This is a genomic window from Pseudomonas linyingensis, from assembly GCF_900109175.1.
GTDB classification, from domain to species: domain Bacteria; phylum Pseudomonadota; class Gammaproteobacteria; order Pseudomonadales; family Pseudomonadaceae; genus Geopseudomonas; species Geopseudomonas linyingensis.
Window position 1 is genome coordinate 1 of sequence record NZ_FNZE01000002.1, and the last position, 52,212, is coordinate 52,212.

67 protein-coding genes and 2 riboswitches (1 of these 69 only partly in view) are annotated in these 52,212 nt (G+C 66.6%); of the genes, 47 read left to right on the forward strand and 20 right to left on the reverse strand.

Going from position 1 to position 52,212, the window contains the following annotated elements; genetic code table 11:
- The 29 genes from BMZ19_RS02360 to rplQ form a co-directional block, all read left to right on the forward strand.
- Positions 1-756 (forward strand): elongation factor Tu (locus tag BMZ19_RS02360; protein ID WP_090306351.1); only part of this gene is annotated, 756 nt, incomplete at its 5' end.
- Between the two features lie 150 nt (positions 757-906).
- Positions 907-1,218 carry a 30S ribosomal protein S10 gene (gene rpsJ, locus BMZ19_RS02365; RefSeq protein WP_003186070.1) on the forward strand — a complete coding sequence of 104 codons (312 nt, stop codon included), beginning with the start codon at positions 907-909 and terminating at the stop codon, positions 1,216-1,218.
- An 87-nt stretch (positions 1,219-1,305) separates the two neighbouring features.
- A complete protein-coding gene (gene rplC, locus BMZ19_RS02370) occupies positions 1,306-1,935 on the forward strand; it encodes a 50S ribosomal protein L3 (protein WP_090306354.1) in 630 nt (209 codons plus the stop codon).
- A 14-nt stretch (positions 1,936-1,949) separates the two neighbouring features.
- Entirely contained in the window at positions 1,950-2,552 is a 603-nt protein-coding gene (rplD, locus tag BMZ19_RS02375) for a 50S ribosomal protein L4 (protein WP_090306356.1), read from the forward strand.
- Positions 2,549-2,848, forward strand: a complete 300-nt coding sequence (gene rplW / locus BMZ19_RS02380) for a 50S ribosomal protein L23 (protein WP_090306360.1) — start codon at positions 2,549-2,551, stop codon at positions 2,846-2,848. The genes rplD and rplW overlap by 4 nt, the downstream gene beginning before the upstream one ends.
- Before the next feature lie 14 nt (positions 2,849-2,862).
- Positions 2,863-3,684 (forward strand): 50S ribosomal protein L2, encoded by an 822-nt coding sequence (rplB, locus tag BMZ19_RS02385; RefSeq protein WP_090306363.1) that lies wholly within the window; start codon positions 2,863-2,865, stop codon positions 3,682-3,684.
- Between the two features lie 16 nt (positions 3,685-3,700).
- A complete protein-coding gene (gene rpsS / locus BMZ19_RS02390) occupies positions 3,701-3,976 on the forward strand; it encodes a 30S ribosomal protein S19 (protein ID WP_090213031.1) in 276 nt (91 codons plus the stop codon).
- A gap of 10 nt (positions 3,977-3,986) precedes the next feature.
- Entirely contained in the window at positions 3,987-4,319 is a 333-nt protein-coding gene (rplV, locus tag BMZ19_RS02395; RefSeq protein WP_090306366.1) for a 50S ribosomal protein L22, read from the forward strand.
- 13 nt (positions 4,320-4,332) lie between these two features.
- Positions 4,333-5,019: a 30S ribosomal protein S3 gene (gene rpsC, locus BMZ19_RS02400; protein WP_090306369.1), complete on the forward strand. Its 687-nt coding sequence runs from the start codon at positions 4,333-4,335 to the stop codon at positions 5,017-5,019.
- A 14-nt stretch (positions 5,020-5,033) separates the two neighbouring features.
- Positions 5,034-5,447, forward strand: coding sequence for a 50S ribosomal protein L16 (gene rplP / locus BMZ19_RS02405; protein WP_090306373.1), 414 nt, complete (start codon positions 5,034-5,036; stop codon positions 5,445-5,447).
- Entirely contained in the window at positions 5,447-5,638 is a 192-nt protein-coding gene (gene rpmC, locus BMZ19_RS02410) for a 50S ribosomal protein L29 (RefSeq protein WP_031596249.1), read from the forward strand. Before rplP ends, rpmC begins: the two co-directional genes overlap by 1 nt.
- Before the next feature lie 2 nt (positions 5,639-5,640).
- Positions 5,641-5,907: a 30S ribosomal protein S17 gene (gene rpsQ / locus BMZ19_RS02415; protein WP_090306375.1), complete on the forward strand. Its 267-nt coding sequence runs from the start codon at positions 5,641-5,643 to the stop codon at positions 5,905-5,907.
- A gap of 22 nt (positions 5,908-5,929) precedes the next feature.
- Positions 5,930-6,298, forward strand: a complete 369-nt coding sequence (gene rplN / locus BMZ19_RS02420; RefSeq protein WP_090306378.1) for a 50S ribosomal protein L14 — start codon at positions 5,930-5,932, stop codon at positions 6,296-6,298.
- A 12-nt stretch (positions 6,299-6,310) separates the two neighbouring features.
- Positions 6,311-6,625 (forward strand): 50S ribosomal protein L24, encoded by a 315-nt coding sequence (rplX, locus tag BMZ19_RS02425; protein WP_090306381.1) that lies wholly within the window; start codon positions 6,311-6,313, stop codon positions 6,623-6,625.
- Positions 6,626-6,644: 19 nt separating this feature from the next.
- A complete protein-coding gene (gene rplE, locus BMZ19_RS02430; RefSeq protein ID WP_090306384.1) occupies positions 6,645-7,184 on the forward strand; it encodes a 50S ribosomal protein L5 in 540 nt (179 codons plus the stop codon).
- A 13-nt stretch (positions 7,185-7,197) separates the two neighbouring features.
- Entirely contained in the window at positions 7,198-7,503 is a 306-nt protein-coding gene (rpsN, locus tag BMZ19_RS02435) for a 30S ribosomal protein S14 (RefSeq protein ID WP_090306386.1), read from the forward strand.
- A 174-nt stretch (positions 7,504-7,677) separates the two neighbouring features.
- Entirely contained in the window at positions 7,678-8,070 is a 393-nt protein-coding gene (gene rpsH, locus BMZ19_RS02440; RefSeq protein ID WP_090306389.1) for a 30S ribosomal protein S8, read from the forward strand.
- A gap of 12 nt (positions 8,071-8,082) precedes the next feature.
- Positions 8,083-8,616, forward strand: a complete 534-nt coding sequence (gene rplF, locus BMZ19_RS02445; protein ID WP_090306392.1) for a 50S ribosomal protein L6 — start codon at positions 8,083-8,085, stop codon at positions 8,614-8,616.
- A 10-nt stretch (positions 8,617-8,626) separates the two neighbouring features.
- A complete protein-coding gene (gene rplR / locus BMZ19_RS02450) occupies positions 8,627-8,977 on the forward strand; it encodes a 50S ribosomal protein L18 (RefSeq protein ID WP_090306395.1) in 351 nt (116 codons plus the stop codon).
- 3 nt (positions 8,978-8,980) lie between these two features.
- Positions 8,981-9,481 carry a 30S ribosomal protein S5 gene (gene rpsE / locus BMZ19_RS02455; RefSeq protein WP_090306398.1) on the forward strand — a complete coding sequence of 167 codons (501 nt, stop codon included), beginning with the start codon at positions 8,981-8,983 and terminating at the stop codon, positions 9,479-9,481.
- A 2-nt stretch (positions 9,482-9,483) separates the two neighbouring features.
- Positions 9,484-9,666, forward strand: a complete 183-nt coding sequence (gene rpmD, locus BMZ19_RS02460; protein WP_090306401.1) for a 50S ribosomal protein L30 — start codon at positions 9,484-9,486, stop codon at positions 9,664-9,666.
- 3 nt (positions 9,667-9,669) lie between these two features.
- On the forward strand, positions 9,670-10,104 hold the full coding sequence (rplO, locus tag BMZ19_RS02465) for a 50S ribosomal protein L15 (protein ID WP_090306404.1): 435 nt from the start codon (positions 9,670-9,672) through the stop codon (positions 10,102-10,104).
- Complete coding sequence (gene secY / locus BMZ19_RS02470; RefSeq protein ID WP_090306407.1) at positions 10,105-11,433, forward strand: preprotein translocase subunit SecY; 1,329 nt, start codon at positions 10,105-10,107, stop codon at positions 11,431-11,433.
- 28 nt (positions 11,434-11,461) lie between these two features.
- Positions 11,462-11,578, forward strand: a complete 117-nt coding sequence (gene rpmJ / locus BMZ19_RS02475) for a 50S ribosomal protein L36 (protein ID WP_014854209.1) — start codon at positions 11,462-11,464, stop codon at positions 11,576-11,578.
- A gap of 128 nt (positions 11,579-11,706) precedes the next feature.
- Positions 11,707-12,063 carry a 30S ribosomal protein S13 gene (gene rpsM, locus BMZ19_RS02480; RefSeq protein WP_090306410.1) on the forward strand — a complete coding sequence of 119 codons (357 nt, stop codon included), beginning with the start codon at positions 11,707-11,709 and terminating at the stop codon, positions 12,061-12,063.
- 30 nt (positions 12,064-12,093) lie between these two features.
- Entirely contained in the window at positions 12,094-12,483 is a 390-nt protein-coding gene (gene rpsK, locus BMZ19_RS02485) for a 30S ribosomal protein S11 (RefSeq protein ID WP_039806105.1), read from the forward strand.
- A gap of 16 nt (positions 12,484-12,499) precedes the next feature.
- Positions 12,500-13,120: a 30S ribosomal protein S4 gene (gene rpsD, locus BMZ19_RS02490; protein ID WP_090306413.1), complete on the forward strand. Its 621-nt coding sequence runs from the start codon at positions 12,500-12,502 to the stop codon at positions 13,118-13,120.
- 22 nt (positions 13,121-13,142) lie between these two features.
- Positions 13,143-14,144: a DNA-directed RNA polymerase subunit alpha gene (locus tag BMZ19_RS02495; protein ID WP_090306416.1), complete on the forward strand. Its 1,002-nt coding sequence runs from the start codon at positions 13,143-13,145 to the stop codon at positions 14,142-14,144.
- 45 nt (positions 14,145-14,189) lie between these two features.
- Positions 14,190-14,579: a 50S ribosomal protein L17 gene (gene rplQ, locus BMZ19_RS02500; protein ID WP_090306419.1), complete on the forward strand. Its 390-nt coding sequence runs from the start codon at positions 14,190-14,192 to the stop codon at positions 14,577-14,579.
- Positions 14,580-14,734: 155 nt separating this feature from the next.
- On the opposite strand, the gene uvrA is transcribed toward rplQ, so the two are convergent.
- The gene (gene uvrA, locus BMZ19_RS02505) at positions 14,735-17,569 is read right to left on the reverse strand and encodes an excinuclease ABC subunit UvrA (protein WP_090306422.1); all 2,835 of its coding nucleotides are present in this window, start codon (positions 17,567-17,569) and stop codon (positions 14,735-14,737) included.
- A gap of 129 nt (positions 17,570-17,698) precedes the next feature.
- Between uvrA and BMZ19_RS02510 the strand changes: the two genes are divergently transcribed.
- Genes BMZ19_RS02510 through BMZ19_RS02525 form a run of 4 tightly spaced genes read left to right on the forward strand, consistent with a single transcriptional unit; the run spans position 17,699 to position 21,434 of the window.
- Positions 17,699-19,084 carry an MFS transporter gene (locus BMZ19_RS02510; protein ID WP_090306425.1) on the forward strand — a complete coding sequence of 462 codons (1,386 nt, stop codon included), beginning with the start codon at positions 17,699-17,701 and terminating at the stop codon, positions 19,082-19,084.
- A gap of 16 nt (positions 19,085-19,100) precedes the next feature.
- Positions 19,101-19,604, forward strand: coding sequence for a single-stranded DNA-binding protein (gene ssb, locus BMZ19_RS02515; RefSeq protein ID WP_090306428.1), 504 nt, complete (start codon positions 19,101-19,103; stop codon positions 19,602-19,604).
- Positions 19,605-19,624: 20 nt separating this feature from the next.
- Entirely contained in the window at positions 19,625-20,512 is an 888-nt protein-coding gene (locus tag BMZ19_RS02520) for a sugar nucleotide-binding protein (RefSeq protein WP_090306431.1), read from the forward strand.
- Entirely contained in the window at positions 20,502-21,434 is a 933-nt protein-coding gene (locus tag BMZ19_RS02525; RefSeq protein ID WP_090306435.1) for an NAD-dependent epimerase/dehydratase family protein, read from the forward strand. The genes BMZ19_RS02520 and BMZ19_RS02525 overlap by 11 nt, the downstream gene beginning before the upstream one ends.
- Positions 21,435-21,538: 104 nt before the next feature.
- Here the strand turns inward: BMZ19_RS02525 and BMZ19_RS02530 are convergent, their stop codons facing one another.
- The 8 genes from BMZ19_RS02530 to BMZ19_RS02565 form a co-directional block, all read right to left on the reverse strand.
- Entirely contained in the window at positions 21,539-22,222 is a 684-nt protein-coding gene (locus BMZ19_RS02530; RefSeq protein WP_090307320.1) for an OmpW/AlkL family protein, read from the reverse strand.
- Between the two features lie 114 nt (positions 22,223-22,336).
- On the reverse strand, positions 22,337-22,855 hold the full coding sequence (locus BMZ19_RS02535; RefSeq protein WP_090306438.1) for a DUF3299 domain-containing protein: 519 nt from the start codon (positions 22,853-22,855) through the stop codon (positions 22,337-22,339).
- Between the two features lie 20 nt (positions 22,856-22,875).
- Positions 22,876-24,138 (reverse strand): ABC transporter permease, encoded by a 1,263-nt coding sequence (locus BMZ19_RS02540; protein WP_090306440.1) that lies wholly within the window; start codon positions 24,136-24,138, stop codon positions 22,876-22,878.
- 4 nt (positions 24,139-24,142) lie between these two features.
- Positions 24,143-24,847 carry an ABC transporter ATP-binding protein gene (locus BMZ19_RS02545; RefSeq protein ID WP_090306444.1) on the reverse strand — a complete coding sequence of 235 codons (705 nt, stop codon included), beginning with the start codon at positions 24,845-24,847 and terminating at the stop codon, positions 24,143-24,145.
- A gap of 82 nt (positions 24,848-24,929) precedes the next feature.
- Positions 24,930-25,502 (reverse strand): DUF2796 domain-containing protein, encoded by a 573-nt coding sequence (locus BMZ19_RS02550; RefSeq protein ID WP_090306447.1) that lies wholly within the window; start codon positions 25,500-25,502, stop codon positions 24,930-24,932.
- A 120-nt stretch (positions 25,503-25,622) separates the two neighbouring features.
- On the reverse strand, positions 25,623-26,492 hold the full coding sequence (gene trxA, locus BMZ19_RS02555; protein ID WP_090306451.1) for a thioredoxin: 870 nt from the start codon (positions 26,490-26,492) through the stop codon (positions 25,623-25,625).
- A 148-nt stretch (positions 26,493-26,640) separates the two neighbouring features.
- The gene (thpR, locus tag BMZ19_RS02560) at positions 26,641-27,195 is read right to left on the reverse strand and encodes an RNA 2',3'-cyclic phosphodiesterase (RefSeq protein WP_090306456.1); all 555 of its coding nucleotides are present in this window, start codon (positions 27,193-27,195) and stop codon (positions 26,641-26,643) included.
- 182 nt (positions 27,196-27,377) lie between these two features.
- On the reverse strand, positions 27,378-28,037 hold the full coding sequence (locus BMZ19_RS02565; protein ID WP_090306458.1) for a class I SAM-dependent methyltransferase: 660 nt from the start codon (positions 28,035-28,037) through the stop codon (positions 27,378-27,380).
- 116 nt (positions 28,038-28,153) lie between these two features.
- Here BMZ19_RS02565 and nrdR point away from each other — a divergent pair, with 116 nt between their 5' ends.
- The 14 genes from nrdR to BMZ19_RS02635 all read left to right on the forward strand — a co-directional run bounded on the left by nrdR (position 28,154) and on the right by BMZ19_RS02635 (position 39,623).
- A complete protein-coding gene (gene nrdR, locus BMZ19_RS02570) occupies positions 28,154-28,618 on the forward strand; it encodes a transcriptional regulator NrdR (protein WP_090306461.1) in 465 nt (154 codons plus the stop codon).
- Positions 28,619-28,624: 6 nt separating this feature from the next.
- Entirely contained in the window at positions 28,625-29,749 is a 1,125-nt protein-coding gene (gene ribD / locus BMZ19_RS02575; protein ID WP_170847693.1) for a bifunctional diaminohydroxyphosphoribosylaminopyrimidine deaminase/5-amino-6-(5-phosphoribosylamino)uracil reductase RibD, read from the forward strand.
- A 110-nt stretch (positions 29,750-29,859) separates the two neighbouring features.
- Positions 29,860-30,011: riboswitch (FMN riboswitch) on the forward strand.
- A 120-nt stretch (positions 30,012-30,131) separates the two neighbouring features.
- The gene (locus BMZ19_RS02580; RefSeq protein ID WP_090306463.1) at positions 30,132-30,794 is read left to right on the forward strand and encodes a riboflavin synthase; all 663 of its coding nucleotides are present in this window, start codon (positions 30,132-30,134) and stop codon (positions 30,792-30,794) included.
- A 35-nt stretch (positions 30,795-30,829) separates the two neighbouring features.
- Positions 30,830-31,921 (forward strand): bifunctional 3,4-dihydroxy-2-butanone-4-phosphate synthase/GTP cyclohydrolase II, encoded by a 1,092-nt coding sequence (ribBA, locus tag BMZ19_RS02585; RefSeq protein ID WP_090306465.1) that lies wholly within the window; start codon positions 30,830-30,832, stop codon positions 31,919-31,921.
- 62 nt (positions 31,922-31,983) lie between these two features.
- Complete coding sequence (gene ribH, locus BMZ19_RS02590; RefSeq protein WP_090306466.1) at positions 31,984-32,460, forward strand: 6,7-dimethyl-8-ribityllumazine synthase; 477 nt, start codon at positions 31,984-31,986, stop codon at positions 32,458-32,460.
- Positions 32,457-32,936, forward strand: a complete 480-nt coding sequence (gene nusB / locus BMZ19_RS02595; RefSeq protein WP_425287154.1) for a transcription antitermination factor NusB — start codon at positions 32,457-32,459, stop codon at positions 32,934-32,936. Before ribH ends, nusB begins: the two co-directional genes overlap by 4 nt.
- 10 nt (positions 32,937-32,946) lie before the next feature.
- Positions 32,947-33,927, forward strand: a complete 981-nt coding sequence (gene thiL / locus BMZ19_RS02600) for a thiamine-phosphate kinase (protein ID WP_090306468.1) — start codon at positions 32,947-32,949, stop codon at positions 33,925-33,927.
- The gene (locus BMZ19_RS02605) at positions 33,914-34,408 is read left to right on the forward strand and encodes a phosphatidylglycerophosphatase A family protein (RefSeq protein WP_090306470.1); all 495 of its coding nucleotides are present in this window, start codon (positions 33,914-33,916) and stop codon (positions 34,406-34,408) included. Before thiL ends, BMZ19_RS02605 begins: the two co-directional genes overlap by 14 nt.
- Before the next feature lie 73 nt (positions 34,409-34,481).
- On the forward strand, positions 34,482-35,126 hold the full coding sequence (locus BMZ19_RS02610; RefSeq protein WP_090306473.1) for a retropepsin-like aspartic protease family protein: 645 nt from the start codon (positions 34,482-34,484) through the stop codon (positions 35,124-35,126).
- Positions 35,127-35,203: 77 nt separating this feature from the next.
- Positions 35,204-36,784: a thymidine phosphorylase family protein gene (locus BMZ19_RS02615; RefSeq protein ID WP_090306476.1), complete on the forward strand. Its 1,581-nt coding sequence runs from the start codon at positions 35,204-35,206 to the stop codon at positions 36,782-36,784.
- Between the two features lie 12 nt (positions 36,785-36,796).
- Positions 36,797-37,720, forward strand: coding sequence for a ribose-phosphate diphosphokinase (locus BMZ19_RS02620; RefSeq protein ID WP_090306478.1), 924 nt, complete (start codon positions 36,797-36,799; stop codon positions 37,718-37,720).
- 57 nt (positions 37,721-37,777) lie between these two features.
- A complete protein-coding gene (gene ribA / locus BMZ19_RS02625) occupies positions 37,778-38,389 on the forward strand; it encodes a GTP cyclohydrolase II (RefSeq protein ID WP_090306481.1) in 612 nt (203 codons plus the stop codon).
- Positions 38,386-38,808, forward strand: coding sequence for an MFS transporter (locus tag BMZ19_RS02630; protein ID WP_090306484.1), 423 nt, complete (start codon positions 38,386-38,388; stop codon positions 38,806-38,808). Before ribA ends, BMZ19_RS02630 begins: the two co-directional genes overlap by 4 nt.
- Positions 38,808-39,623 (forward strand): cobalamin-binding protein, encoded by an 816-nt coding sequence (locus BMZ19_RS02635; RefSeq protein ID WP_090306488.1) that lies wholly within the window; start codon positions 38,808-38,810, stop codon positions 39,621-39,623. The genes BMZ19_RS02630 and BMZ19_RS02635 overlap by 1 nt, the downstream gene beginning before the upstream one ends.
- A 64-nt stretch (positions 39,624-39,687) precedes the next feature.
- Here the strand turns inward: BMZ19_RS02635 and BMZ19_RS02640 are convergent, their stop codons facing one another.
- The 11 genes from BMZ19_RS02640 to BMZ19_RS02690 form a co-directional block, all read right to left on the reverse strand.
- Positions 39,688-41,622, reverse strand: a complete 1,935-nt coding sequence (locus BMZ19_RS02640) for a TonB-dependent receptor (protein WP_090306491.1) — start codon at positions 41,620-41,622, stop codon at positions 39,688-39,690.
- A 100-nt stretch (positions 41,623-41,722) separates the two neighbouring features.
- A riboswitch (cobalamin riboswitch) is annotated at positions 41,723-41,936 on the reverse strand.
- Between the two features lie 42 nt (positions 41,937-41,978).
- Positions 41,979-43,889, reverse strand: coding sequence for a 1-deoxy-D-xylulose-5-phosphate synthase (gene dxs, locus BMZ19_RS02645; protein ID WP_090306492.1), 1,911 nt, complete (start codon positions 43,887-43,889; stop codon positions 41,979-41,981).
- Positions 43,890-44,040: 151 nt separating this feature from the next.
- Positions 44,041-44,931, reverse strand: a complete 891-nt coding sequence (gene ispA, locus BMZ19_RS02650) for a (2E,6E)-farnesyl diphosphate synthase (RefSeq protein ID WP_090306495.1) — start codon at positions 44,929-44,931, stop codon at positions 44,041-44,043.
- The gene (locus BMZ19_RS02655; RefSeq protein WP_090306497.1) at positions 44,928-45,167 is read right to left on the reverse strand and encodes an exodeoxyribonuclease VII small subunit; all 240 of its coding nucleotides are present in this window, start codon (positions 45,165-45,167) and stop codon (positions 44,928-44,930) included. Before BMZ19_RS02655 ends, ispA begins: the two co-directional genes overlap by 4 nt.
- 81 nt (positions 45,168-45,248) lie before the next feature.
- Entirely contained in the window at positions 45,249-46,019 is a 771-nt protein-coding gene (locus BMZ19_RS02660; protein ID WP_090306500.1) for a sulfite exporter TauE/SafE family protein, read from the reverse strand.
- A gap of 94 nt (positions 46,020-46,113) precedes the next feature.
- Entirely contained in the window at positions 46,114-48,006 is a 1,893-nt protein-coding gene (locus BMZ19_RS02665) for a putative bifunctional diguanylate cyclase/phosphodiesterase (protein WP_090306502.1), read from the reverse strand.
- 126 nt (positions 48,007-48,132) lie between these two features.
- Entirely contained in the window at positions 48,133-48,660 is a 528-nt protein-coding gene (gene ppa, locus BMZ19_RS02670) for an inorganic diphosphatase (RefSeq protein ID WP_090306505.1), read from the reverse strand.
- Between the two features lie 82 nt (positions 48,661-48,742).
- The gene (locus tag BMZ19_RS02675) at positions 48,743-49,546 is read right to left on the reverse strand and encodes a M90 family metallopeptidase (protein WP_244517086.1); all 804 of its coding nucleotides are present in this window, start codon (positions 49,544-49,546) and stop codon (positions 48,743-48,745) included.
- Between the two features lie 155 nt (positions 49,547-49,701).
- Positions 49,702-50,046, reverse strand: coding sequence for a YdbL family probable chaperone protein (locus tag BMZ19_RS02680; RefSeq protein ID WP_090306511.1), 345 nt, complete (start codon positions 50,044-50,046; stop codon positions 49,702-49,704).
- Positions 50,047-50,056: 10 nt separating this feature from the next.
- Positions 50,057-50,248, reverse strand: a complete 192-nt coding sequence (locus BMZ19_RS02685) for a YnbE family lipoprotein (RefSeq protein WP_090306514.1) — start codon at positions 50,246-50,248, stop codon at positions 50,057-50,059.
- A gap of 17 nt (positions 50,249-50,265) precedes the next feature.
- A protein-coding gene (locus BMZ19_RS02690) for an intermembrane phospholipid transport YdbH family protein (protein WP_090306516.1) crosses the window boundary here: on the reverse strand, positions 50,266-52,212 show its 3' portion. Its footprint extends 291 nt past the window's final position; only the last 1,947 of its 2,238 coding nucleotides appear in the window; the start codon falls outside the window, past its right edge; the stop codon is at positions 50,266-50,268.

Genomic DNA, 52,212 nt, shown 5'->3' on the forward strand with positions numbered 1-52,212 from the left:
CTGGAACTGGTCGAGATGGAAGTTCGCGATCTGCTGAACACCTACGACTTCCCGGGCGACGACACTCCGATCGTTACCGGTTCGGCGCTGATGGCCCTGAACGGTCAGGACGACAACGAAATGGGTGTTTCGGCCGTGCGTAAGCTGGTTGAGACTCTCGACGCCTACATCCCGGAGCCGGTTCGTGCCGTTGACCAGCCGTTCCTGATGCCGATCGAAGACGTGTTCTCGATCTCCGGTCGTGGCACCGTGGTGACCGGTCGTATCGAGCGCGGCATCGTCAAGGTCCAGGAAGAAGTGGAAATCGTCGGCATCCGTCCGACCTCCAAGACCACCTGCACCGGCGTTGAAATGTTCCGCAAGCTGCTCGACGAAGGTCGTGCGGGTGAGAACGTCGGCATCCTGCTGCGCGGCATCAAGCGTGAGGACGTCGAGCGTGGCCAGGTTCTGGCCAAGCCGGGCACCATCAAGCCGCACACCAAGTTCGAAGCTGAAGTGTACGTGCTGTCCAAGGAAGAAGGTGGTCGTCACACCCCGTTCTTCAAGGGCTACCGTCCGCAGTTCTACTTCCGCACCACCGACGTTACCGGCAACTGCGAACTGCCGGAAGGCGTTGAAATGGTAATGCCGGGCGACAACATCAAGATGGTTGTCACCCTGATCGCTCCGATCGCCATGGAAGACGGCCTGCGCTTCGCGATCCGCGAAGGCGGCCGTACCGTCGGCGCCGGCGTGGTTGCCAAGATCTTCGAGTAATCGAAATCTGGTGACAGAGGAGCCCCCGCTTTGCGGGGGCTTTCTCGTTTCCGTCCATTGGTTGACACCCCGGAGGGGCGTCCGTACAATTGCGCCTCCTTTTACCGGGCGTAGTCCGTCTGGTGGGAATAGCTAGAGTCTGAGGTCAAAATGCAAAATCAACAAATCCGTATTCGGTTGAAGGCTTTTGACCACCGCCTGATCGATCAATCAACCCAGGAAATCGTGGAAACCGCGAAACGTACTGGTGCTCAGGTCCGTGGTCCGATTCCTCTGCCGACCCGCAAAGAGCGGTTCACCGTGCTGGTTTCTCCGCACGTCAACAAGGATGCGCGTGATCAGTACGAAATTCGTACTCACAAGCGCGTGCTCGACATCGTTCAGCCGACCGACAAGACCGTCGACGCGCTGATGAAGCTCGACCTTGCTGCCGGTGTCGAAGTGCAAATCAGCCTCGGCTGAAATCCATTCCCGGATTTCGGTCGTGTAACGCTCTGAAATGGGCGGCCATAGCGGGTGAAAGCCCCGTACACTCATGAGGTTCAAGACATGACTATTGGTGTAGTCGGTCGCAAGTGCGGCATGACCCGCATTTTCACCGAAGATGGTGTCTCTATTCCGGTTACGGTTATCGAAGTCGAGCCGAATCGCGTCACCCAGTTCAAGAATGAAGAGAGCGATGGCTATCGCGCCGTACAGGTGACTGTCGGCGAGCGTCGCGCTTCCCGTGTGACCAAGGCGCAAGCCGGTCACTTCGCCAAGGCCAGTGTTGCTGCCGGTCGCACCGTCATGGAATTCCGTCTCGAAGGCGAAGAGTTCCAGGCTGGCGATCAGCTCACCGTTGAGCAGTTCCAAGCCGGACAGATGGTCGATGTGACCGGTCAGTCCAAGGGTAAAGGCTATGCCGGTACCATCAAGCGCTGGAACTTCCGCGGCCAGGACAACACCCACGGCAACTCCGTATCTCACCGTGCTCCGGGTTCCATCGGCCAGTGCCAGACTCCTGGTCGAGTGTTCAAGGGCAAGAAGATGTCCGGTCATATGGGCGCCGAGCGCGTGACCGTTCAGTCCCTGGAAGTTGTTCGTGTCGATGCCGAGCGCAATCTGCTGTTGGTCAAGGGCGCAGTCCCGGGTGCCACTGGCGGTGACGTGATCGTGCGTCCGGCAGCCAAGGCTTAAGGGAGATTCGAGAGATGCAACTGAATGTGAACGGTGCGCAGGCGATCGAAGTCTCCGAGCGCACCTTTGGTGATGAGTTCAACGAGACCCTGGTACACCAGGCTGTCGTTGCCTACATGGCAGGTGGTCGTCAGGGCACCCGCGCGCAGAAGACCCGCTCCGAAGTTCGTGGTGGTGGCAAGAAGCCGTGGCGCCAGAAAGGTTCGGGCCGTGCCCGTGCCGGTACCATCCGCAGCCCCATCTGGCGCTCGGGTGGCGTGACTTTCGCCGCCAAGCCGCAAGACCACTCGCAGAAGCTCAACAAGAAGATGTACCGCGCTGCCATGCGCTCAATCCTGAGCGAACTGGTGCGTCAGGAGCGTCTGGTTGTTGTTGAAGACTTTGCCGTCGATGCCCCGAAGACCAAGAGCTTGGTTGGCAAGCTGGATGGCCTGGGTCTGAGCGACGTGCTGATCGTGACCGACGGTGTCGATGAGAACCTGTACCTGGCAGCACGCAACCTGCCGCACGTCGACGTTCGTGACGTGCAGGGTTCCGACCCGGTCAGCCTGATCGCCTACGACAAGGTGCTGGTCACCGTGTCCGCCGTGAAGAAATTCGAGGAGCTGCTGGGATGAACCAGGAACGCGTATTCAAAGTGCTGCTTGGCCCGCACGTCTCCGAGAAGGCCACCACTCTTGCCGACGGCAAGGGCCAGTTCGTTTTCAAGGTTGCCACTGATGCAACCAAGCTGGAAATCAAGAAGGCTGTCGAATCCCTGTTCAGCGTCAAGGTGGAGCGTGTAAGCACCCTGAACGTCAAGGGCAAGACCAAGCGCACTGCCCGCGGTTTCGGCAAGCGCAACGACTGGAAAAAGGCGTACATCGCCCTCCAGCCGGGCCAGGATCTCGATTTCGCCAGCGGCGCTGAGTAAGGTAGGAGTGCATCATGGCAATCGTTAAATGCAAGCCGACTTCCGCTGGCCGTCGTTTCGTGGTCAAGGTGGTCAATTCCGACCTGCACAAGGGCGCTCCGTACGCTCCGCTGGTCGAGAAGAAGAGCAAGACTGGTGGTCGTAACAACAACGGCCGCATCACCACTCGCCACATCGGCGGTGGACACAAGCAGCACTATCGTCTGGTCGATTTCCGTCGCAACAAGGATGGCATTGCTGCCACCGTTGAGCGTATCGAATATGACCCGAACCGCACTGCTCACATTGCCCTGCTGAAGTACGCAGACGGCGAGCGTCGCTACATCATCGCGCCGAAGGGCGTGAGTGCTGGCGATCAGCTGGTATCCGGTGCCCATGCGCCGATCAAGGTTGGCAACAGCCTGCCGCTGCGCAACATTCCGGTTGGTTCGACCGTTCACGGTATCGAGCTGAAGCCGGGCAAGGGTGCTCAGATCGCGCGTTCCGCTGGTGCATCCGCTCAGCTGGTTGCTCGCGAAGGCGTCTACGTGACCCTGCGTCTGCGCTCCGGCGAGATGCGCAAGGTCCTGGCCGAGTGCCGTGCGACCTTGGGCGAAGTCTCGAACTCCGAGCACAGCCTGCGTTCGCTGGGTAAAGCCGGTGCCAAGCGTTGGAAGGGCATCCGTCCGACCGTGCGTGGTTCCGCCATGAACCCGGTTGACCACCCGCATGGTGGTGGTGAAGGTCGTACCTCTGGTGGCCGTCATCCGGTGTCGCCGTGGGGCTTCCCGACCAAGGGCGCGAAGACCCGCTCCAACAAGCGCACCGACAACATGATTGTCCGTCGCCGCAAGTAACTAGAGGGATACGACAGTGCCGCGTTCTCTGAAAAAAGGTCCGTTCATCGATCTTCACCTGATTAAGAAGATCGAAGTGGCGGTGGAAAAGAACGACCGTAAGCCGATCAAGACCTGGTCGCGTCGTTCGATGATTCTGCCGCAGATGGTCGGTCTGACCATCGCCGTGCATAACGGTCGTCAACATGTCCCGGTTCTCGTGAACGAAGACATGGTCGGCCACAAACTGGGCGAGTTCGCCGCTACCCGCACCTATCGCGGGCACGTGGCTGACAAGAAAGCCAAGCGTTAAGGGGTAGGAAATGGAAGTAGCCGCTAAGTTGTCGGGCGCTCGCATCTCCGCCCAGAAAGCCCGCCTGGTCGCTGATCAGATTCGCGGGAAGAAGGTTGGTGAGGCGCTCAATCTGCTGGCTTTCAGCAACAAGAAAGCCGGTGCCATCATCAAGAAAGTGCTTGAGTCGGCCGTGGCCAACGCCGAGCACAACGAAGGCGCAGACGTGGATGACCTGAAGGTTTCCACCGTTTTCGTCAACGAAGGGCGTTCGCTGAAGCGCATCATGCCGCGTGCCAAAGGCCGTGCTGATCGCATCGTCAAGCGGTCTTGCCATATCACTGTCAAGGTTGCGGACAAGTAACGGAGTCGATCAGATGGGTCAGAAAGTACATCCCACTGGCATTCGCCTGGGCATCGTCAAGGAGCACACCTCCGTTTGGTACGCAGATAAGCGCACTTACGCCGATTATCTGTTTGCCGACCTGAAGGTTCGTGAATACCTCCAAGACAAATTAAAAAGCGCGTCCGTGAGCCGTATCGACATCGCTCGTCCGGCTCAGACTGCACGCATCACCATCCACACCGCTCGTCCCGGCATCGTGATCGGCAAGAAGGGTGAGGATGTTGAGAAGCTGCGTCAGGAACTGACCAAGCAAATGGGTGTGCCGGTGCACATCAACATCGAAGAGATCCGCAAGCCGGAGCTCGACGGTATGCTGGTTGCGCAGAGCGTAGCTCAGCAGCTGGAGCGTCGCGTAATGTTCCGTCGCGCCATGAAGCGCGCTGTACAGAACGCCATGCGTATTGGTGCCAAGGGCATCAAGATCCAGGTGAGTGGTCGTCTGGGCGGGGCTGAGATTGCCCGTACCGAGTGGTATCGCGAAGGTCGTGTGCCGCTGCACACCCTGCGTGCCGACATCGACTACGCCACCTACGAAGCGCACACCACCTACGGTGTGATCGGTGTGAAGGTTTGGATCTTCAAGGGCGAGGTCATCGGTGGCCTGCACGAAGAGCTCAAGCCGCAAGCGCCTGCGCCTCGCAAAAAAGCTGCTAAGTAAGAGGAGTACGCAACATGCTGCAACCCAAGCGTACAAAATTCCGCAAGCAGATGACCGGCCACAACCGTGGTCTGGCTCAGCGCGGTAGCAAGGTCAGCTTTGGCGAGTACGCGCTGAAGTCTGTTAGCCGTGGTCGCCTCACCGCACGTCAGATCGAGTCCGCTCGTCGCGCACTCACCCGTCACGTGAAGCGTGGCGGCAAGATCTGGATCCGCGTGTTCCCCGACAAGCCGGTTACCAAGAAGCCCCTCGAAGTTCGTATGGGTAAAGGTAAGGGCGGCGTCGAGTACTGGGTAGCCCTGATCCAGCCGGGCAAGGTCCTGTACGAGATCGAGGGTGTATCCGAAGAGCTGGCTCGCGAGGCTTTCGCCCTGGCAGCTGCCAAGCTGCCGCTCGAGACCACCTTTGTTAAGCGGACGGTGATGTGATGAAAGCGAATGAACTTCGTGAAAAATCCGCGGAGCAGCTGAACGAGCAACTGCTCGGCCTGCTGCGCGACCAGTTCAATCTGCGCATGCAGAAGGCAACTGGCCAGTTGGGGCAGTCCCACCTGCTCTCGCAAGTTAAGCGCGACATCGCTCGCGTGAAAACTGTGCTCAACCAGCAGGCAGGTAAGTGATCATGGCTGAAGCTCAGAAGACCGTCCGTACGCTGACCGGCAAAGTCGTCAGCGACAAAATGGACAAGACCATCACCGTTCTGATCGAGCGTCGCGTAAAGCACCCGATCTACGGTAAATACGTGAAGCGTTCGACCAAGCTGCACGCCCACGACGAAAGCAACCAGTGCCGCATGGGTGACCTCGTCACCATTCGCGAGACTCGTCCGCTGGCCAAGACCAAGGCCTGGACCCTGGTCGAAATCGTCGAACGTGCCGTGGAAGTCTAAGGACTAAGGGTCGGAGAAAGATATGATTCAGACTCAATCCATGCTCGACGTCGCCGATAACAGCGGTGCCCGTCGCGTAATGTGCATCAAGGTCCTTGGTGGTTCGCACCGTCGTTACGCCGGTATTGGCGACATCATCAAGGTGACCGTGAAGGAAGCGATTCCGCGCGGCAAGGTGAAAAAAGGCCAAGTGATGAGTGCGGTCGTAGTCCGTACCCGTCACGGCGTGCGCCGTCCGGATGGTTCGATCATCCGCTTCGATGGCAATGCTGCGGTCCTGCTGAACAACAAGCAGGAGCCCATCGGCACCCGTATCTTTGGCCCGGTGACTCGCGAACTTCGTACCGAGAAGTTCATGAAGATCGTCTCCCTGGCCCCCGAAGTACTCTAAGGAGTAGCCGTCATGCAAAAGATTCGTCGTGACGACGAAGTCATCGTCATCGCCGGCAAGGACAAGGGCAAGCGTGGCAAAGTGATGAAGGTGCTCGCGGACGACCGTCTGGTCGTCGGTGGGATCAACCTGGTCAAGCGCCACACCAAGCCGAATCCGATGTCGGGCGTTCAAGGCGGTATCGTCGAGAAAGAAGCGCCGCTGCACGTTTCCAACGTTGCGATCTTCAACGCTGAAACCAACAAGGCTGATCGCGTTGGCTTCAAGGTCGAAGACGGCAAGAAAATTCGTGTCTTCAAGTCCACCCAGAAGCCGGTTGGCGCTTGAGAATCATAGGTAAAACACCATGGCACGATTGAAAGATATTTACCGGAACGAAATCGCTCCCAAGCTGCAGGAAGACCTGAAGCTGGCCAACGTGATGGAAACTCCGCGCATTACCAAAATCACCCTGAACATGGGCCTCGGCGAAGCGATCGGTGACAAGAAAGTCATCGAGCATGCGCTGGGCGACATGGAGAAGATCGCTGGCCAGAAGCCGGTGGTCACCTATGCTCGCAAGTCCATTGCCGGTTTCAAGGTCCGTGAGGGCTGGCCGATCGGTATCAAGGTGACTCTGCGTGGCGATCGCATGTACGAGTTCCTGGATCGTCTGATCACCATCTCCCTGCCGCGCGTGCGTGACTTCCGCGGCCTGAATTCCAAGTCCTTCGACGGTCGTGGCAACTACAGCATGGGCGTGAAAGAGCAGATCATCTTCCCGGAAATCGATTACGACAAGATCGATGCGCTGCGTGGTATGGACATCACCCTGACCACCACCGCCCGTAGCGATGATGAAGGTCGTGCCCTGCTGCGCGCCTTCAAATTCCCGTTCCGCAACTGATTGGAGTAGGAACATGGCCAAAACTAGCATGAAGAACCGTGAGCTGAAGCGTCAGCAAACGGTCGCGAAGTACGCCAAGAAGCGTGCCGAGCTGAAAGCTGTCATTGCCAGCCCGAACTCCACTCCGGAGCAGCGCTGGGAAGCCCTGGTAGCCCTGCAGAAGCAGCCGCGCGATGCGTCGGCCAGCCGTCTGCGCAACCGCTGCCGCATCACCGGTCGTCCGCACGGCTACTACCGCAAGTTCGGCCTGAGCCGTAACAAGCTGCGTGAAGCGGCAATGCGTGGTGACGTGCCGGGTCTGGTCAAGGCCAGCTGGTAAGTCGTCGGTCCCGGGCTTGCCCGGGATCCTCGCAAAACGAATCAAGCCCCTCTGGGGCTTGATTCGTTTTTGATCATTCTCTAGAATGTCTGGCTCGCCTGAGCCTGGCATTCGTGCCCGGGTTGCGGGCAAATACGGCCGAAAGGTTTTTTTTGTTTCAGGAGCATCAAGCCCATGAGTATGCAGGACCCGTTAGCGGACATGCTAACTCGTATCCGTAATGCCCAGATGGCTGAGAAGACCGTGGTTAGCATGCCGTCTTCCAAGCTGAAGGCAGCAGTCGCCAAAGTCCTCAAGGACGAAGGCTACATTGCGGATTTCCAGGTCAGCGGCGACGTCAAGCAGCAGCTGTCCATCGAGCTGAAGTATTTCGAAGGCAAGCCGGTCATCGAAGAGCTCAAGCGCGTGAGCCGTCCCGGTCTGCGCCAGTACAAGGCTGTTGAGCAGCTGCCGAAAGTTCGCGGCGGCCTCGGCGTTTCCATCGTCTCCACCAACAAAGGTGTGATGACGGATCGTGCTGCTCGCGCTGCCGGTGTCGGCGGCGAAGTGCTCTGCACCGTATTCTAAGGGGGGATCAGCATGTCTCGCGTTGCTAAGAACCCCGTCAAGCTGCCCGCTGGTGTCGACGTTCAGTTGGCCGGTCAGCAGCTTTCGGTGAAGGGTGCCAAAGGCGCTCTGGAACTGAAGGTGCATCCTTCGGTAGAAGTGATTCAGGAAGCTGGTGAGCTGCGCTTTGCTGCACGCAATGGCGATCAGCAAACCCGCGCCATGGCCGGTACCACCCGCGCCCTGGTCAACAACATGGTTGTAGGTGTCAGCGAAGGCTTCCAGCGCAAGCTGCAGCTGGTTGGCGTCGGCTACCGTGCTCAGGCCAAAGGTCAGATTCTGTCGCTGGCCCTCGGCTTCTCGCATCCGATCGAGTACGAACTGCCGGAAGGCGTCACCGCCGAAACCCCGAGCCAGACCGAGATCCTGATCAAGGGTGTCGACAAGCAGGTGGTTGGTCAGGTGGCTGCCGAAATCCGCGACTTCCGTCGTCCGGAACCTTACAAAGGTAAGGGTGTGCGTTACGCCGACGAAGTTGTCCGTCGTAAAGAAGCCAAGAAGAAGTAGGGCATAGCAAATGAGCGACAAGAAAGTAATCCGTCTGCGTCGCGCTCGCCAGGCACGCCTGAAGATGCGCGAGCTGGAGGCCGTACGCCTTTGCGTGTACCGCTCTTCTCAGCACATGTACGCCCAGGTCATTTCGGCCGACGGCGGCAAGGTCCTGGCCAGCGCCTCGACTCTGGACGCAGAGCTGCGTGGCGCTGCCACCGGCAACGTCGAAGCTGCCAAGAAGGTCGGCCTGCTGGTCGCCGAGCGCGCGAAAGCCGCCGGTGTCACCCAGGTGGCATTTGACCGTTCTGGCTTCAAGTACCACGGCCGTGTCAAGGCACTGGCCGACGCTGCTCGTGAAGGCGGGCTGGAGTTCTAAGTTATGGCGAATAACGAGCAGAAGCGCGACGAAGGCTACATCGAGAAGCTGATCCAGGTTAACCGCGTCGCCAAGACCGTGAAGGGTGGTCGTATCTTCACCTTCACCGCCCTGACCGTGGTTGGTGATGGCAAGGGTCGTGTCGGCTTCGGTCGCGGCAAGTCCCGCGAAGTACCGGCAGCCATCCAGAAAGCGATGGAAGCTGCGCGCCGCAACATGATCCAGGTTGATCTGAACGGCACCACCCTGCAGTACCAGATCAAGTCTGCCCATGGCGCCTCCAAGGTGTACATGCAGCCGGCTTCGGAAGGTACCGGTGTCATCGCCGGCGGCGCCATGCGTGCCGTTCTGGAAGTGGCCGGTGTGCAGAACGTTCTGGCCAAGTGCTACGGTTCGACCAACCCGGTGAACGTGGTGCACGCCACCTTCAAGGGTCTGAAGAACATGCAGTCCCCGGACTCCGTTGCGGCCAAGCGTGGCAAGCGTGTCGAGGAGATTCTCTGATCATGTCGAATGCCAAGATCAAGGTCACTCTGATCAAGAGCGTGAACGGTCGTCTGGCCAATCACAAGGCGTGCGTCAAGGGTCTCGGCCTGCGTCGCATCAACCACACTGTAGAAGTCATTGATACTCCCGAGAATCGCGGGATGATCAACAAGGCCTACTACCTGCTGCGTGTGGAGGGTTAATCCATGCAACTGAACGATCTGCGTTCCGCGCCGGGTGCCCGTCGCGAAAAGCTGCGTCCGGGCCGTGGTATCGGTAGCGGCCTCGGCAAGACCGGTGGCCGCGGCCACAAGGGTCAGACCTCCCGTTCCGGTGGCAAGATTGCCCCCGGCTTCGAGGGTGGCCAGCAGCCTCTGCACCGCCGTCTGCCGAAGTTCGGCTTCACCTCGCTGAAGGCCATGGATCGTGCGGAAATCCGCACCTCCGAGCTGGCCAAGGTCGCGGGTGGTGTCGTCACCGTGCAGGCGCTCAAGGATGCCAATCTGATCAACCAGCACGTACAGCGCGTGAAAGTCATGCTGTCCGGCGAGGTTGTCGGTGCGGTCACCCTGAAAGGTATCGCCGTCACCAAGGGTGCGCGTGCGGCTATCGAAGCAGCTGGCGGCAAAATCGAGGACTAAATGGCTAAGCAAGGTGCTCTCTCCGCGCTCAGCAATGGCGGGCTGTCCGAGCTCTGGGCTCGTTTGCGTTTCCTGTTCATGGCGATCATCGTCTATCGGATCGGCGCGCACATCCCGGTGCCCGGCATCAACCCTGACCGGCTGGCCGAACTGTTCCGGCAGAACGAGGGGACCATTCTTAGCCTGTTCAACATGTTTTCCGGCGGCGCTCTCGAGCGCATGAGCATCTTTGCACTGGGGATCATGCCGTACATCTCGGCATCGATCATCATGCAGCTGATGACGGCGGTCAGTCCGCAGCTGGAGCAGTTGAAGAAGGAAGGTGAGGCTGGTCGTCGCAAGATCAGCCAATACACCCGCTACGGCACTGTTGTCCTGGCGCTGGTCCAGGCTATCGGCATGTCCGTTGGTCTGGCCAGTCAGGGTGTGGCCTTCAGCACCGATTTCGGCTTCCACTTCGTGGCCGTCACCACCTTCGTGGCGGGGGCGCTGTTCATGATGTGGCTGGGCGAGCAGATCACCGAGCGCGGCGTCGGCAATGGCATCTCGATGCTGATCTTTGCCGGTATCGTTGCTGGTCTGCCGTCGGCGATCGGGCAGTCTTTCGAGTCTGCCCGCCAGGGTGATATCAATATCTTCGCCCTGATCGCCATCGGTCTGCTGGCGGTAGCGATCATTGCTTTCGTGGTGTTCATTGAGCGTGGTCAGCGTCGCATCGCGGTGCACTACGCCAAGCGTCAGCAGGGCCGCAAGGTCTTCGCTGCGCAGACCAGCCACCTGCCGCTGAAGGTGAACATGGCTGGGGTCATCCCGGCGATCTTCGCCAGCAGCATCCTGCTGTTCCCGGCCTCCCTGGGGTCCTGGTTCGGCCAGGGTGAAGGCATGGGCTGGATGCAGGACATCGCGCAGGCCATCGCTCCCGGTCAGCCCTTGAACATTCTGCTGTTTGCTGCAGGAGTGATTTTCTTCTGCTTCTTCTACACGGCACTGATGTTCAATCCGAAGGACGTGGCGGAAAACCTGAAGAAGTCCGGTGCCTTCATTCCGGGTATCCGTCCCGGCGAGCAGTCCGCGCGCTACATCGATGGTGTGCTGACCCGCTTGACCATGTTCGGTGCTCTGTACATGACGGCCGTCTGCCTGCTGCCCCAGTTCCTGGTGGTGGCGGCCAATGTGCCGTTCTATCTTGGCGGGACCTCGTTGCTGATCGTCGTGGTGGTTGTTATGGACTTCATGTCCCAAGTACAATCGCACCTCGTTTCGCACCAGTACGATTCCCTGATGAAGAAAGCCAACCTGAAGGGCTATGGCAGCGGCATGCTCCGCTGATCCACCCGTAAGGTTCGAGGAGTTGGTGATGAAAGTTCGTGCATCGGTCAAGAAGCTGTGCCGCAATTGCAAGATCGTTCGCCGTGAAGGCGTCGTCCGTGTGATCTGCAGCGCAGAGCCGCGCCACAAGCAGCGCCAAGGCTGAGTGTGATCTGCGAACCAACCCGGCAGCTAGTGCGCTGCCGGGTTGATTATTTGTTTTTACAGCGTTAATATTCGCGCCCTTTTCTTGGCTTCCGGGGCGCGGATAGCTGTCAATTGGAGTTTTTCTGAATGGCCCGTATTGCAGGCGTCAACATTCCGGATAACAAACACACTGTTATCTCGCTGACCTACATCTATGGTGTCGGTCGCACTACCGCGCAGAACATCTGTGCGGCCACCGGGGTCAACCCGGCGGCGAAAATCAAGGATCTCTCGGACGAGCAGATCGAGCAGCTGCGTGGCGAAGTCGCCAAGTTCACCACTGAAGGTGACCTGCGCCGCGAAATCAACATGAACATCAAGCGCCTGATGGACCTCGGCTGCTACCGCGGCCTGCGTCACCGTCGTGGCCTGCCGGTTCGTGGTCAGCGCACCAAGACCAACGCCCGCACCCGCAAGGGTCCGCGCAAGCCGATCCGCAAGTAATCGCATCCGCGCATCGACAGGAATATAGTCATGGCAAAACCTGCTGCTCGTCCTCGCAAGAAAATCAAAAAGACAGTGGTTGATGGCATCGCCCACATCCATGCGTCTTTCAACAACACCATCGTGACCATCACCGACCGTCAGGGCAACGCTCTGTCCTGGGCGACCTCGGGTGGTTCCGGTTTCCGCGGCTCGCGCAAGAGCACTCCGTTCGCTGCCCAGGTTGCAGCCGAGCGCGCCGGTCAGGCCGCTCTGGAGTACGGTCTCAAGAACCTCGATGTCAACGTCAAGGGTCCGGGTCCGGGTCGTGAATCCGCTGTGCGTGCTCTGAACGCCTGCGGCTACAAGATTGCCAGCATCACCGACGTGACGCCCATCCCGCATAACGGGTGCCGTCCGCCGAAGAAGCGTCGCGTGTAAAAGGAGACAGTGAAGAATGGCTCGTTACATTGGTCCCAAATGCAAACTGTCCCGTCGCGAAGGCACTGACCTTTTCCTCAAGAGCGGCGCTCGCGCCCTCGAGTCGAAGTGCAATATCGAAGCGGCTCCCGGTATCCACGGCCAGCGTCGTGGTCGCCTGTCCGAGTACGGCACCCAGCTGCGTGAAAAGCAGAAAGTCCGCCGTATCTACGGTGTGCTTGAGCGTCAGTTCAGCGGTTACTACAAGGAAGCAACCCGTCGCAAGGGTTCGACCGGCGAGAACCTGCTGCAGCTGCTCGAGTGCCGCCTGGACAACGTCGTATACCGCATGGGCTACGGTGCCACCCGCGCCGAATCCCGTCAGCTGGTTTCGCACAAGGCCATCACCGTCAACGGTCAGACCGTCAACATCCCGTCTTACCAAGTCAAGGCCGGCGACGTAGTCGCTGTCCGCGAGAAGGCCAAGAACCAGCTGCGTATCGCCCAGGCTCTCGAGCTGTGCGCCCAGCGTGGCCGCGTTGAGTGGGTGGAAGTTGATGCCGAGAAGAAGTCCGGCGTGTTCAAGAGCGTGCCGGCTCGCGGCGATCTGTCCGCTGACATCAACGAAAACCTGATTGTCGAGCTCTACTCGAAGTAAGAGCTAGAAAATAGGTGCATCCATGCAGAGTTCGGTAAATGAGTTTCTGACCCCCCGTCATATCGACGTTCAGGTGGTCAGCCCGACCCGCGCCAAGATCACGCTCGAGCCTCTCGAGCGCGGCTTTGGTCACACACTGGGCAACGCGCTGCGTCGCATCCTGTTGTCCTCCATGCCCGGCTGTGCAGTGGTTGAGGCTGAAATCGATGGCGTACTCCACGAGTACAGCGCCATCGAGGGTGTGCAGGAAGATGTCATCGAGATCCTGCTCAACCTGAAAGGCCTGGCCATCAAGTTGCACGGTCGTGATGAAGTGACGCTGACCCTGGCGAAGAAGGGCGCGGGTGTGGTGACCGCTGCCGATATTCAGCTGGATCACGATGTCGAGATCGTCAACGGTGATCACGTGATCGCCCACCTGGCGGACAACGGCGCCCTGAACATGCGTCTGAAAGTGGCGCGCGGCCGTGGCTATGAGCCCGCCGACGCCCGTCAGAGCGACGAGGATGAAAGCCGCAGTATCGGCCGCCTCCAGCTCGACGCGTCGTTCAGCCCGGTGCGTCGTCTCGCCTACGTGGTGGAAAGCGCCCGTGTCGAGCAGCGCACCAACCTGGACAAGCTGGTGCTTGACCTGGAAACCAACGGTACCCTCGATCCCGAAGAGGCCATTCGTCGTGCCGCGACCATCCTGCAGCAGCAGCTGGCCGCGTTCGTCGACCTCAAGGGTGACAGTGCGCCGGTGGTGGAAGAGCAGGAAGACGAGATCGATCCGATCCTGCTGCGCCCCGTCGACGATCTGGAACTGACCGTGCGTTCGGCCAACTGCCTGAAGGCAGAGAACATCTACTACATCGGTGACCTGATCCAGCGCACCGAAGTGGAGCTGCTCAAGACGCCGAACCTGGGCAAGAAGTCCCTGACCGAAATCAAGGACGTTCTGGCTTCCCGCGGTCTTTCCCTCGGCATGCGCCTCGACAATTGGCCGCCGGCAAGTCTGAAAAAGGATGATAAGGCGACTGCCTGATCGTCCCTAATCACCGAACTCAAGGTTTGGTAAGGAATTTCAATCATGCGTCATCGTAAAAGTGGCCGTCACCTGAGCCGCACCAGCGCCCACCGCAGTGCCATGTTCCAGAACATGGCGGTGTCGCTGTTCGAACACGAGCTGATCAAGACCACCCTGCCCAAGGCGAAAGAGCTGCGTCGCGTTGCCGAGCCGCTGATCACCCTGGCCAAGGAAGACAGCGTCGCCAACCGTCGTCTGGCTTTCGACCGCACCCGTTCCAAGGAAGCGGTCGGCAAGCTGTTCAACGAGCTGGGCAAGCGTTACGCCAACCGTCCGGGTGGCTACCTGCGCATCCTCAAGTGCGGTTTCCGCGCTGGCGACAACGCGCCCATGGCGTACGTCGAGCTGGTTGATCGTCCGGTTGCTGGTGCTGTGGAAGCAGCTGCCGAGTAAGTTCGGGTGATTCACAAGAAACCGGGCCCTGTGCCCGGTTTTTTGTTGCCTGCGTTTTCTGCTCAGGGAAATGCTGTCGATCATTCGGCGCGCGAGTGCGACAAGGCCGGGCTTGCTGCCCGGCCTTGTCGTGTGCGGCTGGATGGACGAAGGATTTACGCCCTGTCGCGCTCCAGCAGCGGCTTGAGGAAGTGCCCGGTGTGCGACTGCGGCATGTCAGCCACCTGCTCGGGCGTACCGCTGGCGATGATCTGCCCGCCGCGCGAGCCGCCCTCGGGGCCGAGATCGACCAGCCAGTCGGCGGTCTTGATCACGTCGAGGTTGTGTTCGATCACCACCACGGTGTTGCCGTGGTCGCGCAGGCGGTGCAGCACGTCGAGCAGTTGCTGGATGTCGGCGAAGTGCAGGCCGGTGGTCGGCTCGTCGAGGATGTACAGGGTCTTGCCGGTGTCGCGCTTGGACAGCTCGCGGCTCAGCTTGACCCGCTGCGCCTCGCCGCCGGACAGGGTGGTGGCGCTCTGTCCTAGGCGGATGTACGAGAGGCCGACGTCGATCAGCGTCTGCAGCTTGCGCGCCACCGCCGGCACCGCATCGAAGAACTCGCGGGCCTCCTCGATGGTCATCTCCAGTGCCTCGTGGATGCTCTTGCCCTTGTACTTCACCTCGAGGGTCTCGCGGTTGTAGCGCTTGCCTTTGCACACGTCGCAGGGCACGTAGATGTCCGGCAGGAAGTGCATCTCCACCTTGATCACGCCGTCGCCCTGGCAGGCCTCGCAGCGGCCGCCCTTGACGTTGAAGGAGAAGCGCCCGGGGTTGTAGCCGCGCGAGCGCGACTCCGGCACGCCGGCGAACAGCTCGCGGATCGGGGTGAACAGCCCGGTGTAGGTGGCCGGGTTGGAGCGCGGCGTGCGGCCGATCGGGCTCTGGTCGATGTCGACCACCTTGTCGAGGTGTTGCAGGCCGTCGAGCGACTCGTAGGCGGCGGCTTCCAGCGAGGTGGTGCCATTCAGCTCGGTGGCGGCCAGCGGGAACAGGGTGTTGTTGATCAGCGTCGACTTGCCCGAGCCGGACACTCCGGTGATGCAGGTGAACAGGCCGAGGGGAATTTCCAGGTCGACGTTGCGCAGGTTGTTGCCGCGCGCGCCCCTGAGTTTGAGCAACTTGTCGCGGTCGACGGCGGTGCGCTCGGCCGGATAGCGGATCTTCTCCCTTCCGGACAGGTACTTGCCGGTCAGCGAGTCGGGGTGGGCCATCACTTGGGCTGGGGTGCCCTCGGCGACGATGCGCCCGCCGTGCACACCGGCGCCGGGGCCGATGTCGACCACGTAATCGGCCAGGCGGATGGCGTCCTCGTCGTGCTCGACCACGATCACAGTGTTGCCGATGTTGCGCAGGTGGGTGAGGGTGGCCAGCAGGCGCTCGTTGTCGCGCTGATGCAGGCCGATCGATGGTTCGTCGAGGATGTACATCACCCCGACCAGGCCGGCGCCGATCTGGCTGGCCAGGCGTATGCGCTGCGCCTCGCCGCCGGACAGGGTGTCGGCACTGCGATCCAGGGTCAGGTAGTCGAGGCCGACGTTGACCAAGAACTGCAGGCGCTCGCGGATCTCCTTGAGGATCTTCTCAGCGATCTCGCCGCGCCGGCCGCTCAGGGCCAGCTCGGCGAAGTAGCCGCAGGCATCGCCCACCGGCAGGGCGGTGACCGCCGGCAGGGTCTTGTCGCCGACCCACACGTGGCGCGCCTCGCGGCGCAGGCGGGTACCGCGGCAGTCCGGACAGGCCTGGGTGCTGAGCAGCTTGGCCAGCTCCTCGCGCACGCTGTTCGATTCGGTCTCGCGGTAGCGCCGCTCGAGGTTGGGCACGATGCCCTCGAACGGGTGGGCGCGCCTGACGATGTCGCCGCGGTCGTTGAGGTAGCGGAACTCCACCTCCTCGCGGCCGCTGCCATGCAGCAGGGCCTTCTGCGCCGCCACCGACAGCTCGTCGAACGGCACCTCGAGGCTGAAGCCGTAGTGCGCGGCCAGCGAGCCGAGCATCTGGAAGTAGTAGACGTTGCGCCGGTCCCAGCCGCGGATCGCGCCTTCGGCCAAGGTCAGCTCGCCGTTGACCAGTCGGCGCGGGTCGAAGAACTGCTTGACGCCGAGGCCGTCGCAGGTCGGGCAGGCGCCGGCCGGATTGTTGAAGGAGAACAGCTTGGGTTCCAGCTCGCTGATCGAGTGGCCGCAGTGCGGGCAGGCGAAGCGCGCCGAGAAGATGATTTCCACGCCGTCCTCCCCTTCCATGGGGGCGACCAGGGCGATGCCGTCGGCCAGCTTGAGGGCGGTCTCGAAGGACTCGGCCAGGCGCTGCTGGAGATCCTCGCGCACCTTGAAGCGGTCCACCACCACGTCGATCGAGTGCTTCTTCTGCTTGTCGAGCTTGGGCAGTTCGTCCAGCTCGTGCAGCTTGCCGTTGACCCGCGCACGGACGAAGCCCTGCGCGCGCAGCTCCTCGAACACCGACAGGTGCTCGCCCTTGCGCTCGCGGATCACCGGGGCGAGCAGCATCAGCTTGCTGCCCTCCGGCAGGGCCAGTACCTGGTCGACCATCTGGCTGACCGTCTGCGCCTCCAGCGGCACGTCGTGGTCCGGGCAGCGCGGGGTGCCGACGCGGGCGTAGAGCAGGCGCAGGTAGTCGTAGATCTCGGTGATGGTGCCGACCGTGGAGCGCGGGTTGTGCGAGGTGGACTTCTGCTCGATGGAGATCGCCGGCGACAGCCCCTCGATGGTGTCGACGTCGGGCTTCTCCATCATCGACAGGAACTGGCGGGCGTAGGCGGACAGCGATTCCACGTAGCGGCGCTGGCCCTCGGCGTACAGGGTGTCGAAGGCCAGCGACGACTTGCCCGAGCCGGACAGGCCGGTGATCACGATCAGCTTGTCGCGCGGCAGGGTCAGGTCGATGTTCTTCAGGTTGTGGGTACGTGCCCCACGAATCAGGATCTTGTCCACTGCGGCCTCGCATGGCGGGCGAAAACCCACGAGTATACGGCTGCGTTCGGCCGAGCGGCAAAGCGCCGCGCCTGTGCCAGCGGGCGTGGTGCTGCTAGAATTGCGCCCCCCGTTTTTCGAGATGTAGCCATGCACGATCCGCACACCGAGCGCATGAGTCCGACCGAACAGCGTGCGGCTGCCGGCCTGGCTGCCGTGTTCGCCTTCCGCATGCTCGGCATGTTCATGGTGCTGCCGGTGCTGGCGACCTACGGCCAGGAGCTGGCCGGTGCCACGCCGCTGCTGATCGGCCTGGCCATCGGCGCCTATGGCCTGACCCAGGCCGTGTTGCAGATTCCCTTCGGCATCGTCTCCGACCGCATCGGCCGCCTGCCGGTGATCTACGTCGGCTTGCTGATCTTCGCCGCCGGCGCGGCCCTGGCCGCCAGCGCCGACTCGATCTGGGGCGTGGTCGCCGGCCGCGTGCTGCAGGGCGCCGGGGCGATCTCGGCAGCGGTGATGGCGCTGCTCTCCGACCTGACCCGCGAACAGCACCGCACCAAGGCCATGGCGATGATCGGCATGAGCATCGGCCTGTCGTTCGCCGTGGCCATGGTGGTCGGCCCGTTGCTGACCCGCGCCTTCGGCCTGTCCGGGCTGTTCTGGGCGACCGCCGGCATGGCCGTGCTCGGCATCCTGATCATCGCCCTCTTGGTGCCCAAGCCGCAGCAGGCGCTGCACCATCGCGAATCCGGAGTGGCGCGCCAGGCGCTGTGGCCGACCCTGCGCCATCCCGACCTGCTGCGCCTGGACTTCGGCATCGCCGCCCTGCACGCCATTCTCATGGCCAGCTTCGTCGCCCTGCCGCTGGCGCTGGTGGAGCAGGGCGGCCTGCCAAAGGAGGAGCACTGGTGGGTCTACCTGACTGCCATGCTGGTCGGTTTCTTCGGCATGATCCCGTTCATCATCTACGGAGAGAAGAAGCGCCAGATGAAGCGCGTGCTGCTCGGCGCGGTGGCGCTGCTGCTGCTCTGCGAGCTGTTCTTCTGGCAGTTCGGCGGCAGCCTGCGTGCGCTGGTGATTGGTAATCTGCTGTTCTTTACCGCCTTCAACCTGCTCGAGGCCTCGCTGCCGTCGCTGATCAGCAAGATGGCGCCGGCCGGCGGCAAGGGCACGGCGATGGGCGTGTACTCGACCAGCCAGTTCCTCGGTGCCGCGCTGGGCGGCCTGCTCGGCGGCTGGCTGTTCCAGCAGGGCGGGGTCGAGGCAGTGTTCCTCGGCTGTGCGCTGCTCTGTGCCCTGTGGCTGGGGTTTGCTGCTACTATGCGCGAACCGCCGTATGTGACCAGCGTGCGCCTGCCGCTGTCTGCCGAGGCCCTGCGCGAGGCGGGATTGGCCGCGCGCCTGAAGGCAACGCCCGGAGTGGCCGATGCCTTCGTGGTGGCTGAAGAAGCCGCCGTCTACGTCAAGGTGGATACCCAACAACTGGATCGCACGTCCCTCGAGCGCTTGGTCAACCCGGCGCCGGCGTGCTGAAGCCGAGGAGAATTCTATGGCTCGTGGAGTCAACAAAGTCATTCTGGTGGGTAACGTCGGTGGCGACCCGGAAACCCGCTACCTGCCCAACGGCAATGCGGTGACCAACATCACCCTGGCCACCAGCGACAGCTGGAAGGACAAGCAGACCGGCCAGTTGCAGGAGCGCACCGAGTGGCACCGCGTGGTGTTCTTCGGCAAGGTTGCCGAGATTGCCGGCGAGTACCTGCGCAAGGGCTCCCAGGTGTACGTCGAAGGTCGTCTGCAGACCCGCAAGTGGCAGGGTCAGGATGGCCAGGACCGCTACACCACCGAGATCGTGGTCGATATGGGTGGCCAGATGCAGCTGCTCGGCGGCCGTGGCGGCAACGCCGGTGACGATGCCCCGCGCGCGCCGCGTCCGCCGCGCGAGCCGCAGCAGCAGGCCCCGCGCGAGTCGCGTCCGGCTCCGCAGCAGCAACCGGCCGCCCAGCAGCCGGCGCCGGACTACGACAGCTTCGACGACGATATCCCGTTCTGACAACGAGGTAGTCCATCACCATGCGCATGCGCCTGATGCTGCTGGGCGGCGGTAATGCCCTTGGACAGGCGCTGCTGCGTCTGGGGGCGGAAGAGAACTTCGAGTTCATCGCCCCCGTGCCGCCGCCGCAGGGCTGGGATCCCGCCAGCCTGACCTGCCTGCTGGACGAGCAGCGCCCGAATGCGCTGGTCAACCTGGCCTACTACCATGACTGGTTCCTGGCCGAGCAGGTCGAGGCAGAGCGCCTGTTCACCCAGGAGCGGGCCATCGACCGCCTGGCCGAGCTGTGCCTGCACCACGAAATCATCCTGTTGCAGCCGTCCAGCTACAAGGTATTCGATGGCGCCCGCGCCACCGCCTACAGCGAGAAGGACGACGTGCGCCCGCTGAGCCTGCGTGGCCAGGCGCTGTGGCGCTTCGAGCAGCAGGTGCGCACCATCTGTCCGCGGCACATCCTGCTGCGCTTCGGCTGGCTGCTCGACGAGAGCCCGGAAGGGCGCATGGGCCGCCTGCTCAAGTGGGCTGAGAGTGGCGAGGAGCTGTTCCTCGCCGACGACCGCCGCGGGAACCCGACCCCGGTGGACGACGCCGCGCGGGTGATCCTCTCGGTACTCAAGCAGCTCGATTGCAATGCGCCGCTGTGGGGCACCTACCACTACGGCGGCATCGAGGCGACCACCAGCCTGGCCATGGGCCAGGCGACCCTGGCCGAGGCCCGCCGCTACCGGCCGGAGCTGCCCCAGGACTTCACCCCGCAGGCCCATGCCCAGCGTCCGGATGCCCCGGAAGAACCGCAGCATGCGGTGCTGGCTTGCAAGAAGATCCTCAACACCTTCGGCATCAAGCCGCGTGCCTGGCGCGCCGGCCTGCCGGCCCTCCTGGAGCGTTACTACCGTCATGGCGGCTGATTCGCGGATTCTGGTCACCGGCGGCGCCGGTTTCATCGGCTCGCACCTGGTCGACGCCCTGCTGGCGCGCGGCCACTGCGTGCGCGTGCTGGACAACCTGTCCACCGGCAAGCGCAGCAACCTGCCGCTGAGCAACCCCACTCTCGAGCTGGTCGAAGGGGACGTCGCCGATGCGGCGACCCTGAATGCCGCACTGCACGGCTGCACGGCGGTGGCCCATCTGGCCGCGGTGGCCTCGGTGCAGGCTTCGGTGGACGATCCGGTGAGTACCCACCAGAGCAACTTCATCGGCACCCTGAATCTGTGCGAAGCGATGCGCGAGCAGGGCGTGCAGAGGGTGGTGTTCGCCTCCAGTGCCGCGGTGTACGGGCAGAACGGCGAGGGCACGGCCATCGACGAGGACACCCCCAAGGCGCCGCTGACCCCCTACGCGGCGGACAAGCTGGCCAGCGAGTACTACCTCGACTTCTATCGCCGCCAGCACGGCCTTACACCGGCGATCTTCCGCTTCTTCAACATCTTCGGCCCGCGCCAGGATCCGTCTTCGCCGTACTCGGGGGTGATCAGCATCTTCACCGAGCGCGCCCAGGCCGGCCTGCCGATCAGCGTGTTCGGCGACGGCGAGCAGACCCGCGACTTCGTCTATGTCGCCGATCTGGTGGCGCTGCTGGTGCAGGCGCTGGAGGCGCCGCAGGTGGCAGCGGGGGCGGTGAATGTCGGCCTCAACCGCGCCACCAGCCTGAACCAGCTGCTGGCCGCTCTCGGCGAACTGCTCGGCGGTCTGCCGCCGGTGACCCATTCCGAGGCGCGCCCCGGCGATATCCGCCATTCGCGCGCGGACAACCGGCGTCTGCTGGCGCGCTTCGCCTTTCCCGAGCCGACGCCGTTCCGCGACGGGCTGGCGCGGCTGCTGGGGCGCTGAAGCCCGCAGTAAGGCCTGAGGCCAGTGTTAAAAGCACACCAGCGAAACGACAAAGGCACCCGAAGGTGCCTTTGTCGTTTCTGTCACCGCAGGGGTAACGGGTATCAGAACTTGTAGCCGAGGCCGACCATGTAGACCATCGGATCGACGTCGACGTCGACTTTGACATCCGCACCACCAAAGGAAGTGGTTGCTTCGGTATCGATGTCGATATAACGGACTTGGGCGTTGAGCATGACGTTGTCGGTCAGCATGTAATCCATACCCACTTGGGCGGACAGGCCCCAGGAGTCGTCCAGATCCAGGCCGCTGAAACCTTTGGCCTCAGCCGAACTGTCCAGTTTGTCGTCGAAGAACCAAGTGTAGTTGACACCCAGGCCAGCGTAGGGCTGGAAGACGGACTGGCTGTCCATCGGGTAGTAGATCACGCTCAGGGTCGGCGGCAGGTGCTTGAGTTCGCCGAGGTCACCATTCAAGCCAGCAAAGGGACCGGCAAAGCCTTTTACGCCGACATCATGGGTGAAGGGGGTGGCGGCCAGCAGCTCGATGCCGATGTTGTTGGTCAGCATGTAGGCGAAGTTCAGGCCCAGCTGGGTGTCGCTGTCCAGCGTTGCCTTGGTGCCAGGCACGCTCACGCCCAAGGCGCCGACGTAGATATCGCTGCTGTCTTCATGCGGGTCGACGGTGATGGCGCCGGCACGCACGATGATGTCGCCGGCTTCGAAAGCCTGGGCAAAGGGAGCAGCTACGGCCAGGGCCAGCAGGGACGCGGTGAGGGTTTTGCGGATCATGGGAGAACTCCATCCAAATGTTCTGTATCGACTGGTGCTTATGCTAGCGGGACGGAGAGCGCGTGCGTTGATCCAGCTCAACAGTGCTGCGCAGGAATATCGGCGGGGTTCCTAACCGTGCGGCAGTTCATAAGGGCGGATGCGCTCGGCCTGCATCCGGTAGCCGGCTTCGGCCAGTTCGCTGGAGCTGGCCTCGACGCGCAGCTCGCCCTCGATCCAGAACGGTTGCCACAGATCGTCGAGCGGCAGGCCCTGCTCGCTGCGCACATGGACGATCTGGTTGGAGGGCGGCGGCGGGACATGGATGCAGGCCCCGAAGTACGGCACCAGCAGGAACTCGCGTACTAGGCCGGCGGCATCGATCTCCAGCGGCACCACATAGCCCGGCAACTGCACCCGCTGCCCATGCAGCGCCTGTACCACCGGCGCGGCGGGTGACTGCTGGGTGGCGGCCGGAGCGCTTTCCGCCGCCAGGGCGTCGGCCAGCTGCGACAGGTCGTGGAAGGCCGCCGGTGGTGGAGGCGGCGGCGCGCCCTCGGGAATCATCTCTTCCCAGTTGAGGATACGCAGGCCCTCGGCCAAGGCGGGGGTGGCCAGCAGGGCCAGGGCAAGCAGCAGGTGACGCAGCATGCGGGTTCTCCGGAATCCGTTCACAGGCGGATGGTCAGGCCGTCGGCCAGCGACTGGCGGTAGGCGCGCCAGGCCGGCACCACGCCCATCAGCAGGGCGGCGGCCAGAATAGCGCCGAGCAGCGTCCACTCATAGGGACTGGGCAGCGCGAACGGCAGGTTGAGGCCGTAGTTGGCCTGCAGGTAGCCCTGGCTCAGGCCGATGCCCAGGTACAGCAGGCCCACCCCGAGCAGCACGCCGGTCACGGCCAGCGTGAAGGCCTCCAGCACCAGCAGGCTGCCGATGTGCCAGGGGCGTGCACCCACGGAGCGGAGAATGGCCATTTCCCGGCGGCGTTCGTTGAGGCCAGCGAGGATCGCAGTGAGCATGCCGATCAGACCGGTCAGCACGACGAACAGCGAGACCACGAGCAGCGCCTGCTCCGCCGTGCCCATCAGGCTCCACAGTTCCTGCAGGGCGACGCCGGGCAGGATCGCCAGCAGCGGCTCGCCGCGGTATTCGTTGATCTGCCGCTGCACGGCGAAGGTGGCGATCCTGCTGTTCAGGCCCAGCAGGAAGGCGGTGATGGCCTTGGGTTGCAGGTCCATGGCTCGCGCTTGCTCGGCGCTGGCCTTGCCGGCGCCCCGGGCCGGCACGCCATTCTGCCAGTCGATGTGCAGCGCCTCCATGCCGGCGAGGGAAATGTGCAGAGTGCGGTCCACCGGCGTGCCAGTGCGGGCGAGGATGCCGGCCACGGTGAAGGGTTTGTCGTCGTGCTGCACCAGGCTCACGGTGCTGACGCCATGGGCCAGCACCAGCTTGTCGCCCAGCTTGTAGTGCAGCGTTTCGGCCACCTCGGCGCCGAGCACCACGTCGAACAGGTCTGCGAACGGTTTGCCTTCGGCCAGTTGCAGCGGCTGCCTCCGTCCGTAGCGGTAGTGCTCGAAGTAGGCAGCGCTGGTGCCCATCACCCGGTAGCCCCGGTGGGAGTCGCCGAGGGAGATCGGGATGGCCCATTTCACCCGCTTGTCCTGGCTGACGGCTTCGTAGCTGTCCCAGCGGATGTTGTTGGTGGCGTTGCCGATGCGAAACACCGAGTAGAGCAGCAGGTTCACCGAGCCGGAGCGGGCGCCGACGATCAGGTCGGTGCCGCTGATGGTGGCGGCGAAGCTGGCGCGTGCCTCGGTCCGCACCCGTTCGACCGCCAGCAGCAGACAGACCGAGAGGGCGATGGCGAAGATCGTGAGCAGGGCGGTGAAGCGGCGGTTGGCGAGGCTGGCCAGGGCCAGGCGCAGAAGGTGCATGGGCTCAGTCTCCCCGCCGCGCGGCGCGATTGAGTTCATCCAGCGCCAGATGGCGATCGAACAGCGCTGCCAGGCTCTGGTCATGGCTGACGAACAGCAGGCTGGCGCCGGCCTGGCGACACTCGGCGAACAGCAGTTGCAGGAAGGCCTCGCGGGCGTCGGCGTCCAGCGCCGAGGTTGGCTCGTCGGCGATCACTAGTTCTGGCTGGCCGATCAGCGCGCGGGCGGCGGCCACCCGCTGCTGCTGGCCGATCGACAGGACGTCGGCACGGCGCTGCAGCAGTTCTTCCTTCAGCCCCAGGTGGCGCAGCAGGGCGGCGGCGGCCTGGTCGATGCTGCCGTGACGCTGGCGCGCCCGCTGGGCGCGCAGCCGCGAGAAGCGGCAGGGCAGTTCGACGTTCTCGCGCACGGAGAGGAACGGCAGCAGGTTGAACTGCTGGAAGATGTAGCCGGTGTGGTCGACGCGGAAATGATCACGGGCACTGGCGGAAAGTTTCGTCAGGTCCTGACCGAGGAGGCGGATGCTGCCGCGACCGGGTTTCTGCACCCCGCCGAGCAGGCCGAGCAGGGTGGTCTTGCCGCTGCCGCTGGGGCCTTTGAGAAAAAGGCTTTCGCCCCGGTGCAGGCGGAACTCGGGGATGTCCAGCAGTTCCGGGTAGCCGGGCCAGGCGAAGCCCAGGCCCTGCAGTTCGATCAGTGTCTGAGTCATGGGATGTCGGCCGGGTCTGCAGTAGGTTCGGGGCTGGGCGAGCGGGGCACGACGCTGCGCGTGACATGGCGTCGTGCGGCCCTCAGAAATCCAGGCTGGCGTTGGCGGCAGTCAGCTCGGCGCCTTGCTGGCCATTCGGGCCGATCAGTTGTACCTGGACTTTCTCGGTAGCGGGGAATTGCTTGAACAGCGGGGCGAGGTCCAGGGCCTGGAGTTTGTCCGGGCTGCTGCACTCCAGCTGGTAGTGGGTGTGAATGTCGCTATGTTCGTGCTCATGGTCCCCGGCATGCTCGTGGTGATGTTCCGCCTCCTCGAAGAGAGGGCTTTCCAGCTCCTGGGATACCACCTTGCAGCCGGCCTCGGCGGGGATGGCGAAGAGCTCCAGTGGCTTCTCCAGTTGGGCGCGGGTCACGGCAACTTTGTGTTTGTCGGCGTCGCTGCTGGCCGCGTGCTCGAAACCCACCAGGTTCATGGCGGGGCTTGCCAGCTCCAGCTCCAGCATCTTGCCGTCCAGCGCCGCGCTCAGGCGGGCCACGCCATGCTCGTGGGCGCCGAGGCTGCCGTGCTCGTGCTCGTGCTCGTGCTCGTGAGTCTGGGCCTGGGCCACGGCTAGAGGCAGCAGGGTGAAGGGCAGGGCAAACAGCAATGCGCGCATGTGGACTCCGGCTATGGCGGGGAGATTTTGTTATGTTGTAACAAAACTCCCCCGTTCTGGCCAGTGCTGCCCGGCGCCCGTCGGAGGTGGAGCCGCAGGCAGTCTCTTCGCCGGCTTTTATCAGTACAACGCCTGATACAGCCGGCGCCGGTAGGTGATCACCAGCGGGTGCTGGTTGCCGAGCAGGTCGAACACCTGCACCAGGGTCTTGCGCGGCAGGTCGTCGGCGTAGCCGCGATTGCGCATGAACAGGCGCAGCAAGCCGTCGAGCGCCGCCTCGTGCTGCTGGCGGGCGAGCTGGTGGATGGCCAACTGGTAGGCAGCCTCGTCGTCGTCGGCATTCTGTGCCAGGCGGCTCTTCAGCTCGGCGGCTTCCGGCAGGTCGACCGCCTGGCGCAGGAAGGTCAGCTGCGCACGGGCGCCGGCCAGCTCCGCCTGGTGTTCGTCGCCCTTCACCGCATCGAGTACCGCCTGCGCCTCGTCCAGTGTGCCGCGTTCGGCCAGGCAGCGGGCGTAGAGGATCAGCGCCGCCGCGTTGCCGTTATCCTCGCTCAGCAGTTGCTTGAGCAGCTGTTCCGCGGCGCCGATCTGCCCGGCGGCGTACTGGGCGTGGGCGCTGTCCAGCAGGTCGGCCTGCGGCGGTGCCGGCTCCTGCACGTGGGGCGCGAGCAGGGTGCGGATCGCCGATTCCGGCTGGGCGCCGGCGAAGCCGTCGACCGGCTGGCCGTCCTTGAACAGCACCACGGTGGGCAGGCTGCGGATGCCGAAGCGCGCGACTATGTCCTGCTCGATGTCGCAGTTGACCTTGGCCAGCAGCAGCTCGCCCTGGTAGCCCTCGGCGATCTTCGCTAGCAGCGGCATCAGTGCCTTGCACGGCGCGCACCACTCGGCCCAGAAGTCCACCAGCACCGGCTTGTGGAAGGAGTTCTCGATCACCAGCTGCTCGAAGCTGGCGGTGGTGACGTCGAAGATGTACGGGGTTTCGCTCATCGGGAGTCTCGGAAGCGGCGCTGCGGATGAAAAAGTCCTGCATGGTAAGTGGGGGCGCGCGGCGGGGGAAGCAAGGGCGTGCGGAGCGTGGGTCGGTGCGCTGCCGCGTGTTGCTGCGCTGGCCCTGCGATTGACCGCGGGCGGTCTCTCAGCGCGGCGTGCCGGGCCGGCGCAGCGGTTGCAGCCCCGGCTCCAGCGGCCAGTTGCCCAGTTCGCGGTGGCGCACGCCGCGGGCGGTGGTTTCCGAGGCGTAGAGGGCGAAGCGCTCGACCGGCCAGGCGAAGTCGGGGGCCGCTTCCGCCGGTCGGGCGCCGGCGTGGCGGATCAGGGTCAGGTGGGCGCGGAACGGGCGGGTGTCGAGGGTGACGCCGGCGGCCAGCAGGCGCTGCTGCAGGTCGCCGACCAGCACCGACAGGGGCTCAGGCATCCGGCTCGGCTCCAGCCAGAGCAGACCGCGGCGGCCGCCGCCGAGGCGGTCCAGGTGCAGCTCGAAGGGCGGCGCCTCGATGCCGGCGGCGAGCAGCTGCAGCTCTTCCAGACGGGCGCGCGGCTGCTGGCCGAGGAAGGCCAGGGTCAGGTGCAGGTTGTCCGCCGCCACCGGCTTGCCGCCCAGGGCCAGGCCGTCGCGCCAGGTGCAGATGGCCGTGGTCAGCTCGGCCGGGCAGGGCAGGGCGAAGAACAGGCGCAGGGTGTCGGTGGGCATCGCGAGGCTCCCGAGTGAGGGTGACTGCCTGACAGTATTGCCGGGAGTGGCGGGATCCGCCTGCGGGGTATTGCATCGGGCGAGCGTCGGGAGGCCCAACCTCGGGGCGCTCAAGGGACGCAGTTCTGCCAGCGGAGCAAAGGCTTCGCCGCGAGGGCGCGCCTCCCACAGGAGCGGGAGGCTCAGCCCCTTGTGGCGTGGTACAGGCTGACCGTGCGGAATTCGTGGGGCTCGGCCAGGTCCGGCCAGGTGCAGGCATCCAGCACGGCCAGGCGTCGGTACAGCGGGTGCTGGAAGTCGCGCACCCGCGAGTCGGCGACCAGCGCCTCGCGTCCGCGCGACAGGAAGGCGTCGAGCAGTGGCAGGTTGGCGCGGTCGTAGAGCACGTCGGCGACCAGAATCAGGTCGAAGCGGTCCGCCTCGGCGAAGAAGTCCGTCGCATAGCCCAGTTCGACGCCGTTCAGTGCGGCATTGGCGCGGCAGGCGGCCAAGGCCAGCGGGTCGAGGTCGCAGGCCACCACCTCGGCGGCGCCGGCCCTGGCGGCGGCGATCGCCGCCACGCCGCTGCCGGCACCGAAGTCGAGCACCCGCTTGCCGCTCACCCACTCGGGACGCTCGGCCAGCCAGCGCGCCAGCGCCAGGCCGCTGGCCCAGCAGAAGCACCAGTACGGAGGCTCCTCGAGAATGCGCCGGGTCTCCTCCGGGCTGAAGGCGCGGTCCATGTTGTCAGCGTCGATCAGCCACAGGCGGATATCGCTGCCGGGCAGCGTGGCGGCGCTCAGCTGGGCGTCGCCGAGCAGGGCGTGCAGCGGGGCGAGCAGTTCGACGGGCGGTTGGGGCATGGGCGGCTCCGGTGCGTTGGTCCGGGCGTCCTTATAACCCGGCGCCGGCGACTTGTCTTGAGTGCGCCATGGGTTACCATGACCGCCCACTTTCTCTCTCTGCCGGCCGAGCCATCATGCACTGTCCCTTCTGTGGCGCCCACGACACCAAGGTCATCGACTCGCGTCTGGTCGCCGAGGGCCAGCAGGTGCGCCGGCGCCGCGAGTGCCTGGCCTGCCAGGAGCGCTTCACCACCTTCGAGACCGCCGAGCTGGTGATGCCGCGGCTGATCAAGTCCGACGGCGTGCGTCAGCCGTTCGACGAGGACAAGCTGCGCGCCGGCATGCAGCGCGCGCTGGAGAAGCGCCCGGTCAGCGTCGAGCGTCTCGAGGAAGCCATCGCCCACATCAAGCACAAGCTGCGCGCCACCGGCGAGCGCGAGGTGAAGTCGCGGGTGGTCGGCGAGATGGTGATGGACGAATTGCGCCGCCTCGACGAGGTGGCCTACATCCGTTTCGCCTCCGTCTACCGGCACTTCCAGGACCTCGACCAGTTCCGCGAGGAGATCGAGCGCCTGTCCCGCGAACCCGGCAAGGGCTGATTTTTCATGCAAGATTCCATTCAGGCCGGTGATCAGGCCTACATGACCCGTGCGCTGCAGCTGGCGCGCCAGGGCCTGTTCTCCACCCATCCCAATCCGCGCGTCGGCTGCGTGATAGTCGCAGCTTGCGGCGAGATCGTCGGCGAAGGCTGGCACGTGCGTGCCGGCGAGCCGCACGCCGAGGTGCACGCGCTGCGCCAGGCCGGCGAACGCGCCCGCGGCGCCACCGCCTACGTGACCCTCGAGCCGTGCAGCCACCACGGCCGCACCCCGCCGTGCGCCGAGGCGCTGGTCAAGGCCGGGGTCGGCCGCGTGGTCGCGGCGATGCAGGATCCCAATCCGCAGGTCGCCGGACGCGGCCTCGAACGGTTGCGCGCGGCGGGTATCGCGGTGGCCTGCGGCGTGCTGGAAAGCGAGGCGCGCGAGCTGAATGTCGGTTTCGTCAAGCGCATGGAGCGGGGCCTGCCGTACGTGCGGGTCAAGCTGGCGATGAGCCTGGACGGGCGCACGGCCATGGCCAGCGGCGAGAGCCAGTGGATCACCGGGCCGGCCGCGCGCGCTGCGGTGCAGCGCCTGCGCGCGCGCTCCAGCGTGATCGTCACCGGCGCCGATACCGTGCTGTTCGACAATGCGCGCCTCACCGTGCGCGCCGACGAGCTGGGCGTGGAGGCCGAGCAGGCGGCGCTGGCCGCGGCCCGGCCGCCGCTGCGCGTGCTGATCGACGGCCAGCTGCGCGTGCCGCTGACTGCGGCCTTCTTCCAGGCTGGTCCGGCGCTGGTGGCCTGCTGCGACGATGACGGCCGCGCCGCCGAGTATCAGGCCGCCGGCCACGAGCTGCAGGCCCTGCCACGTGGCAACGGCCATGTCGATCTGCCCCTGCTGCTCGCCGGGCTGGCCGCCGGCGGCGCCAACGAGGTGCTGGTCGAGGCCGGGCCGCGCCTGGCCGGCGCCTTCGCCCGCAAGGGTCTGGTCGACGAGTACCAGATCTTCATGGCCCCGCAGCTGCTCGGCTCCAGCGCCCGGCCGCTGCTCGACTGGCCGCTGGAGCACATGGCCGAGGCGCCGCAGCTGGCCATCCGCGAGATCCGCGCGGTGGGCAACGACTGGCGGATCATCGCCGTGCCGGCGTGACGCATCCGGCCTGACGGCGCAGGGGGACGCCCCATGCAGCCTAGTCCGGACCGCGGTGCTCCGCCGCGGCAAAAATATGGTACAAAGTCCCCCGCGGCCGCCAGCGGCCGCGACGTTCTCAGGGCGGGGTGCAATTCCCCACCGGCGGTGATGGCGCGCAGCGTCCAGCCCGCGAGCGCCTGGCGCCTCCCCGGCGGCAGGGTCAGCAGATCCGGTGCGACTCCGGAGCCGACGGTTACAGTCCGGATGATAGAGAGCGGGATTCCTGCCACGGGGCGGTCCGTCCGCGCCCGCGCGATCCCTTTCTGTCCGTGCCCTGTTTTAGCCAAAACAGGAGTTCGACCATGCAAGTGAATACCCCCATCGCGGTGCGGGAGGCCTGATGTTCACCGGAATCATCGAAGCCATCGGCAGCATCCGCGCCATGACCCCCAAGGGCGGCGACGTGCGCGTCTACGTCGCCACCGGCAAGCTCGATCTCGGCGACGTCAAGCTCGGCGACAGCATCGCCGTCAACGGCACCTGCCTGACCGCGGTGGAACTGCCCGGCGACGGCTTCTGGGCCGACGTCAGCCGCGAGACCCTGACCCGCACCGCCTTCGGCGACCTCAAGGTCGGCAGCCCGGTCAACCTGGAAAAGGCGCTGACCCCGACCACCCGCCTCGGCGGCCACCTGGTCAGCGGCCACGTCGACGGCGTCGGCGAGATCGTCTCGCGCGCCGACAATGCCCGCGCCATCCAGTTTCGCGTGCGCGCACCGCGCGAGCTGGCCAAGTACATCGCCCTCAAGGGCTCGATCACCGTCGATGGCGTCAGCCTGACGGTGAACGCGGTGGATGGCGCCGATTTCGAGCTGACCATCGTGCCGCACACCCTGCAGGAAACCATCATGGCCGACTACCGCAGCGGTCGCCGGGTCAACCTCGAGGTCGACCTGCTGGCGCGCTACCTGGAGCGCCTGCTGCTCGGCGACAAGGCCGCCGAACCGGCCGCCGCCGGCATCACCGAGGCGTTCCTCGCCGAACACGGTTTTCTCAAGGGCTGACGCCTTTTCATCACGAATTCAACAAGGGGGTGCCTGTGGCGCTCAACAATATCGCCGAGCTGGTCGAGGACATTCGCCAGGGCAAGATGGTCATTCTCATGGATGACGAGGATCGCGAGAACGAAGGCGACCTGATCATGGCCGCCGAGTGCGTGCGCGCCGAGGACATCAACTTCATGGCCAAGCATGCGCGCGGCCTGATCTGCATGCCGATGGACCGCGAGCGCTGCGAGCGCCTCGGCCTGCCGCTGATGGTGCAGCGCAACGGCTCCGGCTTCGGCACCAAGTTCACCGTATCAATCGAGGCCGCCGAAGGGGTGACCACCGGCATCTCCGCCGCCGACCGCGCGCGCACCGTGCAGGCCGCCGCGGCCCTCGATGCGGTCGCCGCCGACATCGTCAGCCCCGGCCACATCTTCCCGCTGATGGCCCAGCCCGGCGGCGTGCTGGCGCGCGCCGGCCACACCGAGGCGGCCTGCGACCTGGCGCGCATGGCCGGCTTCCAGCCCAGCGGGGTGATCTGCGAGATCATGAACGACGACGGCAGCATGGCCCGTCGTCCGGAGCTGGAAGAGTTCGCTGCCGAGCACGGCATCAAGATCGGCACCATCGCCGACCTGATCCACTATCGCCTGGTCCACGAGCACACCGTCGAGCGCATCTCCGAGCGCCAGCTGGACAGCGAGCTGGGCCAGTTCAAGCTGTACACCTACCGCGACCAGGTCGAGGGCCAGGTGCACCTGGCGCTGATCAAGGGCGAGATCCGCGCCGACGAGCCGACCCTGGTGCGCGTGCACAACATGGACCCGCTGCGCGACCTGCTCAGCGTCAAGCGTCCGGGCCGCTGGAGCCTGCGCGAGGCGATGATCAAGGTCGCCGAGCAGGGCAGCGGCGTGGTCCTGCTGCTCAACCATGCGATCAGCGGCAACGAGCTGCTGGCCCTCCTCGAGGAGCAGCTCGGCGGCGGCAAGCCGGCCGAACCGACCACCTACAGCACCGTCGGTGCCGGCTCGCAGATCCTCCGCGATCTGGGCGTGCGCAAGATGCGCCTGCTCAGCTCGCCGGTGCGCTTCAACGCGATATCCGGCTTCGATCTGGAAGTTGTAGAATACGTCACCTGCGAATAACGCTATCTGTGAATAACACCTCGGGGCGCACTGGCGCCCCGGCTCTTTATCTGGAATCCGTCATGACCCTGAAGACCATCGAAGGTACCTTCATCGCCCCCAAAGGCCGTTACGCCCTGGTGGTCGGCCGCTTCAACAGCTTCGTCGTGGAAAGCCTGGTGCAGGGCGCCATCGACGCCCTGGTGCGCCACGGCGTCAGCGAAAGCGAGCTGACCATCATCCGCGCGCCGGGTGCCTTCGAGATCCCGCTGGTCGCCCAGAAGGTCGCCCAGCGCGGCGAGTTCGACGCCATCATCGCCCTCGGCGCGGTGATCCGCGGCGGCACCCCGCACTTCGAGTACGTGGCCGGCGAATGCACCAAGGGCCTGGCCCAGGTGTCGCTGCAGTTCGGCGTGCCGGTCGCCTTCGGCGTGCTGACCGTCGACTCCATCGAGCAGGCCATCGAGCGCTCCGGCACCAAGGCCGGCAACAAGGGCGCCGAAGCCGCCCTGTCCGCTCTGGAAATGGTCAGCCTGCTGGCGCAGCTGGAGGCCAAGTGAGCGAGCACGACAGCCAGACCCCGGGCCCCAAGGCCTCGCGCGGCAAGATCGCCATGCGCCAGAAGGCGCGCAGCCTGGCGGTGCAGGCCCTGTATTCGTGGCAGCTGGCCGGCCAGCCGATCAACGAGATCGAAGCGCAGTTCCGCGTCGACAACGACTTCAGCGATGTCGACGGCGCCTACTTCCGCGAGATCCTCCACGGCGTGCCGCGCCTGAAGTCGGAGCTGGATGCCGCCTTCGCGCCCTGCCTCGACCGCCCGGTCGAGGAGCTCGATCCGGTGGAACTGGCGATCCTGCGCCTGTCCACCTACGAGCTGCTCAACCGTGCCGACGTGCCCTATCGCGTGGTGATCAACGAAGGCATCGAACTGGCCAAGGTCTACGGCGCCACCGACGGCCACAAGTTCGTCAACGGCGTGCTCGACAAGCTGGCGCCGCTGCTGCGCAGCGCCGAAGTGCGCGGCAAGCGCAGCTGATCTCCGCTCCATGGCTGCCCTCGGCGAATTCGAGCTGATCCACCGCTACTTCGCCGCGGCGGCCTGTGCCGCGCCGGTCCCCGGCGTGGCGCGAGGCATCGGCGACGACTGCGCGCTGCTGCAATTGCCTCCCGGCGAACAACTGGCGGTGTCCACCGACACCCAGGTCGCCGGGGTGCATTTCCCCGACCGTCACGATCCCTTCCTGCTCGCCCAGCGCACGCTGGCCGCGGCGACCAGCGATCTGGCGGCGATGGGCGCCACGCCCGTCGGCTTCACCCTCGCCCTGACCCTGCCCCAGGCCGATCCTGCCTGGCTGGAGGGCTTCGCCCGCGGCCTCGACGTCATGGCGCGTGCCTGCGACCTGGCGCTGATCGGCGGCGACACCACCCGCGGCCCGCTGAACATCAACGCCACCGTGTTCGGCCGGCTGCCAGCCGGCCAGGCCCTGCTGCGCTCTGGCGCGCGGCCCGGCGATCTGTTGTGCATCGGCGGGCCGACCGGCGAGGCGGCCGCGGCGCTGCCCTTGGTGCTCGGCGAGCGTGATCCGAACGGTGAGGGCGATGGCGAGCTGCTGGCGCGCTACTGGACGCCGCAGCCGCAGCTGCTTCTCGGCCAGGCCCTGCGCGGCCTGGCCAGCGCGGCGCTGGACGTCTCCGACGGCCTGCTCGCCGACTGTGGGCACATCGCCGAGCAGTCCGCCGTGGCGCTGCTCGTCGACGCCGAGCGGGTGCCGCTGACCGCCGCCCTGCGCGAGGCGGCCGGCGAGCGGGCCCTGCAGCTGGCGCTGAGCGGCGGCGACGACTACGTGCTGGTCTTCACCCTGCCGCCCGCCGCCCTGCCAGGGCTGCAGGCCAGCGGCCAGCCGTTCCATGTCATCGGGCGGGTCGCGGCGGGCAGCGGCGTGCGCGTGCTCGACCGTGACGGTCGCGACATCACCCCCGCCGCCGCCGGCTACCAGCATTTCGGAGGCCCGGATGGCCAAGCCTGAACGTCCCGACGTCGCGCCGGCCTCGATCTGGCGCGACCCCTGGCAGTTCATCGCCTTCGGTTTCGGCTCCGGCGCGATGCGCAAGGCGCCGGGCACCTGGGGCACCCTGGTCGGCCTGCTGTTCGTGCCGCTGCTGCAGCTGCTGCCGCACTGGGGCTATGGGTTGATCCTGCTGCTCGGTTCGTTGTTCGGCTTCTGGCTGTGTGGCAAGGTATCCCGCGATCTGGGCGTGCACGACCACGGCGGCATCGTCTGGGACGAGATCGTCGGCATCTGGATCACCCTGTGGCTGGTGCCGCCGGGCTGGCACTGGCTGCTGGCCGGCTTCGTGCTGTTTCGCGTCCTAGACATCCTCAAGCCCTGGCCGATCAGCTGGGTTGACCGCCATGTGCACGGCGGTGTCGGCATCATGCTCGACGATCTGCTCGCCGGCATCGCTGCCTGGGGCCTGCTGCACGGGCTGGTCTGGCTGTTCGGCTGAGCCACCAGCCACCGGTCAACAACCACGCCCCTCGCCCGGTTCGGGAGAGGGGAGGACAAAAAGGAGATTTGTCATGCGTTGCTTCCTGGCTTTGTGTCTCGGCGCGCTGCTTTGCGCCCCCTTGGCCGCGGCGCCCCAGGTGCAGGTGGTCGGCCTGTTCCCCGGCGCGGCGGTGGTCACCGTCGACGGCCAGCGTCAGCTGCTCAAGGTCGGCCAGAGCGGCCCGGCCGGGGTCACCCTGGTCAGCGCCGATGCGCGCGGCGCGGTGCTGCGCGTCGATGGCGTCGACACGCCGTTCGGCCTGTCGCGCGAGTACAGCGGCGCCGGCTACGCCGAGCCGCAGCGCCAGCAGCTGAGCATCGCCCGTGGCCAGGGCGGTCACTACTGGGTGGCCGGCTCGATCAACCGGCAGGGCGTGCAGTTCCTGGTCGATACCGGCGCCTCCTCGGTGGCGATGAACGAGGCCCAGGCCAGCCGTCTCGGCCTCGACTACAAGACCCGCGGTCAGCCGATGCAGGTCAACACCGCCGGCGGCGTGGTGCCGGCCTGGCGGATGACCCTCAACAGCGTCAAGGTCGGCAGCCTCGAGCTGCTCGGCGTCGAGGCGGCGATCATCGCCGGCGGCTCGCCCGGCGAGGTGCTGCTGGGCATGAGCTTCCTCAACCGGGTCGGCTGGCGCGAGGAGCAGGGCGTGCTGCGCCTGGAGGGCAAGCACTGAGCGCGGGCGCCGATTTGCTTGCCGCTGGCGCCTATGCGGCGGCATAGTCCAGACGTTGTCACCTACAGGCCTGCCCCATGGAAAACACCCCGCCCGCAGCTGATGGCTGCGCCTGCGAAGCAGCGACCCTGCAGCTGCGCCGCGTCGCTATCGATACCTACCGCGAGAACGTCGCCTACCTGAACCGCGACTGCGGCGTGTACCGCGCCGAGGGGTTCCAGGCGCTGTCCAAGGTCGAGGTGCGCGCCAACGGCCGGCGCATTCTCGCCAGCCTCAACGTGGTCGACGACCCCGCCATCGTCGACTGCGGCGAGCTGGGCCTGTCCGAGGACGCCTTCGCTCAGCTCGGCGTGGAAAATGGTCATCCGGCGAGCGTTTCCCAGGCCGAGCCGCCGTCGTCGATTCCCGCCCTGCACCGCAAGATCGCCGGCGAGCGCCTGGACCGCGAGGATTTTCGCGCCATCGTCCGCGACATCGCCGAGCACCGCTACTCGAAGATCGAGCTGACCGCCTTCGTGGTGGCCACCAACCAGGGCGAGCTGGACCGCGAGGAGGTGTACTTCCTCACCGACGCGATGACCGGCGTCGGCCGCCGCCTCGACTGGCACGAGCACCCGGTGGTCGACAAGCACTGCATCGGCGGCATCCCCGGCAACCGCACCTCGATGCTGGTGGTGCCGATCGTCGCCGCCCACGGCATGCTCTGCCCGAAGACCTCGTCGCGGGCGATCACCTCGCCGGCTGGCACCGCCGACACCATGGAGGTGCTGGCCAACGTCGAGCTGCCGTTCGTCCGCCTCGAGGAGATCGTCCGCGAGCACCGCGCCTGCCTGGCCTGGGGCGGCACCAGCGAGCTGTCGCCGGCCGACGATGTGCTGATCGCCGTCGAACGGCCGCTGTCGATCGACTCGCCGGGGCAGATGGTCGCCTCGATCCTGTCCAAGAAGGTCGCCGCCGGTTCCACCCACCTGGTGCTGGACATCCCGGTGGGGCCGACCGCCAAGGTGCGCTCGATGCCCGAGGCGCAGCGCCTGCGCAAGCTGTTCGAGTTCGTTTCCGGGCGCATGGGCCTGACCATCGACGTGGTGATCACCGACGGCCGCCAGCCGGTGGGCAGCGGCATCGGCCCGGTACTGGAGGCGCGCGACGTGATGCGCGTGTTGGAGAACGACCCGCGCGCGCCCAATGACCTGCGCCAGAAGGCCCTGCGCCTGGCCGGACGGATGCTCGAGTTCGACCCGGACGTGCGTGGCGGCGACGGCTACGCCATCGCCCGCGACATCCTCGACTCCGGCCGCGCGCTGGCCAAGATGCAGGCGATCATCGCCGCCCAGGGCCACAAGGCGTTCGACCACAACGCGCCGGCGCTGGCGCCGCTGAGCTTCGAGGTGAACGCCGGACAGGACGGCGTGGTGGTCGCCATCGACAATCTGTTGCTGGCGCGCATCGCCCGTCTGGCCGGGGCGCCCAAGGTGCAGGGCGCCGGAGTCGACCTGCTGTACAAGCTCGGCGAGCGGGTCGCCGCCGGTGCACCGCTGTACCGCGTGTACGCCGCCTATCCGGCCGACCTCGAGTTCGCCCGCCAGGCCAGTCAGCGCAGCTGCGGCTTCACCCTGGGCAGCGCCGACGAGCTGCCGCACCTGTACGTCGAGTTCTGAGGAAGGTCATCGATGAGCGCACTGCTGCTGTATTTCGCCGACGAACGTGATGCCGCCGAACGTCTGGCCGCGGCGGCCGGCCTGCCGGCCGCGGGCATCGAACGCCACCGCTTTCCCGACGACGAGCTGCGCCTGCGCCTGCCGCTGGCTGAGGGCGAGGTGCTGGCCGACACCCTGGTGCTGTACCGCAGCCTCGACCGCCCCAACGAGAAGCTGGTCGAGCTGCTGCTGGTGGCCGGCGAGGCGCGCCGTATCGGCGCCCGCCGCCTGCTGCTGGTGGCGCCGTACCTGGCCTACATGCGCCAGGACATCGCCTTCCATCCCGGCGAGGTGGTCAGCCAGCGGGTGGTCGGCGAGTTCCTCGCCGAGCGCTTCGATGCGGTGCTTACCGTCGACCCGCACCTGCACCGCATCGCCACGCTGGCCGAGGCGATTCCGCGCGGCGAGGCACTCAGCCTGTCCGGCGCGCCGCTGCTCGCCGAACTGATCGCCGGCAAGGTCGTCAACCCGCTGCTGATCGGTCCGGATGCCGAATCGCGGCAGTGGATCGAGGCGGCCGCCGCGGGGCATGGCTTCGACTTCGGCGTATGCAGCAAGGTGCGCCATGGCGACCGCCAGGTCGATATCGCCCTGCCCGAGGTGGCGGTGCAGGGCCGCGCGGTGGTGCTGCTCGACGATGTGGCCAGCTCCGGGCGCACCCTGGCGCGCGCCGCCGAGCTGCTGCTGGCCGCCGGCGCCGCCTCGGTGGACGCGGCGGTGACCCATGCGCTGTTCGCCGCCGATGCCCTGGAGATCATCCGCGCCGTCGGCGTGCGCGAGGTGTGGAGCAGCGACTGCATCGGCCATCCGAGCAATGCGGTCAGCGTGGCGCCGCTGCTGGCCGCGGCCTTGGCCCGGCTGGGCGTCGGCGCGGCGGATGGAGGCAATCCCGAGTGACCGCGTCGGCCATGCTGCTGCTACAATCGGCCCCTTACGTCTAGCAGGAGTGTCCCGGTGTCCGTCGTCTTTGTCGCCGCCTCGAAGCTGCCAACCCCCTTTGGCGTGTTTACCATGCATGGCTTTCTCGATGAGGCCACCGGCAAGGAGCACGTCGCCCTGACCCTGGGCGACGTCGCCAACGGCGAGCCGGTGCTCGGCCGTCTGCACTCCGAATGCCTGACCGGCGATGCCCTGTTCAGCCTGCGCTGCGACTGCGGTGCCCAGCTCGAAGCGGCGCTGGCGGCCATCGCCGCCGAAGGCCGCGGCGTGCTGCTGTACCTGCGCCAGGAAGGCCGCGGCATCGGCCTGCTCAACAAGATCCGCGCCTACGAGCTGCAGGACGCCGGCGCCGACACCGTCGAGGCCAACGAGCGCCTGGGCTTCGGCGCCGACCAGCGCGACTACGCGATGTGCCGGCCGATGCTCGACCATCTGGGCATCCGCGCCCTCAAGCTGATGACCAACAACCCGCGCAAGCTCAAGGCGCTGGAAACCTACGGCATCCGCCTGGCCGAGCGCGTGCCGCTGCACAGCGGCCTCAACCCGCACAACAAGCACTACCTGGCGACCAAGGCCGGCAAGCTCGGCCACCTGCTCGGCAACCTGCACCAGGCCGAGGACCAATGAGCCAGGCCGGCGTGCAGCGGCCGCTGTTTTCCCGCCGCTGGTGGGGACTGCTGGCCGTGGCGCTGCTGCCGCTGGCCCTGCTCGGCGCCTTCGGTCCCGAGCAGGCGCCGCTGCCGGACAGCCTGGCCATGCCGCTGTTCATCGCCGCGCTGCTGAGCATGTTCGTCGGCCTGCCGCTGTTCCGCCGCTACAAGCATGCGCTGATCGGCTGCGGTCGCGCCCTCAACGCTCCGGATGAAGGTGCCGCGTGGACGGAACTGGCGCTGGCGCAGCGCCACGGCCTGCTCGGCGCGCTGCTGCCGGCCTGGTTCGCCGCGCTCGGCCGGCTGGCCGACCTGCATGGCGTGCCGGTACTGCTGCTGGTGTTCGCCAGCGTGCTGATCGCCATCCTCTACCGACTGCCGCGCCAGCTGCGCTGATGCGCCGCCTGCTGCTCGCCATGCTGCTGGGCGCCGCGCTGGCGCAAGCTGCGGAACCGGTCGGGCAGGGCGCCCGGCGGGTGGTGGCGCTGGCGCCGTCGCTCAGCGAGATAATGCTCGAACTGGACGCCGCCGAACGCCTGGTCGGTGTGCTCGACGGCGGTCCGCGCCTGCCGGCGCTGGCCCATCTGCCCTCCCTCGGTCGGCATGGCCAGCTCAGCATGGAAACCCTGCTCAGCCTGCAACCGGACCTGATCCTGCTCTGGCCGGACAGCGTCGGCCCGGCGGTGCAGGCACAACTGCAGAGCCTCGGCATCCCGCTGATCGAGGCGCAGCCGCACAGCCTCGAGGAACTGGCCGGGCAGCTGGCGGCGATCGGCGCCGCGGTCGGTCATGCGGAACAGGGCGAGCGCCTGGCCGCGCGGATGCGCGCGGGCGTGCGCGAGCTGGCCGTCCGGCATGCCCGCGCCGAGCCGTTGACGGTGTTCTATCAGGTCTGGGATCGCCCCATGTATACCCTCGGCGGGCGGCAGATCATCAGCGACGCCCTGCGTCTGTGCGGCGCGCGCAACGTATTCGCCGATCTCGCCCTGCCGGCGCCGCAGGTCAGCGTCGAGTCGGTGCTGGCTCGCGATCCGGCGGTGATCCTGCTCGGCGAGCCGGGTCAGGCCGCCGCCTGGCAGGCCTGGCCGCAACTCACCGCGGTGCGCCGCGGCCAGGTCTGGGACGTGCCGGACGAGGGCCTGGAGCGGCCGAGCTTCCAGATGCTCGCCGCCACCGCGAAGCTGTGCCGGCTCCTGGATCAGGCGCGCTGAGTTTCACTGCTTGAAACGACGAGGCCCCGCCTTAGACGGGGCCTCGTCGTTTCTGCGGTCAGGCTCAGAAGCGGTAGCCGACGCTCAGCTGCACCTCTTCCTCGGGCGCCGCATACAGGGCCTTGTTGCCCGGCGTCCAGTCGGAGTGGCTGGCGAAGGCGTCGTAGCGCTTGCCGGTCAGGTTGTTGACCCGCAGCTTGCCGGTGAACTGGCGGTAGTCGTAGGTCAGTGCCGCATTGAATACCGTGTAGCCGCCTTCGCGCGGCAGGGCGTGCGCGTTGTCGCTGGACAGGTAGCGGGCGCCGGTATACACCCCTTCCAGCCGGGCGTTCAGCCCTGGCAGCAGCCGGTAGTCGAGATGGGCGCTGGCGCCGTGGCGGGCGACGCCGGGGACGTCGTTGCCCTTGAAGCTGCCGGCGCGGTACTCGGCGTCGGTGAAGCTGTACTGGCCGCCCAGGCTCAGGCGCTCGCTCAACTGGCGTTGGCCTTCGAGCAGCAGGCCGTCTCGGCGGGTCTGGTCCAGGTTGACGTTGGCGCCGAGGCCGAAGGGGCCCGGTGCGCTGGGGTCGTACATCAGCTCGTCGTCCAGATCGAGACGGTAGACGCTCAACTGGTAACGCTGCACGCCGTCATCCCACTCCACGCCGCTCTCCCAGGATTCACCGGTCTGCGGCTTGAGGAACTCGACGCCGGGACTGACGAAGCCGTTCTCGTCGATGTTGGCCCAGCGCAGCACGTCCTCGCGCTTGACGAACAGGCGGGTCTGCGCGTCGGCCTGCCAGGACAGACCGACGCTGCTGCTGCCTTCGCGGTCGGTGTGGGTCTTGCCCACGGCATGGTTGCGGTCCTCCGCCTCGCTGGCGCGATAGCCGAGGGTCAGGATCAGATCGCGGCCGAGCGGCTGACTGAGCTGGGTGTACCAGTCGCGCAGGGTCTGGCGGAAGTCGCTGCCCCACGAGGCCTGGTAGTCGCTGGTGATGTGGTCGTGGCCGAGCAGCCACTCGCTGCGCCCGAGGTCGGTATCCCAGCGCGCGGTCAGGCGCGGGCTGAAGCTTTCGATGCGGGTGCCCTGGGTGAAGGGCGAGGTGCCGAAGGCGCTGTTGTAGGCGCCGACGCCATCCTGGTCGCTGTGGCTGTAGTCGAGGTTGGCCGCCCAGATGTCGCCGAGGTGCTGTTCCACGGCGAAGCGGTGTACCTGGGTCTTGCTGTCGCTGAAGCCGTTGCTGTTGGCGTCGAAGCTGGCCTTGCGGTCGCTGCGCTGCTGGGTTTCGCTCAGGTAGCCCGGCAGCTGCAGCTCGTCGTCCACCGTCTGGTACTCGTACAGCGCCCAGCCCTGGGCGTGCTCGTAGCGCAGACGGCCGAAGGCGTTGCTGTAGTCGGCGTTGTTGTGGTCGCGGTAGTTGTCGGTGTGACGGGTCTCGCCGCTGGCATAGGCGGAGAAGCCGCCGCCCAGTTGCTGGAACACGTGGCCACGGTAGGCTTCCAGGTCGTGGCTGCCCTGGCTGGTTTCCACGTAGGCCTCGTTGCTGCGCGGGGTGCGGGTGATGATGTTGATCACCCCGCCGACCGCCTGGTCGCCGTACAGCACGGTGCCGGCGCCGCGCAGGATCTCGATGCGCTCGATGTTGGCCAGCGGCACGCTGTTGAGGTCGGCGCCGGCCAGCGCCGGCTGGTTGAGGCGGCGGCCGTCGACCAGGATCAGCGTGTTGTTCACCGCGTTCTCGCCGAAGCCGCGTAGGCTGGGGGTGGCGCGGCTGCCGTCGCCGATGATGTCGCGCAGCTGCACGCCGGCCTGGCCGCGCAGCACGTCCTGCAGGCTTTGGGCGCCACTGCGCTCGATCTCGGCGCGCGGAATCACCCGCACGCTGGCCGGGGCTGGCTGCTCCAGCGGCGTGGCGCGGGTGACGATCAGCGGCAGGACGTTGTCGGCGGCCGGCTCGGCGGCCAGGCTCAGGCCGGGGACCAGGGCAATGGCCAGCGCCAGACGGGAAACTTTCATTGATGAATCCTCAAAAGTGGAAGGCAGACTTTCGAGGAGGGCAGGAACCAGAGACGCGCCGACGAACGGCGCGTGACTGACGGTGCGGCCCTCCGCAACACCTGTCGAATCCGTCGGGGCCGGTCTCCGGGCTGTCGACACGCACCGCGCTCGCCTTCCCATGCGCGAGGCACAGTGGCGGTTGAGCGGGCGGCGATCGCTGGGATCGCGGTCGATTACCGTTGCGGGGGCAGCGCCGGGATTGTCCGCAGGACGCACCGGCTTCCCGTTTAACGCAGGCCTCTGGCCCGCGCACCCTGACGAAAAGCAAAACGCCGCGCACCTTAGTGCGCGGCGTGGTGAAACTCAAGCAGCTTTCAGACGACTCGAGCTGAATCTTTCTCAAGCAGCGCCAGGCGCTGGCGCACCGCGGCTTCGATGCCGGCGGCGTCCAGGCCGCATTCGGCGAGCATCTCGCTCGGCTTGGCGTGCTCGACGTAGTAGTCGGGCAGGCCAAGCTGCAGCAGCGGCTTGACGATGGCCTCGCTGGCGAGGAATTCGCCGACCGCCGAGCCGGCGCCGCCCATCACGGTGTTCTCCTCGATGGTCACCAGCAGCTCGTGGTGGGTGGCCAGCTGGCGCACCAGGGTCTCGTCCAGCGGCTTGACGAAGCGCATGTCGACCACGGTGGCGTCCAGGCGCTCGGCCACCTGCAGGGCCTCGGCCAGCTGCACGCCGAACACCAGTAGGGCGACCCGCTGGCCCTGGCGACGCACCACGCCCTTGCCGATCTCCACGCCTTCCAGCGCCGGATCGATCGGCGCGTTGGGACCGCTGCCGCGCGGGTAGCGCACCGCCGCCGGGCCACGGTAGTGGTAACCGGTGGAGAGCAGCAGGCGCAGCTCGTTCTCGTCGCTCGGGGTCATCACCAGCATGCCGGGGATGCAGCGCAGGAAGGAGATGTCGAAACTGCCGGCGTGGGTCGGGCCGTCTTCGCCGACCAGACCGGCGCGGTCGATGGCGAACAGTACGTCGAGGTCCTGCACCGCCACGTCGTGGATCAACTGGTCGTAGGCGCGCTGCAGGAAGGTGGAGTAGATCGCCACCACCGGCTTGGCGCCCTCGCAGGCCAGGCCCGCGGCCAGGGTCACTGCGTGCTGCTCGGCGATGGCGACGTCGAAGTAGCGCTCCGGGAAGCGCTCGGCGAAGGCCACCAGGTCGGAGCCTTCCTTCATCGCCGGGGTGATGCCGATCAGCCGTTCATCGCGCGCGGCCAAGTCGCACAGCCACTGGCCGAACACCGCCGAGTACTTCGGTCCCGCCGCCTTCCTGGGCGCCTGTTCGCTACCCGGCTCGAGCTTGCTGATGGCGTGGTAGCCGATCGGGTCGGCCTCGGCCGGGGCGAAGCCCTTGCCCTTCTTGGTGACGATGTGCAGGAACTGCGGGCCCTTGAGCTCGCGCATCTTGCGCAGGGTGCCGATCAGGGTCGGCAGGTCGTGGCCGTCGATCGGGCCGATGTAGTTCCAGCCCAGCTCCTCGAACAGGGTGCCGGGCACCAGCATGCCCTTGGCGTGCTCCTCGGTGCGGCGGGCGATTTCCCAGGCGCCGGGGATGCGCGAGAGGATCTTCTTGCTGCCCTCGCGCATGCTGGCGTAGGTGCGGCTGGAGAGGATCTTGGCCAGGTAGTTGGACAGGCCGCCGACGTTCTTGGAGATCGACATGTCGTTGTCGTTGAGCACCACCAGCATGTCGGCGTTGGTTTCCGAGGCGTGGTTGAGCGCCTCGAAGGCCATGCCGGCGGTCAGTGCGCCGTCGCCGATCACCGCCACGGTACGCCGCTCGTTGCCCTGCAGGCGGTTGGCCAGCGCCATGCCCAGCGCGGCGCTGATCGAGGTACTGGAATGACCGACGCCGAAGGTGTCGTACTCGCTCTCCGCGCGGCGCGGGAAGGCGGCCAGGCCGTGCTTCTGGCGCAGGGTGGCCATCTGCTCGCGGCGTCCGGTGAGGATCTTGTGCGGGTAGGCCTGGTGGCCGACGTCCCACACCAGACGGTCGCGGGGCGTGTCGTAGACATGGTGCAGGGCGATGGTCAGCTCGACCACGCCAAGACCGGCGCCGAAATGCCCACCGGTGCGTGCCACGGTGTAGAGCATGTACTGGCGCAGCTCGTCGGCCAGGGTCTCCAGCTCGCCTTCGCTGAGGGTGCGCAGCGCGGCGGGGCTGTCGATGCGGTCGAGCAGGGGCGTGTCGGGCCGCTGGCGGGGAAACTCGTGCAGCGTCTTGGGCATCGGACGGGTTCGGCAGTCGGACAAAAGATTCGGGAGTTTACCCGAAGCTGAGGGACCTGCCCAAGCAGGGCGAAGGTCGAGCACCGGCTGGGTGTCAGCCGCGGGGTGGAAAAGACCCTCGGTCGTTTTCCACCCCGGGCTTGGGCGTCGTTCAGTGACTGCGTGCGACGATGTAGCGGGCCAGTTCGCGCAGGGCGTCGGCGCGCTGGTCGAAGGGGGCGAGGGCGGCCAGCGCCTGGTCGCGCAGCTCGCCGGCATAGGCCTTGGCGGCGTCGAGGCCGAGCAGGGCCGGGTAGGTCGGCTTGTCGTGGGCCTGGTCCTTGCCCTGGGTCTTGCCGAGGGTGGCGGTGTCGCTTTCCACGTCGAGAATGTCGTCCTGCACCTGGAAGGCCAGGCCGATGGCGCGGGCATAGTCCTGCAGCGCCTGCAGGCTGGCGGCGTCGCTGTGGCCGCTGGCCAGGGCACCGAGGCGCACGCTGGCCTCGATCAGCGCGCCGGTCTTGTGGCGGTGCATGGTTTCCAGCGCGGCCTGGTCGAGCTGGCGGCCGACCGAGCCGAGGTCGATGGCCTGGCCACCGGCCATGCCGGCGGGGCCGGCGGCGTGGGCCAGACTGGCGAGCATGCTCAGCCGGGTGTCGGCGTCCAGCGGTGACAGCCTGGCATCGCAGAGGACCTCGAAGGCCAGCGCCTGCAGGGCGTCGCCGGCGAGGATGGCGCAGGCCTCGTCGAAGGCGATGTGGGTGGTCGGCTGGCCGCGGCGCAGGTCGTCGTCGTCCATCGCCGGCAGGTCGTCGTGGACCAGCGAGTAGGCGTGGATCAGCTCTACCGCGCAGGCGGCGCCGTTGGCCTGCTCGGCCGCGCCGCCGAGGGCTTCGCAGGCGGCGTAGGCGAGCAGCGGGCGCACGCGCTTGCCGCCGTTGATCACGCTGTAGCGCATGGCCTGGTAGAGACGGACGAGTTCGGGCTGCGGGGCGACGAACAGGGTTTCCAGCGCGGCATCGACACGCGCCTGGCAGCGGGCCTGGTACTGCTGGAGACTCATTGCGCTTCTCCCTCCGGGTCGAAGGGGGCGGTCTCGCCGCTCTCGCCGAGGAGGATCTGCACCTTCTGCTCGGCCTGGCTGAGCGCGCCCTGGCATTCGCGGGTCAGGCGGATGCCCTGCTCGAAGGCGGCCAGCGAGTCCTCGAGGGACAGTTCACCACTTTCCAGGCGCTCGACCAGCGTCTGCAGTTCGGTCAGCGACTGTTCGAAGTCGGGGGCGGCTTTCTTGCGGGCCATGGCGGCGGTCTCGGGCGGCGGAAAACGGGCGCGACACTAGCAGAGCCGCGCCCGGCGGGCAAACGACCGGCGGCTCGCGGCTCAGCGCCCGTAGGTCGCCCAGAAGTAGTACAGGGTCATGCCGCTGCCCACCGCGATCACCAGCATGCGCAGCCAGCGGGCCGGCAGGCGCTGGCCGAGCGCGCCGCCGACGTAGCCGCCGAGGCTAGCGCCGGCCAGCAGGATCAGCAGCTCGCTCCAGCTGACCCGCCCGGCGATGATGAAGGTCAGGCTGGCGACGCTGTAGATCACCGCCGAGATCAGGTTCTTCAGGGCGTTGGCGCGCGCCAGGGCATGGCCCTCGATGGCAAAGGCGGCCAGCTGCAGGATGCCCATGCCGGCGCCGAAGTAGCCGCCGTACACCGAGACCAGCGCGTGGGCGCCGAGCGACAGCGGGGCATGCGGCGGCACCTCGGTTACCTCGCGGCGGCGTGCGGCGAGCAGGCGGCTGAGCCACGGGCTGGCGGCGAACAGCGCGGTGGCGGCCAGCAGCAGCCAGGGAATCAGCACGCGGAACACCTCGTCGCCGCCGGCCAGCAGCAGCAGGCCGCCACCCAGGCCACCGGCCAGGCCGGCCGCCAGCAGCGGCAGCAGGTAGCCGCCCAGCGGGCGCAGCGAGCTGCGCGCGGCCCAGGCGCCGGCGATGCTGGCCGGCCACAGGGCCACGGCGTTGGTGGCGTTGGCGGTGACCGGCGGCAGGCCGGTGGCCAGCAATGCCGGGAAGGAGAAGAAGGTGCCGCCGCCGGCCAGGGCGTTCATGCCGCCGGCGGCGAAGCCGGCGAGCAGCAGCAGGAGCAGGTCGCTGAGGGGCATGGGGAAGTCTCTGCACTCTATTGGTGCGCCAGCTTAACAGCTGGCGACGGAGCTTTTGCCGGCCGCGGCAGTGTTCTTTGCCTGAGCGTGCGGTTCAGGCGTTGACGTGGCTGGCGCTGCAGGAGGCTTCGCTGTTGCGGATGCAGGCCGCGGCCGACTGCGGGCGGCCGAACAGGAAGCCCTGCAGACGGTGGCAGCCGTTGCGGCGCAGGAAGTCGGCCTGGCGCTGGTTTTCCACGCCTTCGGCGACCACCTGCATGTCCAGCTGCTCGGCGATTACCAGGATGCCGCGCACCAGCGCCACCGACTCGCGGCAGTCGGGCAGGCCGGTGACGAACTGGCGGTCGATCTTCACCCCGTCGAAGGGGAAGAACTGCAGGTAAGTCAGCGAGGCGTAGCCGGTGCCAAAGTCGTCGAGGAACAGGGTCAGGCCGGCCTGCTTCAGCGCATGCAGGGTGTCGAGCACCTGCTGGTCGGCATCCAGCAGGGTGCTTTCGGTGATCTCCAGCTCCAGGCGCCGGGCCTGCGGCTGTTCCTCGGCGAGGATCGCCAGCAGCGTGCCGGCGAGGTCGCTCTGGCGGAAGTCCAGCGGCGACAGGTTGATCGCGATGCCCCAGTCGCGCCCCTCCGCCTGCCACTGGCGTTGCTGGCGGCAGGCCTGACGGAACACCCAGCGGGTGGCCTCGAGGATCAGCCCGGTTTCCTCCAGCACCGGCATGAACTCGGCCGAGCCGACCAGCCCGCGGCGTGGCGAGTGCCAGCGCAGCAGGGCCTCGAAGGTGCGCTGCCGGCCATCGCGGTCGATCTGCGGCTGGTAGTACAGCTCGAATTCGTCGCGGGCCAGGGCGCTGCGCAGCTCCGCCTCGAGCTGCCGGCGCTGTTCGGCGTCGTCGGCCAGACGGTGATCGAAGTGGGCGAGGCGGTTGCGGCCGCGGTTCTTGGCCTGGTAGAGGGCGAGGTCGGCAGCCTTGAGCAGTTGGGAAGCGCTGGCCGGGCCGTGCGCATGCTGGGCGATGCCGATGCTCGGCGTGGTGAACAGCTCGTACTGGCGCACATGGAACGGCTGGCGGAAGGCCTGCAGCAGTTGTTCGGCCACGGCGTCGGCCTGCCCGGCCAGCTCCGCGCTGAGCAGCACGATGAACTCGTCGCCGCCGAGGCGGGCGAGCAGGGCGCCGGGCGGCACACACTTGCGCAGGCGCTCGGCCACGCCGCGCAGCAGCTGGTCGCCGATCTCGTGGCCGAGGGTGTCGTTGATCCGCTTGAAATGGTCGAGGTCGATGAACAGCAAAGACTGCGCTTCGCCGCACTGCAGGCCGAGTTCGAGACGGGCGAGCAGATGGGTGCGGTTGGCGATCCCGGTCAGCGGGTCGAAGTGGGCGAGATAGTGCAGGCGATTCTCGGCGGCCTTGCGGTCGCCGATGTCGCGCACCAGCAGCAGCTGCAGCGCCTGGCCGCTGCGCAGGAAGGGCGTGCACGAGGCTTCCAGCGGGAAGCTGCCGGTGCCGCGCCGGGCGGCGAATTCGAGGTTGCAGTTGGGCTGGGCGAGCAGGCGGGCCCAGGCATCCTGGCCGAGCAGCAGGTCGTCGGCGCTCTGCGTGCACAGCTGATGCGAAGGGCAGTCGAAGATCTGCGCGGCGGCCGGGTTGGCCGAGTCGATGCGCCCCTGCGGGTCGATCACCAGCATGCCCACCGGCGCGGCGTTGATCAGGCTGCGCAGCTGCTGCTCGCTGTCGCGCAGGGCGCGGCGCTCGTCCTCGAGCTGGCCGATCATGTGGTTGAGGTGCTGGGCCAGCTGGCCGATGGCGTCGCCGCCGCCGATCTCGGCGCGCACCAGGTTGTTGCCGGCGGCAAAGGCGTCGGCCACGGCGGCAAGGCTGCTCAGTCGGCGCTTGCTGCGCTGCCGGTGGCGCAGGCCGAGGAAAATGCCGAACGCCAGCGCCAGGAAGGCGAGCAGGGCGAACAGGCCGGGCAGCTGGAGAAGGGGCATGGGCAGACAGGTCCTGCGAAGAGGCGTGCCACATTAGCGGAAAGGCCCACTCAGGAAAATCCCGGTTAAAACCTGCAGGCATAAAAAAGCCCGCCTTGTGGGCGGGCTTTCCGTAGCGGGTTCGACTTACTTCTGGTAAGCCGCAACCGCCTTGAGAATCAGTTGACGGGCTTCTTCGGCGCCGCCCCAGCCTTCGACCTTCACCCACTTGCCCTTCTCGAGATCCTTGTAGTTCTCGAAGAAGTGCTTGATCTGCTCGATCAGCAGAGCCGGCAGGTCGGTGTATTCCTGCACGTCCTTGTACAGGACGGTCAGCTTGTCGTGCGGTACGGCGACCAGCTTGGCGTCGCCGCCGGCCTCGTCGCTCATGTTCAGCACACCGACCGGACGGGCGCGGATCACCGAACCCGGGGCCACCGGGTAGGGGGTGACCACCAGCACGTCGAGGGGGTCGCCGTCGTCGGCCAGGGTGTGCGGGATGAAGCCGTAGTTGGCCGGGTAGAACATCGGGGTGGCCATGAAACGGTCGACGAACAGGCAGTCGGTATCGTGATCGATCTCGTACTTGATCGGCGCGTGGTTGGCCGGGATCTCGATGGCGACGTAGATATCGTTCGGCAGGTCTTTGCCAGCCGGGATCTTGCTGTAGCTCATGGGTGACTCCAAAGGGTCAGGGCCAAAATTTGGCGCGGATTATAGGCGCATTCGTGCCGATGCGCCACGTTGTCGCAGCCGCTCAGTGCGCGGCCGCCGGCAGTGCGGCGGTCAGCGGGGCGAGGCGGGGTAGCGGGTTCTGGCGGTAGAACGCCTGCAGCTGCGCGTACACCGCGGGAAAGGCGGCGTGCAGCAGGTCCGGGGCGCTGAAGAAGTATTCGCTGGCGACGGCGAAGAACTCGCCCGGGCTCTCGGCGGCGTAGGGATCGATGGCGGTCTCGGCGTCGGGGTCGCCGTCCAGCTCGGCGTTGAGGGCATCGAAGGCCACCTGCATGGCCTGGGTCCAGTCGCTCAGGCGCATGTCGGCATGCAGCGGCGGCAGGCCGTTGGCGTCGCCGTTGAGCATGTCCAGCTTGTGGGCCAGCTCGTGGATCACCAGGTTGTAGCCGTCCAGCGTGCCGCTGGCCTGCACCCCCGGCCAGGCGAGGATCACCGGGCCCTGCTGCCAGGCCTCGCCGCTGCGCTCGTCGTCCCAGACGTGCTCGATCCCGGCCTCGTCGCGGTGGCGCTGCGGGCTGACGAAGTCCTCGGGATACAGCAGCAGCTGGTGGAAGCCCTGGTACCAGTCGAGATCCGGTAGGTGCAGCAGCGGCAGGCAGGCCTGGGCGGCCAGGCGCAGGCGCGCGGGATCGTCCAGCTCGACGCCGGGCAGGGCGCTCAGGTGCTTGTCGTGGAGAAACAGCAGGCACAGCTCGCCAAGGCGCTGGTGCTCGGCGTCGTCCAGGCCGGCGAGGATCGGCAGCCCGGCGCACACCGCGGCCCACAGCTGCGGATCGAGGGGATGGCGGGCGAGCAGACGACGGCGGCGCCAGTTGCGGAAGAACACGGCGGACATTCCCAGTGAGCGGCGGAGACGATGGCCGATTGTACGCCAACGCCGCCCCGGCGCGGTCGACCGGGGCGCTCAGGGGATGGCTCGCAGGATTGCGCCCCTCGTCCGTTGCCGGGCGAGGGGCGCGCAGGATGCCGGTGGCAGGGCGATTACTTGCGCCGCCACTGGCCGTCGATGCGGATGAACTGGCCGGGCGCGGTCTTCTCCACTGCCTTCTTGCCGGCCAGGGCCTCGACGTCGCGCAGCTGGATGCCGTTCTGGGTGGCCAGCCGCTGGTATTCGGCGCGACGGGCCTGGTTGATCAGGCGGGCGATCTCGGTGGCCTGGCCGTCGGGCTGAACCACGCCGAGATAGCCGTCGGTCTGCTCGCCGAGCTGGCCGGCCAGCTTGGCGGCGGGCAGTGCGGTCATCGCGCCGGACAGGTCGAGAGCCAGCGCCGGCAGGCTCAGACACAGGCCAAGCAGCAGTGCGGTGATGCGGGGCGGGAAGGTCATGTCGGGCTCCTCAGAACAGGCCGCTGGATTCGTCGAGAATGTTGTCCAGCTCCTTGTCGACCTTGATGTAGATCTCGTGCTCGATCTTCACGTTCAGGTTGATGTTGATCGGCTCCTTGGGCGCGGCCAGCTGCACCGTGGGGGTACAGGCGCCGAGCAGCAGGCCGAGCAGCAGGGCGGAGCCGATATTGCGCAGGCACATGCTTGCGGTCTCCCGTGTCAGTGGCGCGGTTGCAGGCGTTGCTGCACGCGGCGCTGGATGGCTTCGTTGACCCGTCCGGACAGCTGCAGGCTGGTCAGCAGGGCCGGGACGTTCTCTTCCAGGGTGATGGTGAAGTTCACCGGCCGGCCGCCTTCCAGCGCCGGGTTGCGGCCCTGCAGGCGCAGGACCAGCAGCAGCTTGCCCTGTGGATCATAGCTGACCTGGCTGTGCAGCTGATCGTACTGAAAATCCTCGAGAGCGGTGACGGCCAGGCGCAGGGCCGGGTTGCTCTGCCCGAAGGCGCGGATGCGCTCGGAACGAAACTGCAAGACCCCGCCCGGCGGGCGGGCCTGCAACTGGCCGTTGTCGATGCTCAGGCCGTTGCGGTCGATGCGCAGCGGCAGCTGGCCGTCGAGCGTGCCGCTGCCGGACAGCCCTTCTGCGGGGTAGACCGCGAGCAGTTTGGCCAGTTCCAGGCCGCGTACCTGTACGGGCAGTTGCAGCGGTCGGCGCGCCAGCTCGAGGCGGATCGGCGCGACGTGCAACTGGCCGCCGAGCAGGCCACTGTCGGCCTGCCACAGCTGCAGGCGGCCGGCGAGCGGCTGCGCCAGTGCGGCCTGGTAGTCGGCGCGCAACTGCAGCGGGCCGAGCGGCACGCCGGGGTTGAGGCTGGCCAGGCGCAGCTCGGGCAGCTGCAGCTCCAGACGCTGGCCGCGCAGCCGCGCCGTCAGGCGGGCGTCCAGGCCGCTCAGCTCGCTGCGGTCGTAGATGCCGCCGACCTGTTGCAGCTGCAGCTGCAGATCGGCGCTGGGCGTGCCGCTGCCGGCGGCCAGCTGCAGTGTGCCGTTGCCCTGCAGTCGCCCGCCGGTCAGCTCCAGCAGCGCCGGCCAGTCGCGCAGGGTTTTCGCCAGCGGGTTGCCGGTGGCCAGGGCGATCTCGCTCAGCGTGCCCTGGAGATTCACGGCGCCGCTGGCCGGGCGCCGCAGCTGCAGGTCGAGCGCGAGACCGGCGTCGTTGCCCAGGCTGCCGTCGAGGCGGGTGGTCTGCGCAGTGGCGTCGAGGCGCCCCTGCCAGCGCCAGCCCTGGGGCGACAGCTGTGGCTGCTGCAGGCGGGCGGTGTACAGGGTGAACGGGCCAGCCAGTTGCGGCGTGCCGGCCGCTGCATGCTTCAGCTGCAGGCCGGCGAGGCCGGCGCGCAGGTCGTCGAGGCGCAGGCCGGCGGCCAGGCTGTCCAGGCGCTGGACGGTGATCTGCGAGTCCTCGGCGAAGGTCAGCAGCATCTCCTGCGCTTGCCACCGGCCGCTGAGGCGCAGGTCGGCGCTCGGCTGGCGCAGGTCGAGATCGTCGGTACGCAGGCGCGGCAGGCGGGCCTGCAGGCGGGCGTGGTCGAGCTCGATCCGTGACGGCAGGCCATTCTGCGGCTGCCAGGAGATGGGCAGGCGCAGCGTCCACTTGGCATCGAGCTGCAGCGCATCCGGTACTTGCCAGAGCGGCGCGGTGGCGGCGCCCAGCCACTGGGCCAGCCAGTCGTGCAGCCAGGGCACCGGCGGTCGCGCCGGCAGCTGCAACGCTCCCTGCAGGGTGCGGTGCTGTTCGGCAGCGCTGAGCCGGGCGTCGAGGGCGAGGTGCGGCTGGCCGTCGAGGTCCAGCGCCAGCTGCAGGCGGGCATCGTCCAGCGCGCCGCTCAGGTCGCCGGTGAGGATGACGTGGTGTTGGGCTTCCTGCAGCTCCAGGCGCAGGCTGGTTGGCAGCAGCGCGGCGCCGGGTTGCTGCAGCTGCAAATGGCCTTCCAGCCGGCAGCGGCCATCGGGGCAGGGCAGGCTGGCGGCGATGCGCTCGATGCTCAGCTGGCGCGGCAGCCAGGCGAGCAGGCTGGCCAGCTCGTCGCTACTGGGCAGGCGGCTGGGCTGGCCGGTCGGGGTGGCCGGCGCCTGCCAGTCGAGTTGCAGCTGCTGCACGGCAAG

What these genes read in the sequence shown, in the direction of transcription:
- rpsJ (WP_003186070.1), top strand. Translation starts at nt 907, where the DNA reads ATGCAAAATCAACAAATCCGTATTCGGTTGAAGGCTTTTGACCACCGC.
- rplC (WP_090306354.1), top strand. Translation starts at nt 1,306, where the DNA reads ATGACTATTGGTGTAGTCGGTCGCAAGTGCGGCATGACCCGCATTTTC.
- rplD (WP_090306356.1), top strand. Translation starts at nt 1,950, where the DNA reads ATGCAACTGAATGTGAACGGTGCGCAGGCGATCGAAGTCTCCGAGCGC.
- rplW (WP_090306360.1), top strand. Translation starts at nt 2,549, where the DNA reads ATGAACCAGGAACGCGTATTCAAAGTGCTGCTTGGCCCGCACGTCTCC.
- rplB (WP_090306363.1), top strand. Translation starts at nt 2,863, where the DNA reads ATGGCAATCGTTAAATGCAAGCCGACTTCCGCTGGCCGTCGTTTCGTG.
- rplV (WP_090306366.1), top strand. Translation starts at nt 3,987, where the DNA reads ATGGAAGTAGCCGCTAAGTTGTCGGGCGCTCGCATCTCCGCCCAGAAA.
- rpsC (WP_090306369.1), top strand. Translation starts at nt 4,333, where the DNA reads ATGGGTCAGAAAGTACATCCCACTGGCATTCGCCTGGGCATCGTCAAG.
- rplP (WP_090306373.1), top strand. Translation starts at nt 5,034, where the DNA reads ATGCTGCAACCCAAGCGTACAAAATTCCGCAAGCAGATGACCGGCCAC.
- rpmC (WP_031596249.1), top strand. Translation starts at nt 5,447, where the DNA reads ATGAAAGCGAATGAACTTCGTGAAAAATCCGCGGAGCAGCTGAACGAG.
- rpsQ (WP_090306375.1), top strand. Translation starts at nt 5,641, where the DNA reads ATGGCTGAAGCTCAGAAGACCGTCCGTACGCTGACCGGCAAAGTCGTC.
- rplN (WP_090306378.1), top strand. Translation starts at nt 5,930, where the DNA reads ATGATTCAGACTCAATCCATGCTCGACGTCGCCGATAACAGCGGTGCC.
- rplX (WP_090306381.1), top strand. Translation starts at nt 6,311, where the DNA reads ATGCAAAAGATTCGTCGTGACGACGAAGTCATCGTCATCGCCGGCAAG.
- rplE (WP_090306384.1), top strand. Translation starts at nt 6,645, where the DNA reads ATGGCACGATTGAAAGATATTTACCGGAACGAAATCGCTCCCAAGCTG.
- rpsN (WP_090306386.1), top strand. Translation starts at nt 7,198, where the DNA reads ATGGCCAAAACTAGCATGAAGAACCGTGAGCTGAAGCGTCAGCAAACG.
- rpsH (WP_090306389.1), top strand. Translation starts at nt 7,678, where the DNA reads ATGAGTATGCAGGACCCGTTAGCGGACATGCTAACTCGTATCCGTAAT.
- rplF (WP_090306392.1), top strand. Translation starts at nt 8,083, where the DNA reads ATGTCTCGCGTTGCTAAGAACCCCGTCAAGCTGCCCGCTGGTGTCGAC.
- rplR (WP_090306395.1), top strand. Translation starts at nt 8,627, where the DNA reads ATGAGCGACAAGAAAGTAATCCGTCTGCGTCGCGCTCGCCAGGCACGC.
- rpsE (WP_090306398.1), top strand. Translation starts at nt 8,981, where the DNA reads ATGGCGAATAACGAGCAGAAGCGCGACGAAGGCTACATCGAGAAGCTG.
- rpmD (WP_090306401.1), top strand. Translation starts at nt 9,484, where the DNA reads ATGTCGAATGCCAAGATCAAGGTCACTCTGATCAAGAGCGTGAACGGT.
- rplO (WP_090306404.1), top strand. Translation starts at nt 9,670, where the DNA reads ATGCAACTGAACGATCTGCGTTCCGCGCCGGGTGCCCGTCGCGAAAAG.
- secY (WP_090306407.1), top strand. Translation starts at nt 10,105, where the DNA reads ATGGCTAAGCAAGGTGCTCTCTCCGCGCTCAGCAATGGCGGGCTGTCC.
- rpmJ (WP_014854209.1), top strand. Translation starts at nt 11,462, where the DNA reads ATGAAAGTTCGTGCATCGGTCAAGAAGCTGTGCCGCAATTGCAAGATC.
- rpsM (WP_090306410.1), top strand. Translation starts at nt 11,707, where the DNA reads ATGGCCCGTATTGCAGGCGTCAACATTCCGGATAACAAACACACTGTT.
- rpsK (WP_039806105.1), top strand. Translation starts at nt 12,094, where the DNA reads ATGGCAAAACCTGCTGCTCGTCCTCGCAAGAAAATCAAAAAGACAGTG.
- rpsD (WP_090306413.1), top strand. Translation starts at nt 12,500, where the DNA reads ATGGCTCGTTACATTGGTCCCAAATGCAAACTGTCCCGTCGCGAAGGC.
- BMZ19_RS02495 (WP_090306416.1), top strand. Translation starts at nt 13,143, where the DNA reads ATGCAGAGTTCGGTAAATGAGTTTCTGACCCCCCGTCATATCGACGTT.
- rplQ (WP_090306419.1), top strand. Translation starts at nt 14,190, where the DNA reads ATGCGTCATCGTAAAAGTGGCCGTCACCTGAGCCGCACCAGCGCCCAC.
- BMZ19_RS02510 (WP_090306425.1), top strand. Translation starts at nt 17,699, where the DNA reads ATGCACGATCCGCACACCGAGCGCATGAGTCCGACCGAACAGCGTGCG.
- ssb (WP_090306428.1), top strand. Translation starts at nt 19,101, where the DNA reads ATGGCTCGTGGAGTCAACAAAGTCATTCTGGTGGGTAACGTCGGTGGC.
- BMZ19_RS02520 (WP_090306431.1), top strand. Translation starts at nt 19,625, where the DNA reads ATGCGCATGCGCCTGATGCTGCTGGGCGGCGGTAATGCCCTTGGACAG.
- BMZ19_RS02525 (WP_090306435.1), top strand. Translation starts at nt 20,502, where the DNA reads ATGGCGGCTGATTCGCGGATTCTGGTCACCGGCGGCGCCGGTTTCATC.
- BMZ19_RS02535 (WP_090306438.1), bottom strand. Translation starts at nt 22,855, where the DNA reads ATGCTGCGTCACCTGCTGCTTGCCCTGGCCCTGCTGGCCACCCCCGCC.
- BMZ19_RS02540 (WP_090306440.1), bottom strand. Translation starts at nt 24,138, where the DNA reads ATGCACCTTCTGCGCCTGGCCCTGGCCAGCCTCGCCAACCGCCGCTTC.
- BMZ19_RS02545 (WP_090306444.1), bottom strand. Translation starts at nt 24,847, where the DNA reads ATGACTCAGACACTGATCGAACTGCAGGGCCTGGGCTTCGCCTGGCCC.
- BMZ19_RS02550 (WP_090306447.1), bottom strand. Translation starts at nt 25,502, where the DNA reads ATGCGCGCATTGCTGTTTGCCCTGCCCTTCACCCTGCTGCCTCTAGCC.
- trxA (WP_090306451.1), bottom strand. Translation starts at nt 26,492, where the DNA reads ATGAGCGAAACCCCGTACATCTTCGACGTCACCACCGCCAGCTTCGAG.
- thpR (WP_090306456.1), bottom strand. Translation starts at nt 27,195, where the DNA reads ATGCCCACCGACACCCTGCGCCTGTTCTTCGCCCTGCCCTGCCCGGCC.
- BMZ19_RS02565 (WP_090306458.1), bottom strand. Translation starts at nt 28,037, where the DNA reads ATGCCCCAACCGCCCGTCGAACTGCTCGCCCCGCTGCACGCCCTGCTC.
- nrdR (WP_090306461.1), top strand. Translation starts at nt 28,154, where the DNA reads ATGCACTGTCCCTTCTGTGGCGCCCACGACACCAAGGTCATCGACTCG.
- ribD (WP_170847693.1), top strand. Translation starts at nt 28,625, where the DNA reads ATGCAAGATTCCATTCAGGCCGGTGATCAGGCCTACATGACCCGTGCG.
- BMZ19_RS02580 (WP_090306463.1), top strand. Translation starts at nt 30,132, where the DNA reads ATGTTCACCGGAATCATCGAAGCCATCGGCAGCATCCGCGCCATGACC.
- ribH (WP_090306466.1), top strand. Translation starts at nt 31,984, where the DNA reads ATGACCCTGAAGACCATCGAAGGTACCTTCATCGCCCCCAAAGGCCGT.
- thiL (WP_090306468.1), top strand. Translation starts at nt 32,947, where the DNA reads ATGGCTGCCCTCGGCGAATTCGAGCTGATCCACCGCTACTTCGCCGCG.
- BMZ19_RS02605 (WP_090306470.1), top strand. Translation starts at nt 33,914, where the DNA reads ATGGCCAAGCCTGAACGTCCCGACGTCGCGCCGGCCTCGATCTGGCGC.
- BMZ19_RS02610 (WP_090306473.1), top strand. Translation starts at nt 34,482, where the DNA reads ATGCGTTGCTTCCTGGCTTTGTGTCTCGGCGCGCTGCTTTGCGCCCCC.
- BMZ19_RS02615 (WP_090306476.1), top strand. Translation starts at nt 35,204, where the DNA reads ATGGAAAACACCCCGCCCGCAGCTGATGGCTGCGCCTGCGAAGCAGCG.
- BMZ19_RS02620 (WP_090306478.1), top strand. Translation starts at nt 36,797, where the DNA reads ATGAGCGCACTGCTGCTGTATTTCGCCGACGAACGTGATGCCGCCGAA.
- BMZ19_RS02630 (WP_090306484.1), top strand. Translation starts at nt 38,386, where the DNA reads ATGAGCCAGGCCGGCGTGCAGCGGCCGCTGTTTTCCCGCCGCTGGTGG.
- BMZ19_RS02635 (WP_090306488.1), top strand. Translation starts at nt 38,808, where the DNA reads ATGCGCCGCCTGCTGCTCGCCATGCTGCTGGGCGCCGCGCTGGCGCAA.
- BMZ19_RS02640 (WP_090306491.1), bottom strand. Translation starts at nt 41,622, where the DNA reads ATGAAAGTTTCCCGTCTGGCGCTGGCCATTGCCCTGGTCCCCGGCCTG.
- dxs (WP_090306492.1), bottom strand. Translation starts at nt 43,889, where the DNA reads ATGCCCAAGACGCTGCACGAGTTTCCCCGCCAGCGGCCCGACACGCCC.
- ispA (WP_090306495.1), bottom strand. Translation starts at nt 44,931, where the DNA reads ATGAGTCTCCAGCAGTACCAGGCCCGCTGCCAGGCGCGTGTCGATGCC.
- BMZ19_RS02655 (WP_090306497.1), bottom strand. Translation starts at nt 45,167, where the DNA reads ATGGCCCGCAAGAAAGCCGCCCCCGACTTCGAACAGTCGCTGACCGAA.
- BMZ19_RS02660 (WP_090306500.1), bottom strand. Translation starts at nt 46,019, where the DNA reads ATGCCCCTCAGCGACCTGCTCCTGCTGCTGCTCGCCGGCTTCGCCGCC.
- BMZ19_RS02665 (WP_090306502.1), bottom strand. Translation starts at nt 48,006, where the DNA reads ATGCCCCTTCTCCAGCTGCCCGGCCTGTTCGCCCTGCTCGCCTTCCTG.
- ppa (WP_090306505.1), bottom strand. Translation starts at nt 48,660, where the DNA reads ATGAGCTACAGCAAGATCCCGGCTGGCAAAGACCTGCCGAACGATATC.
- BMZ19_RS02680 (WP_090306511.1), bottom strand. Translation starts at nt 50,046, where the DNA reads ATGACCTTCCCGCCCCGCATCACCGCACTGCTGCTTGGCCTGTGTCTG.
- BMZ19_RS02685 (WP_090306514.1), bottom strand. Translation starts at nt 50,248, where the DNA reads ATGTGCCTGCGCAATATCGGCTCCGCCCTGCTGCTCGGCCTGCTGCTC.